The sequence below is a fragment of the Arenimonas malthae CC-JY-1 genome (assembly GCF_000747075.1).
Taxonomy (GTDB): Bacteria; Pseudomonadota; Gammaproteobacteria; order Xanthomonadales; family Xanthomonadaceae; genus Arenimonas; species Arenimonas malthae.
This window is the reverse complement of the sequence record NZ_AVCH01000011.1, coordinates 1-50,843: the sequence shown is the minus strand read 5'-3', so window position 1 is coordinate 50,843 and position 50,843 is coordinate 1. Positions and strand designations below refer to the sequence as shown.

Below are 50,843 nucleotides of genomic sequence, written 5' to 3'. Positions count from 1 at the left end.
CCGCTATCCCGACCTGTCCGACGTGCGCGGCCAGGCCGCCGCCCGCCGCGCGCTGGAAGTGGCGGCCGCCGGCGCGCACCCGCTGCTCTTCATCGGCCCGCCCGGCTGCGGCAAGACCCTGCTGGCCTCGCGCCTGCCCGGCCTGCTGCCTGAACCCAGCGAGGCCGAGGCGCTCGAAACCGCCGCGGTGCATTCCGTGAGCGGCCAGGGTTTGGACCTGTCGCGCTGGCGGCAGCGCCCGTTCCGCGCACCGCACCACCTGGCCAGCGCCGTGGCGGTGACCGGCGGCGGCGGCAACCCGCGGCCCGGCGAAGTGTCGCTGGCGCACAACGGCGTGCTGTTCCTAGACGAGCTCGCCGAATGGTCGCGGCACGCGCTGGAAACCCTGCGCCAGCCCATGGAGTCGGGCCTGATCACCATCTCGCGGGCCGCGCGGCAAAGTGAATTCCCCGCGCGTTTCCAGCTCGTCGCCGCCATGAACCCCTGCCCCTGCGGCTGGGCCGGCGACCCCAGCGGTCGCTGCGGCTGCAGCGCCGAGGCGGTGGCGCGCTACCGCGGCAAACTCTCGGGCCCGCTGCTCGACCGCATCGACGTGCAGCTGGCGGTGCCGCGCCTGCCGCCCTCGGAACTGCGCCCCGACGGCCCGCCCGGCGAATCCACCACCACCGTGCGCGCCCGCGTGCTGGCCGCGCGCGAACGCCAGCTGCGGCGCGCCGGCCGCCCCAACGCGCAGCTCGACCAGGCGCAGACCGAACGTGACTGCGCCCTGCAGCCAAAGGACCGCCTGCTGCTCGAACGCGCCATCGAACAGCTGCAGCTCTCGGCCCGCGCCCTGCACCGCATCCAGCGCGTGGCCCGCACCCTGGCCGACCTGGCCGGCGAGGAGTGCATCGGCACCGCGCACGTGGCCGAAGCCATCGGCTACCGCCTGCTCGATCGCGCAGCGCCGCCGGCCTGAGCTAGCATCGGCCGCGGAGGGCCCCGCCATGACCACCGCCACCGGAAGCTGCCTCTGCGGCGACCTGCGTTTCAGCGCCACCCTGCCGTCGAAGTGGATGGCGCACTGCCACTGCACGCTTTGCCAGCGCGCGCACGGCGCCGGCGTGGTCACCTGGGTCGGTTTCGAAGCCGGCCAGGTCCGCATCGACGACCCGCAGGCGCGGCTGCAGTGGTATGAATCCACGCCCGGCGCCGAACGCGGCTTCTGCCGCCGCTGCGGCAGCACCCTGTTCTTCCGCTCCACCCGCTGGCCCGGCGAACTGCACGTGGTGCGCAGCAACTTCGACACCCCGCTCGACCGCGAGCCGCAGCTGCACGTGTTCTACGACACCCACGCGCCCTGGCTGCCCACCGCCGACGACGGGCTGCCGCGCAAGCCCGCGCCGTCCTCCGGCTAGTCCGCGCGGAACGCCGGACGCACCGGCTCGAACACGTCCAGCTCCAGCGTGCGCACCTCGGCCGCGCGCGGGCCGAAACCCACCAGCGCGATGGTCGCCTCGCGCAGCGGTGCCAAGCCCAGCGCCTCGTCCACGACGCGGTCGTTGATGGCCGCGGTGACGAAGCAGCCCAGGCCCAGTTCGGTGGCCGACAGGTAGGTCGTCTGCGACAGGTGCCCCACGTCCAGGTGCACCACCCGCCAGGCCTTGGCATGCCGGCGGTACTTCCAGAACAGGCGGTCGAAGCGCGCGGTCATCAGCACCATCACCGGTGCGTCCTCGAACCAGTCCTGGCCGGCGACGAACCGGTGCGCCAGGTCGGCGGCCTGCGCGGGCGAAAGCGCCTGCAGCGGTTCAAGCGCATGCTGCATGGGCAGGTAGTGGTAGAGACCGGGCGCCAGCCCCTGCACGCGCCGCGCCAGCACGTAGGCCTCGACCGCATGCAGGCCGCCGCCGGCGGGGCTGGTCTTCTTCACCGCCACCGCGCCGGGCGCCAGTTCGCGCGTGCCCACGGCGCCCCACACGCGGCGCAGCATGGTGGTGAAGGCCACTTCCGGCAATTCGGCCACGGGGTCGAAATTGCGGCAGGTGCGGCGCGCCGCCAGCAGGTCGTCGAAACCGGTGCGCGGCGGCTCGGGAAGGGGCAAAGGCGCGGCGTCGGGGCGGCGACGGTAGTCAGGCTCGGGCGCGGCGCCGAACTCGTCCACCATCTGCTGGCTGCTCAGCATCAGGCCCTGTTCGCTGCGCGCCTGGATGTCCAGGCCTTGCCACCCACCCTGCGACTGCGCGAGCAGCGCCGGCGTCCACCAGGCCAGGTCGCGCGTGGCCTGGTCGCGTTCGCGCCAGCCGGCGTGCGCCTCGCCGTCGCCGATCAGCAGGCCGGCACCGAGCAGGGCGGCGATGGCCTCGTCGCCGTGTTCGGCGCGCAGCGCGTCGGCGTCATGCCACTGCTCGCGCGACACGGCCTTCAATACCTCCAGCTGCGCCAGCGCCACCGGCACGGGCGTCTCGAGGTGCGCGGCGAAGGCCAGCCAGCGCGGGTTGCGGTCCAGGCCGTCGCCGCCGCCGAACAGGCTGGCCAGGTCGAAGCGCGGTTCCTGGTCGAGCTCGACGAACAGATGGTTGCAGCGGCGCAGCAGCATGCGGGAAACCCGGGATGGACGGTGCCACACAGTATGCGACACTGCCGCCGCCCCTCCGGGGGCCTACCGCTGCAACCTTTCCGACGCCTTTTCGTCACGCCAGGGGAAACACCATGCCGTTCAAGCTTTCCGACGAGTCCGCCGCCGCCCTGCTCGACAAGCTCTCGAGCGACGACGACTTCCGCGACCTGTTCCAGAAAGACCCGCGCCAGGCGCTCGCCGCCGTGGGCCACAAGCCGGCCGCCGACGCTTCGGTGGACGAGGGCCTGTGGAGTTGCCTCTCTGTCAGCAAGCTGGCGAGCAAGGCCGACATCCGCGCCAGCCGCGACACCCTGCGCAAGCAGCTGGTGACGGCACAGGCGGGTGCCCACCCGATCACGCTGGAAACCCCGCAGCGCTGATCAGTCCTTGGGGAAACGGCGCGCGACCGCCGGCAGGCGGTCGTGCTCCGGCCACGCGGCTTCGAAGGCCTCGAGGCGCTGCCGGGCCAGTCTGTCGCGCCCCAGGGCCGCCGCTTCCGCGGCTGCGGCGCGCAGCGCGAGATTGGCTTCAATCACGTTCACCGGCTGCAGCAGGTTGAGCGCATTGAATTCGACGTAAGCCAGTCCGCGGTGCGCGGCCAGCCACTCGGCCTTCGCCAGCGCCTGCTCGTGTTCGCCGGCCGCCGACAGGGCACGCACCATGACGGCGTTGAGCAGGTAGAGCGCCTCGCCGCCCGCCGCGCGGTCGCGCAGGCGCGCTACCGCCACCGCCGGCTCGCCGCGGCCAAGCGCAAGCTCCGCCTGGACCACGCTGGCAAGGTCGGCGTTGGCGGGGAAATTCATCCGTTCGGGGTAGGCGTCCACGGCGTCGAGCGCCGTTTCCGCCAGTTCGGGCAGGCCGTTGGCCGCGGCCATCCATCCCGCCACCAGCACGGTGGACACCAGGTAACGGCGATCCAGCCGGCTGGCCTTGCCCAGTTCGGCAACCTGCGACGCCAGGTAAGCCCGCAGGTCGTCGGCGAAGGCCGGATCCGGGTCGTAGCTGCGCAGCGTCAGGTGGATGCCCTGCGCCACCCAGCCATTGATCTTGCTGTGCCTGGCGCCGTCCTCCACCTGTCGCCCCGCCTCAGCCAGGGCTTCGTCCCAGCGACCCTGGTCGAGCGGGAAGCTGATGTCCGCCAGGCGCTGCTCGAACTCCACCGCGTCCAGTCCCACGCGGCGGCCCATCTTGCGGATGCGCTCGGCGTCGCCGAAGCGGCGCAGCGCGGCGTAGGTCTCGGCATAGGCGCGGCGCTCGCCGGCGATGCCCAGGGACTCGGCGCGCTCGAACGCCTCCAGCGCCTTTTCGTGCTCGCCCAGGGCCGAATGCAGAACGCCCTGCAGGTAGGCCGAACTGGCCCGGCCCGGGTTCTGTTCGTGCACGGCCGGCCCAAGCTGCTCGAGCGCTTCGCGGTAGCGCTGGCCGCCATGCAGTCCGAAGTAGGCGTAGTTGTAATAGGCGCGGAACTCGTCCGGGTACATGGCCGAGAGCACCTTGAGCTTGCGCATCGCCGGCTCCGGACCCTCGGGCACCAGCGCCGCCGCGTCTAGGAACAGCGCCTCGCGCTCGGTGAGGTGGCTGCGATGCTTGAGCGCCAGCGCCAGGTACTTCTCCATGCCGTCGCCGTCGTTCGCGGAGTAGCGGATGAAGGCCATGCGCAGGTAGGCCATCGAGAACTCGGGATCGAGCTTCACCGCCTGCTCGAACAGGTCCCAGGCCTCGTCGACGCGGCTTTCGTAGCGCGCCTTCACGCCCAGCGAAAACGCCCGCAGCGCCTCGAGGTTGTCGGTGGTGGCTTCCTCCAGCGGCTTGCTGGTGGCGGCGATGCTGCCCACCGTTTCGCCCAGCTGGCCGCGCACCTGGGCGATGGCCTGGTCGAGCGCGGGCAGGACGTCCTGGGCACGGCCGCCGTCGCCGGTGCCGCTGTAGACGGTGGTGTTGCTGTTGGGGTCCACCACTTCCAGGCTTACGCGCAGGCGGCCGCCCACGGTGGCCACGGTGGGCAGGATCACGGCCTTGGCGCCCTCGCGCAGCGCCAGTTCGCTGGCCAGCTGGCGGTCGATCGGCTGGCCCTGGCGCTGCATGCGCTGCAGGGCGCGGTCGATCTGGAGGTCGGAGACCAGATTGATGTGGCGGGACTGCTCCAGGCCGATGCGCAGCGCCACGTCGAGCGTTTCGTCGAACAGGTCTTCGCCGGTGCGGTTCTGCACGTCCGCCACCACCACCCAGTCACGCTCGGCAAAGGCAATGGCGGGCTCGCTGCGGAAGGTGCTCCACAGCAGCGCCGAACCCAGCGCCAGCAGCAGCAGCGCTTCGGCGGCCAGGGCGGGCGGCCGTCGCCACAGCGGCAACTCGCGCCAGGCCTTGGCGCCCGAGTCCGGGGGGCGCAGCGGCGCGATGCCCGGTTCACCGACCTCGTGCACCAGCATCGGCGCAGGCACGCCCTTGAAGCGGTAGCGCCCGTGCATCAGCCAGCGCAGGCGGCCGGCGCGTTCGCCCAGCTCGCCGGCGGCGCGCTGGGCCAGGTTCTGCGCCATGCCCGACATAAGGATCTGTCCCGGCAGCGCCAGGCCCATCAGGCGCGCGGCCACCGGTTTGGCCAGGCCTTCCACTTCGAAGGGCTTGGCGCCGGCCAGCACGTCCCTGGCGTCGTTGGCCCAGGTCATCACGTCGCCGACGTGGATGCCGGTGCGGGCCTTGAGGTCGAAACCCTCGGACTTGCCCAGTTCGTAAAGGCCGCGCTGGTAGCGCAGCGCGAAGTCCAGGGCCTGGATGGGCCGCTCGAACAGGGCCAGCACGCCATCGGCCTTGTCCACCAGCTGGCCGTGGCAGAGCTTCATGGCCTGCAGCATCAGCTGGTCGTGTTTTTGCAGGAAACCGGCCGCGCGGATGTCACCCAGCCTTTCGACCAGGGCGGTGGACTCGACGATGTCGCACACCAGCACCGCGCGCAGCATCGGCTTGACGGCCGGTGCCGCGGGGTTGCTCGGCGTGCGGGATTCGAACACGTCCATTCAGGGGGCCAGTGAGGCGTCCTGTCGGGGTGAACGCAGGCATCCCGGGCGGGAGGACACGGGCTAGGCGCCCAATCGCCAGTGGTCCCCGCCCAGGCGCTTGGCTTCGTACAAGGCCGCGTCGGCCTGGCTGTACCAGGCGGACCAGCCGCCCGGGTCGGCACAGAAAGCGCCGCCAATGCTCACCGAAAAGCGGGTGCCGCGCAGGCTGGGCAGGCGCAGGCTGCGCACCGCGGCCAGCAGGCCCAGGGCGCGGTTGGCCAGTGCGCCCTCGTCGGCCACGCGCAGCACCAGGGCGAATTCGTCGCCACCCAGTCGGCAGGGCAGCTCCAGCGGGCCGGCCAGGCGGCGCACTTCGTCGGCCACCGCGCGCAGGGCGGAATCGCCGGCCAGGTGGCCGCTGCGGTCGTTGATGGCCTTGAAGTGGTCGATGTCCACCAGCAGAAGGGCCAGGCGCAGGCCGGCCAGGGGCTGGCGGCCCAGTTCGTCGAGGTAGCGGTACAGGCCACGGCGGTTGGCCAGGCCGGTCAGGTCGTCGGTGCGCACCAGTTGCTGGGCCACCGTGAGCTCGCTGCGGGTCTGGCGAAGGGTGTCGAGGGTTTGCAGCAGGTCTTCGTTGCGGCGCTTGAGGCTCTGGATCAGCTGGTGCTCGCCGGCCACCAGGTAGGCGAAGCTGCGCTGCATGAAACGCGCGGCCACGGCTGGCTCGCGTTCGAGCACGGCCTGGAAGGCGTCCTGCGTGACTTCATAGAGCACGCCCGGGGTTTCGGCCACGGCGCGGGCGAAACGCTGGTGCCGGCCCAGGAACACCGCCAGTTCGCCGAAATACTGGCCAGGGCCCAGCAGCTTGTCGGCGAGGCCGTCGTCGAAGCCCAGGCGCACTTCGCCAGTGTCGATGAGGAACATGCTCTGGGCCGCTTCGCCGCGCCGGAACAGCTCCTCGCCCGGCAACACGGCCCGGCTCACGCCCGCACCGGCCAGCACCCGGAAGGTGTCCGGGTCGAGCTGCGACGGCAGTCGGGCCTGCGCGTCGTCCCCGCTCGGGGGGGCGACGGTGCCCGGGAAATCGGCGTGGTTCACGATGGAAACGGCCCTCTGTTCAGGCCGAGTGTAACCAAGCCCCGCGTCAAGACACAGAGACGTGCGTCAAATTGTCGCGGCCCCGGCCCGGAGGCCGGGGCCGCGACCACGCTCAGGCGGCGGCCGCCGGGCGCTCCCCGTGGAACTGTTCCTCTTCCGTCGAGCCCTTCAGGGCCACGGTCGAGCTCTGCCCACCCTGGATAGTCTGGGTGATGGCGTCGAAATAGCCGGTGCCGACCTCGCGCTGGTGCTTGACCGCGGTGAAGCCCTTCTCGGCCGCGGCGAACTCCTTCTCCTGCAGCTCGACGAAGGCGCTCATCTGGCGGCGGGCGTAGCCGTGCGCCAGTTCGAACATGCCGTAGTTGAGGCTGTGGAAACCGGCCAGGGTGATGAACTGGAACTTGTAGCCCATCGCGCCCAGCTCCTTCTGGAACTTGGCGATGGTGGCGTCGTCGAGGTTCTTCTTCCAGTTGAAGCTGGGCGAGCAGTTGTAGGCCAGCAGCTTGCCCGGGAACTTCGCGTGGATCGCCTCGGCGAACTTGCGCGCGAACTCGAGGTCGGGCTTGCCGGTCTCGCACCACACCAGGTCGGCATAGGGCGCGTAGGCCAGGCCGCGGCTGATGGCCTGGTCCAGGCCGTTGCGGGTCTTGTAGAAACCCTCGACGGTGCGCTCGCCGGTGCAGAAGGGCTTGTCGTTGTCGTCGATGTCGGAGGTGATCAGGTCGGCGGCCTCGGCGTCGGTGCGCGCCACCAGCAGGGTCGGCACGTTCATGGTGTCGGCGGCCAGGCGCGCGGCGATGAGCTTCTGCACGGCTTCCTGGGTCGGCACCAGCACCTTGCCGCCCATGTGGCCGCATTTCTTCACGCTGGCCAGCTGGTCCTCGAAGTGCACGCCGGCGGCGCCGGCCTCGATCATGGCCTTCATCAGCTCGAAGGCGTTGAGCACGCCGCCGAAACCGGCCTCGGCGTCGGCGACGATGGGCTGCAGGAAATCGATGTCGTCCTTGCCCTCGGCGTGGTGCAGCTGGTCGGCGCGCAGCAGGGTGTTGTTGATGCGCTTGACCACCAGCGGCACGGAATTGGCCGGGTACAGCGACTGGTCGGGGTACATCTCGCCGGCCACGTTGGCGTCGGCCGCCACCTGCCAGCCGCTGAGGTAGATGGCGTTCAGTCCGGCCTTCACCTGCTGCATGGCCTGGTTGCCGGTGAGCGCGCCGAGCGCATTCACGAACGGCTTCTCGCCCAGGTACTTCCACAGCTTCTCGGCGCCCAGGCGGGCCAGCGAGTGTTCGACGTGCACGGTGCCGCGCAGGCGCACCACTTCCTCGGCGCTGTAGCCGCGGCGGATGCCGGCCCAGCGCGGGTCGGTGGCCCACTGCTGCTTGAGTTGTTCGGCGGTGGGGAGTTGGCTGGTCATGGCGGCGTTCCTTGGGTCAGTGGGGAGGGCAAGGCAATCAGTTGAGGCGTTCGTAGGCGGGCAGCGTGAGGAACTCGGCGAGTTCGTCGGCGTGCGTGAGCTGGTCGAGCAGGGCGATGGCCTCGTTGATCTTCGAGGCGCCCGGCAGCTTCATGCGGTCGGCCAGCTTCGAGGGCAGCGCCAGCAGCGCGCGGTCGAACAGCGAGAAGTCCACCGGCGTGCCGTCGTCGAGGTGCAGGTGGCCGTGGTGCAGCCACTGCCACAGCTGGGCGCGGGCGATCTCGGCGGTGGCGGCGTCCTCCATCAGCCAGTGGATGGGCACGCAGCCCTGGCCGTCGAGCCAGGCGGCGAGGTAACGCACGCAGACTTCGACGTTGTTGTCGAAACCCTTGCGCGTGATGCTGCCGATGCTCGGGCGGATCAGCGTGTCGCGGTCCACCTGCACGTCCTCGCGGCGCACCGCGTGCTGGTGGGGGCCGGGCATGCGTTCGTCGAACACCGCGCGCGCCACCGGGATGAGCGCCGGGTGCGCCACCCAGGTGCCGTCGTGGCCGGCGCTGGCTTCGCGCTGCTTGTCGGCGCGCACGCGCGCCAGGGCCTCTTCGTTGGCGATCGGGTCGCCGGCAATGGGGATCTGCGCCGCCATGCCGCCCATCGCGTGCGCGCCGCGGCGGTGGCAGGTCTGGATCAGCAACTCCGAATAGGCCTTGAGGAAGGGCTGGGTCATGCCGACCTGGCCACGTTCGGGCAGCACGCGGTTGCCGTGCCGGCGGAAGGTCTTGAGGTAGCTGAAGATGTAGTCCCAGCGACCGCAGTTCAGGCCGACGATGCGGGTGCGCAGCGCGTGCAGGATCTCGTGCATCTCGAACGCGGCCGGCAGGGTTTCCACCAGCACCGTCACCTTCATGCAGCCGGCCGGCAAGCGCAGGCGCTGCTCGATGAGGGACAGCACCTGCTCCCACAGCGCCGCCTCTTCCATGCACTGCAGCTTTGGCAGGTAGAAGTAGGGGCCGCGGTCCTTCGCCTGCAGCGCCGCGGCGTTGTGGAAGGCGAACAGGCCCAGGTCGAACAGGCTGGCCGAGAGGCGCTCGCCGTCCACCAGCACGTGTTTTTCGTCCAGGTGCCAGCCGCGCGGGCGGACGATGAGGGTGGTGGTCGAGGCCTTGTCGAGCACGTAGTGCTTGCTGCCGTCCGGCGCCATCCAGTCGAGGGTGCCGGCGACGGCCTTGCGCAGCGCGCGCTGGCCGGTGAGCAGGTTGTCCCAGGTGGGGCTGGTGGAATCCTCGAAGTCGGCCATGTAGCAGCTGGCGCCCGAGTTCAGGGCGTTGATGACCATCTTCGGATCGACCGGGCCGGTGATCTCGACGCGGCGGTCGGTGAGCGCGGCCGGGGCCGGGGCCACGGTCCAGTCGCCCTCGCGGATGGCGCGGGTGTCGGCGCGGAAGTCGGGCAACTCGCCGGCGTCGAAGCGGGCCTGGCGCTGGCGGCGGGCGGCCAGCCGGGCCTGGCGCTCGCCTTCGAAGGCGCGGTGCAGGTCCACCAGGAAGGCCAGGGCGGCCGGGCCGAGCAGGTCTTCCTGGCCGGGCAGCCGGGGGCCCACGAGTTCCACGGGCGGATGGGTCGGGGAAGCGATGGCGGCCATGGGCGGCTCCGGTGTCGGGTCGGATTCGACTCTGGACCCCGGAATCTCGATTTGACAAAGCAAATGTTTTGATAACTAATATAAGCCACGCTTATAAACACGCTGAAACAGGGGCTTATGGCCGGTCCCAACGCCCGGTTCTATTACAAAGGCGACCGCCTCAAGCCGGTTCGCGCCTTTTGCCAGGTGGCCCGGCTGGGTTCCGTCTCACGCGCGGCCGAGGCGCTCTTCCTCAGCCAACCAGCCGTGACCCTGCAGGTGCAGGCCCTGGAGCGGGAGCTGGGCACGGCCCTGTTCGAGCGCATCGGCCGCCGTTTCAGCCTCACCCGCGAGGGCCAGGTGCTGTACGACCTGGCCCGGCCGCTGGTGGAGGGGCTGGACGGGCTGGAGGGCGAATTCCGCAGCCGCATCAAGGGCCTGCAGGCCGGCGAGCTGCACGTGGCGGCCGGCAGTTCGACCATCCTCTACCTGTTGCCCAAGCTGGTGCAGGCCTTCCGGACCCAGTACCCGGAGGTGCAGCTGGTGCTGCACAACGTCACCGGCCAGGACGGCCTGGGGCTGCTGCGCTCGGACGGCGTCGACCTGGCCGTGGGCTCGATGCTGGACGTGCCCACCGACCTGGCCTACGCGCCGGTCTATTCCTTCGACCCTATGCTGATCTGCCCGCCCGGGCACCCGCTGGCGGACAAACCCGACCTGCGGCTCGAGGACCTCTCGCCCTACGGCCTGATCCTGCCGCCGCGCCGGCTCACCACCTACCGGCTGGTGGACCTGGTATTCCAGCAGCGGCGCGTGCCCTACACGGTGGCGCTGGAAGTGGGCGGCTGGGAGGTGATCAAGCAGTACGTGGCCATGGGCCTGGGCATCAGCATCGTCACCGCCATCTGCCTCACCGACGCCGACAAGGAGCGCCTGGTGGCGCGCAGCCTGGCCGAGTATTTCCCGCCGCGCAGCTACGGCGTGGTGATGCGCAAGGGCAAATACCTCAGCCCGCAGGCGCGCGCGTTCGTGGACCTGGTGAAGCCGGGGCTGTTCGAGCGCCGCGACTACTTCGACGCCGGGCACTCCGAACGCTAGGGCTCAGAGCGTGTCGCGGTTGCGGCCCACGTGCGGGCGGTAGAGCGCGCGGATGCGGGCCATGTCGGCCTCGAAGTCGTCGGTGAGTTCGACCAGCTGGTCGAGCACGATGGTTTTTTCCGGGTAATGGAAGGCGGCGCAGAACACCGGCACGCCGGCCTGGCGGGCGATCTTCCAGAACCCCGGCTTCCAGCGCTCCACCCGGCGACGGGTGCCTTCGGGCGCCAGCAGGAACCAGATGTTGGCGGTCTCGCGGATGCGCGCGGCCGACTGGTCGACGATGCCCCCCGGCGCGCTGCGGTCCACCGGGATGCCGCCGAACCAGCGCAGCAGCCAGCCCAGCGGGCCCTTGAACAGCTCGGCCTTGGCCATGAAGGCGATGTCCAGGCCCATGGCCAGCTTCGCGGCCAGGCCCCAGACCGCGTCCCAGCCCGAGGAATGCGGCGCGACGATGATGACCACGCGGTCGAGGTCGGGCCACTCGCCGGTGACGCGCCAGCCGCCCAGCCGCAGGATGCTGCGGCCGAACCAGCGGCCCAGGGCGGAACCCACGCGCGGCGCTTTCGGCGGCAGGGCCGGGACGACGGGCCTCATTCGCGGTCCCAGCCCGAACTGCTGCGCTGGCGCTTCACGGTGGAGCGCTCGCGCTTGGCGCCAAGCCGGCGCTCCTTCGAGCCCTTGGTGGGTTTGGTGGCGATGCGCTTCTTGGGCGCGACGGTGGCGGCGGCGATGAGCTCCGCCAGGCGCTCGCGGGCGTCTTCGCGGTTGCGGTCCTGGGTGCGGAAACGCTGGGCGCTGAGCACCAGCACGCCTTCGTCGGTGAGGCGGCGGTCGCGCCGGGCCAGTAGGCGCGCGCGCACCGGTTCCGGCAACGAGGGCGAGTTGGCCACGTCGAAACGCAGCTCCACCGCGGTGGAGACCTTGTTCACGTTCTGCCCGCCCGGTCCGCCCGAGCGCACGAAACGCTCGACCAGCTCGTCGTCGGGAATGGCCAGCGTCGGCGTCACCTGCAGCATGCCCGCGATTGTAATGCGTGCCTGAACCAGGTGTACCAGGTTGATTTTATTGGCTGGTGAAGCAGGTGTACCAGGTTGATTTTATTGCCCGCCAAGCCGCCCGCAGGAATCACGACGATGGGGCCGGGCAATAAAATCAACCTGGTACACGGCTACAATCCCGCCGGCATGCACGGCCTCAATCCCCCACAGAAAGAAGCGGTCGCCTACACGACCGGCCCCCTGCTCGTGCTGGCCGGCGCCGGCAGCGGCAAGACGCGCGTGATCACCGAGAAGATCGCCCACCTGATCGCCTCGGGCCAGCGCGAAGCCCGCCACATCGCCGCCATCACCTTCACCAACAAGGCGGCCAAGGAAATGCGCGAGCGCGTCGCCAGGCGCATCAAGGGCGACGCGGCCGACGGCCTCACGGTCACCACCTTCCACTCGCTGGGCCTGCGCTTCCTGCAAATCGAACACGACAAGGCCGGCCTGCGCCGCGGCTTCTCGATCTTCGACGCCGACGACCAGATGGCCATCATCAAGGACCTGGCGCCCAACGGCCTGAAGAACGACGCGCTCTACGCGCTGCAGAACCTCATCAGCACCGCCAAGAACAACGCCCTCACGCCCGAGCAGGCCGCCGAGGCCGCGCGCAGCACCCGCGAGCGCGAGGCCGCCGGCATCTATGCCCGCTACCAGGAGCGCCTGCAGGCCTTCAACGCGGTTGACTTCGACGACCTGATCCGCCTGCCGCTGCAACTGCTGGAAGCCGACGCCGACCTCGCCGCCGGCTGGCGCGAGCGCCTGCGCTACCTGCTGGTGGACGAGTGCCAGGACACCAACGGCGCCCAGTACCGCCTGCTCAAGCAGCTGGCCGGCCCCAAGGGCAACATGACCTGCGTGGGCGACGACGACCAGAGCATCTACGCCTGGCGCGGCGCCCAGCCCGAGAACCTGGACCTGCTGGCCCAGGACTACCCGAACCTCAAGGTCATCAAGCTCGAGCAGAACTACCGCTGCTCCGGCCGCATCCTGCGCTGCGCCAACACGCTGATCGCGAAGAACCCGCACGCCCACCTCAAGCAGCTCTGGAGCCAGCACGGCGACGGCGAGCCGGTGCGAGTCTGGGCCTGCCGCAACAACGAGCACGAAGCCGAGCGCGTCGCCGCCGAGATCCACTACCTGCACCAGGCCAAGGAAATCCCCTGGGGCGAATTCGCCCTGCTCTTCCGCGGCAACCACCAGTCGCGGCCGCTGGAAAAGGCGCTGCAGCTGCTGCGCATCCCCTACCACCTGACCGGCGGCACCGCCTTCTTGGAACGCGCGGAAGTGAAGGACGTGCTCAGCTGGCTGCGCGTGCTGGCCAACCCCGACGACGACGCCGCCTTCCTGCGCGCCATCGCCGCGCCCAAGCGCGAAGTTGGCGCCACCACGCTGGAAAAACTCGCCGCCATGGCCCAGACCGCCGGCATGCCGCTGTCGAAGGCCGCCGGCCAGATCGGTTTCCTCAAGCAGCTCACGCCGCGCGCCGCCGCCGGCCTGGACGAATTCACCCGCGTGGTGGACGCCCTGCGCGACGACGCCGAGCGCCTGACCCCGGCCGAACTGGTGCCGCAGCTGGCCGAACGCAGCGGCCTGCTGGGCATGATCCGCAGCCAGTGCAAGGACGAAGCCTCGTTCCTGCGCCGCAAGGCCAATCTCGACGAGCTGGCCTCGTGGTTCGAAGGCGCGCGCGGCGGCGGTCCCGGCGAACTGGCCGCGCAGCTGGCCCTGCTCTCGAACGCCGACCGCGGCGAGCCCGGCAACGCCGTGCGCCTGATGAGCCTGCACGCCGCCAAGGGCCTGGAGTTCCGCGTGGTGTTCGTGGTCGGCTGCGAGGACGGCAACCTGCCGCACGAAGCCAGCCTCGAGGAAAACCGCCTCGAGGAAGAGCGCCGCCTGATGTACGTGGGCATCACCCGCGCCAAGGAACGGCTGTACCTGGCCCACAGCGCCGAGATCAAGCGCTGGGGCGAGCTGCAGCACCTGCTGCCCAGCCGCTTCCTGGACGAGTTGCCGGCCGGCGACCTGCTGCGCGACGGCAGCGACCCCGAGCGCGAAACCGCCGAAAAGAAGCAGCGCGGCCGCGCCCACATGGACGCCATCGCCGCGCTGTTCAACGACTGAGCGGCGCGCTTACAGCGCCGACACCAGCGAGAAGTCCATGCTGTCCACGTCGTGGGTGCCGCCGCCCTGGCCGGCGCCGACGCCACCGCCGACCACCACGCGGAAGCCCACGTCCTGCACGCCCTCGCGGCCGATCACCGCGTAGATGCCGTCCTTCACGCCGAAGTCGCCGCCGGCGCCGCCGATCTTCCCGGACACGCCGCCCTTGGGCCCGGCGAATATCGTCACCGTGCCTTCCATGCTTATTTCCACCTCGGCATGCATGCCCAGGTCGGCGCCCAGGTCCTTGAGCGGGCCGAGCTTCACCTTGCGCGTGCCGATGATGTTCACCTCGGCCACGAACTTGATCTTGCCGCAGGTCACTTCCACCGAAAACGCGTCGGACATGGCCCACTTGCCCGAACCCCACTGCGAGGCCGCGCTGCAGGCCGGCGCATCCACGGCCACGTCGGGCGCGGCACCGTCGGCGTCGCCGCCGGGGCGGTAGCAGGCGCTGCCGGTGGGCGCGGCGTGGCTGTAGCCGAAGGCCACCTCGCGCTGCACGTGGCCATGCATGTTGTGCACGGCCTGCTCGATGTCGATGCGCGTCAGGTCGTGCCAGCCGCCCGGCGGCAGGTTGCTGGCGATGGCCGTGGACAGCCCATAGGCCTCGCGGAAGAACACCCGCATTTGTTCTTCGTAATCGCGCACGAAGGGCGTGAACTCGACGAGGTTGCGCTCCACCTCGCGGCGGCTGATGGCGCAGCACTCGTCCGTGGTGCTGCCCACCGGGCATTTCGAATCGCGCCAATAGCGCTCGTACAGGCGGTCGGCCGCCTTCTCCATCTCGTACTCGGCGCGCGCCACGTCCAGGGCCGCGAAACGCGTGGGCACGTTGCCCGACAGGATCAGCTGCTCCTTGCCGGCATTGAGCACGTGCATCTCGGTGTCGATGGGCTCGATCATCCACAGCGGCGAGGCCTTGGTGTGGATGATCTGCTGGATGGTCTCGCCCAGCGTCATGCGCTTCACCACCAGCGCCTGCGTGGGCGCGGCCATGGTGGCGCGCAGCGCGGCGGCTTTTTCGCGGGCGGCCAGGAAACGCGCCGAGGCACGCTCGTAATAGCCGCCGTAGCTGGCGTCGGCGGCGGGATAGAGGATTTCCGGCCAGGCGATCTGCCCCCGCTTCGACAGATCCAGGGCCACCCACAGCGGCAGGTGCAGGTCGCCGTGCGTCTCTTCCAGCCAGGGCTGCTCGGTCCACTGCCGCAGCTCTTCGGGGCTGCCGGCGGGCGGCGGCGGTTCGGCCGGCGTTTCGGCGACCTCGGTCGAACGCACCGGCACCGGCTTGGCCGGGTTGCCGCGCAGGCGCCAGACGGCGCGCGGCATCAGCGCGCGCGCCTCGTCCTCGCGCTCCTGCTTCAGCAGCACGTGCACCAGGTTGCGGGCGGCTTCGCTCATCTCCGGGTTCATCGCCAGCGCTTCGCGCAGCGGGGCTTCGGCGTCCTCGTGGCGGCCCAGCAGCACCAGCGCGTGGCCGCGGTTGTTGAGCAACGCGGCCTGTTCGCGCATGCCCAGCGGCGCGGCGTCGTCGGCGACTTCGCGCGCTTCGGCTTCTTCCAGCAGCGCCAGCGCCACCGCCGGCAGTCCCTGGCTGTTGGCCACGGCGGCCAGGTTCACCAGCGGCGTGGCGTCGTCCTCGTCCTGCTCCTGCGCCACCAGCAGGTTGGCCACCGCGCCCCAGGTGTCGCCGGTGGCCATCAGCGGCAGGGCGTGGGAGAGCAGCAGGTCCGGCTGGTCGGCCTGGTCGCTGTCGCGCAGGGTCTCGAGCAGGTCCTCGCCGCCCTCGGCGGCTTCCACGCGCGCCGCGAGCAACGCGAGTGCGTCGTCGAAATCGATGTCTTCGGCCTGCTCCGGGTCCACCGCCGCGGTGGCGCGGGCGCCGGCGCGGGTGAGTTTCTCCAGTTCGCGGTCGATGTCCTTCGACAGCACGGCGGTGGCGCTGTGCAGGAAGCCGGCGTCCCCGCCGGTGGCGCCGCCCTCGCCCGCCACCGGCGCTGCGGCGACCGGCGCGGCGGGTTCATCGCCGCCGCCGGCCAGCGTGTAGGCCAGGGCCGGGCCGGCCAGGGCCGCGGCGACCACCAGGCCCTTGCCTGCCTTGGGCAGGGCCGCGAACGCGCGCTGGCCGGCACGCAGCCATTCGGTGGCGCGCGCCGCCGGGAGTTTGCTTTGCATGTTCCATCCTTCGTATTTCCGGGGACTGTCGCCCCGGGCAAGAAACAGCAGGACGGCGAATCCGCCCCGCCCCGGCCGGGGCGCGGTCGGCCGGGATTCACCTTCAGGGGCCCGTCGTGGGGAATTCGGTCATGCGCCTCGGCTAAACTCGGCGGCCTTGATTGGAAGGAAGCCGCCGATGTCCCTGCCCCGCACCCTGGTCCTGTCCACCCTCGTGCTCGCGCTGGCGGCCTGCCAGACCGCCCCGGCCCCGCGCCCGGTGGCTACCGAACCCGCGCCGGCCCCGGCGCCCGTGGCCGCGCCCGCCGGCCCGGCCGCCAACGACAACCTCAATGCCGTGGCCTGGGTGCAGACCGCCGAGGAATACCAGCTGCTGTCGGGCCAGGTGTACCGCGCCGCGCTGGCCGAGCTCGACCGCGCCATCAAGACCCCGGGCTGGGACGCCCTGGTGCCGTCCGAGCGCGCCAACCCGGCCGACGGCCTGCCGCCGGCGGTAATCGTGGACATCGACGAGACCGTGCTCGACAACTCGCCCTACCAGGCCCGCCTGGTGCGCGACGGCGCCAGCTACAACGAAGTCACCTGGGACGGCTGGGTGCGCGAGGAAAAGGCCCTGCCGGTACCCGGCGCGGTCGAGTTCGCCCAGGCCGCCGCCGCCCGCGGCGTGACCATGTTCTACGTCTCCAACCGCGCCGCCCACCTCGAGGAGGCCACCCTGGCCAACCTGCGCAAGGCCGGCTTCCCGATCGAGAGCAAGGACCAGTTCCTGGGCCTGGGCTTCTTCGTGGAAGGCTGCGAGCAGCAGGGTTCGGAAAAGGGCTGCCGCCGCCAGCACGTGGGCCGCACGCACCGGGTGCTGATGCAGTTCGGCGACCAGATCGGCGACATGGTGAGCATCGAGGCCAACAACCCGGCCGGCCGCAAGGACGCCTTGCGCCCCTACCTGGCCTGGTTCGGCGAACGCTGGTTCGTGCTGCCCAACCCGACCTACGGCAGCTGGGAGCCGGCCCTGTTCAACAACGCCTGGGAGCTGCCGGAGGCCGAGCGCCGCCGCATGAAGCTCGACGCGCTCAAGTACGCCGAGTAAACCCATGATCCCCGCCCGCGACCGCCTGATCTTCGCCCTGGACGTGCCCACCGCCGCCGAGGCCACCGCCTGGGTGGACCGGCTGGGCGACTCGGTGTCCTTCTACAAGATCGGCATGGAGCTGCTCACCAGCGGCGACTACTTCCGGGTGCTGGAAGACCTGGCGGGCCGCGGCAAGCAGGTGTTCGTGGACCTGAAGTTCCATGACGTACCGGCCACCGTGGCCGCCACCATCCGCGGCCTGCGCCGCTACCCGGTGTCGCTGTGCACCATCCACGGCCAACATCACGGCATGATGTACGCCGCTTCGCAGGAGAAGGGCGACATTCGCCTGCTGGCGGTGACCGTGCTGACCTCCATGGATCGCAGCGATCTTCGCCAATTGGGCATCGATCGTGAGCCCTCCGAAGTAGTGGTCGAACGCGCCCTGGCGGCCCAGGCCGCCGGCTGCGACGGCGTCATCGCCTCGGGCCAGGAGGCCGCGGCGCTGCGCCAGGCCACGGGTCCGGGATTCCTGGTGGTTTGCCCCGGCATCCGCCCCGCCGGCCCGTCGGGGGACGACCAGAAGCGCACGGTGGACGTGGCCCAGGCCTTCGCCGCCGGCGCCGACTACATCGTGGTGGGCCGCCCCATCCGCCAGGCCGCCGACCCGGTGGCCGCGGCCGAGCTGATCCAGTCCCAGGTCGCGGCGGCCCTGTCCCGCTGAGGCGCCCGCGGCCCGGCCGCGAACGGGCCCTGAACATCCGATCTGCTAGATTCAGCGCCCGAATGACCGGTCCCGACCGCCCCATGACCCGATTCCGACCCGCCCGGGCCCTGGCCGCCCTGCTCCTGCTGGTGCTGGCCCTGGTGGCCTGCCGCCGCGAGCCCGCCGACCTGGCCGCCGTGCCCGGCGACCCGGTGGGCGCCGTGCAGGCCCAGGTGAAGGCCCTGCGCGACAACGACCTGGTGCGCTATTCCCGCCTGAGCCTGCCGCCCGAGCTGCACGCCCGCAGCGAGGCGCTCTGGGCCCGCCGCCAGGCCGAGGCCGAGCCGGTGGACCCGGAAGACGCCCGCGAATACGCCGACATGATGGCCCGCCTCACCGCACCGGACGCCGAGAAGGCCCTGATGCGCGACCTCGAGCCCAAGCTGGCCAAGTTCCAGGCCGAGGCCGCCGGCCAGTGGCCGCTGATGCAGGCCACCGCCTCGATCTTCCTGGGCGCCGCCATCCAGGCCAACACCGAGCTCAGCGCGGCCGAAAAGGAGCACGGCGCCGCCGTGGTCGAGGCCCTGCTGGCCTGGGCCCAGCCCGAGCTGTTCACCGACCGCGAGCGCGCCCGCCGCGCCGTGGCCGCGCTCAGCCGCACCGCCCGCGAGCTGGAGCTGCCCACGCTGGAACAGGCCCGTGCCCTGCCGATGATGCCGGCCATGGAAAAGGGCGGCGTCGCCCTGGCCGGGCTGAAGGAGGTCGCACGCGCCTACGACTTCGACCTCGACCAGTCGCTGGACCAGGCCACCGTCGAGCTCGTTTCCAGCGAAGGCGACCGCGCCCAGGTGAAGGTCAGCTACCCGCTGCTCGGCAAGCCGGTGGCCTTCGAGATCGAGATGCAGCGCGTGGGCGACGGCTGGTACAGCGCCGACGCCATCGAACAGACCGAAACCGAGCTGGCGGAAGCCGGCCCGGTGCCCGCCGAAGCCGCCGGAGTCGCGGCGCCGGCCCCGGAAGCCGGCAACGCCGGCTGAGCCCCGCCCCATGGATGCCACCACCCCGCCGCCGCCCGGCCAGGCCCCCGCGTCGCGCCCGCGCGCCCGCCCCCCGCTGTGGGCGCGCTTCATGGAAAAGCTGCTGCAGCCCTGGATCCAGATCCAGCGCGAGCCGGTGGTGCCGCCGTTTTCGCTCGACCGCCCGGTTTGTTACGTCATCGAGAACTACGGGCTCTCGAACACCCTGATCCTGGACCGCGCCTGCCGCGAGGCCGGCCTGCCGTCGCCGCTGGCGGCGCTGCCGGGCGACCCGCTGGGCCGCAAGCGCGCCTACGTGGCGCTGTCGCGCCGGCGCGCGGGCCTGTTCGGCCGGCCCAAGAACCGCAGCCATTCCGACGCGCTCTCGCGCCTGCTGATGGCACACCGGCTCTACCCCGACCAGGACGTGCAGCTGGTGCCGGTGTCGATCTTCGTCGGCCGCGCGCCCACCCGGCAGTCGGGCTGGTTCTCGGTGCTGTTCTCGGAGAACTGGGCGCTGGTGGGCCGCTTCCGCCGCCTGCTGGCCATCCTGCTCAACGGCCGCGACACCCTGGTGCAGTTCTCGCCCGGCGTGCGCGTCTGGGAGATCCTGGGCGAAGAGCTGCCGCACGAGCGCCAGGTGCGCAAGGTCAGCCGCGTGCTGCGCGCGCACTTCCGCCGCACCAAGACCGCGGTCATCGGCCCCGACCTGTCCACCCGCCGCCTGCTGGTGGACCGCGTGCTCGACGCCGAGCCGGTGCGCAAGGCCATCAACGACCAGGCCCGCCGCGACGGCACCGAATACCTCGACGCCTGGAAGAAGGCGCACGGCTTCGCCTGGGAAATCGCCGCCGACTATTCCAACCCGGTGGTGCGATCGGCCTCGTTCGCGCTCACGGGGTTCTGGAACCGCATCTACGACGGCGTCAACGTCAACCACATCGACACGCTCAAGCAGGTCGCGCCCGGGCACGAGGTCATCTACGTGCCCTGCCACCGCAGCCACATGGACTACCTGCTGCTGAGCTACCTGCTCTACACCCGCGGCATCGTGCCGCCGCACATCGTGGCAGGCGTGAACCTGAACATGCCGGTGATCGGCCCCATCCTTCGCCGTGGCGGCGCCTTCTTCATCCGCCGCTCGATCCGCGGCAACGCGCTGTACGCGGCGGTGCTGGGCGAATACGTGGCGCAGCTGGTGTCGGAAGGGTTCTCGCTGGAGTACTTCATCGAAGGCGGCCGCTCGCGCACCGGCCGGCTGCTGCCGCCCAAGGGCGGCATGATCGTGATGACGCTCAAGGCCTTCCTGCGCGCGCCGCGCCGCAAGGTGGTGTTCCAGCCGGTGTACATCGGCTACGAGAAGCTGATCGAGGGCAAGAGCTACCTCGACGAGCTCACCGGCCGGCCCAAGGAAAAGGAAACGATCTGGGCCCTGCTCAAGGCCGCGGCCGGCATTCTGCGCCAGCATTACGGCAAGGTGGCGGTGAACTTCGGCGAGCCGATCTTCCTGGACCAGGTGCTCGAGCAGATCGCCCCGGACTGGCGCGAACGCAACGCCGCCGAGCCCGACGAGAAGCCGGCCTGGCTCAACGACGCGGTGGAGGACATCGCCACCCGCATCCAGGTCAACATCAACCGCGCCGCCGACGTGAACCCGGTGAACCTGCTGGCGCTGGCCCTGCTGGCCACGCCCAAGCACGCCATGTCCGAGGCCGACCTGCTGGCGCAGCTGGCGCTGTACAAGAAGCTGCTGGCGTCGCTGCCGTATTCCGACCGCGTCACCGTGACGACCATGGACCCGGCGGCGATCATCGCCTACGGCGAGAAGATCGGCGTGCTCACCCGCACCGTGCACCCGCTGGGCGACGTGCTCAGCGTCGAGGGCGAAACGGCGGTGCTGCAGAGCTACTTCCGCAACAACGTGCTGCACCTGTTCGCGGCCGCGGCCTGGGTGGCGCTGTGTTTCCAGAACAACCGCCGCATGAGCCGCGCCGGCCTGCTGCGCCTGGGCCGCACGATCTACCCGTTCGTGCAGGAAGAGCTGTTCCTGCCCTGGGACGCCGACGGCTTCGCCGAGCGCCTGGACGCCACCGTGGACCTGTTCGTGGCCGAGGGCCTGCTGTCGGTGGCCAGCGAGGACGACGGCGGCTACATCTCGCGCGGCCCGGGCCAGACCGACGAGGTCTTCCGCCTGCGCGCCATCTCGCACAGCCTGCAGCAGGCCTTCGAACGCTATTTCATCGCCATCACCACGCTGGTGAAGAACGGCCCGCGCACGCTCAGTGCCGGCGAGCTCGAGAGCCTGTGCCAGCTCACCGCCCAGCGCCTGAGCCTGCTGTACGCGCCGGCGGCGCCGGAGTTCTTCGACAAGACGCTGTTCCGCGGCTTCATCCAGAAGCTGCGCGAGATGAAGCTGGTGTGGGTGGGCGAAAACGGCAAGCTCGACTTCGACGAGCCGCTGATGGCCTGGGAAAAGGACGCCAAGGTGGTGCTGGGCCGCGACCTGCGGCACACCATCGCCAAGCTTTCGCCGGAGGCGGTGAGCAAGGTGGCCCAGTCCACCGGCGGCGGCAACCTGCCGGCCTGAGCCGGCGGGATCAGGCGTCGAGGTCGGGGATCAGCCGGCTCTCGAGCGCGGTGATCATGTCCTTGATGCGCAGCTTGCGCTTCTTCAGGCGCTTGAGCGTGAGCTCGTCGGCGCCGCGGTCGGCGGCGAGGCGGGCGATGGCCTCGTCCAGGTCGCGGTGCTCGACCCGGAGCTCAACCAGCTGGGCGGCGATTTTCCCGGGATCTTCCGTGGCCATGCCTCTCTCCCTGACACCGCTAGCCTAGCGCCCCGGCACGGCCGGCGACAGGGGTTAGAATGCCCGCCCCGCTGTCCCGCCCCGATGCCATGACCCTGGTCCTGCACGATCCCTTGCCCCGCCAGCCCGCGCCCGAAGGCGCCGCGCCCCGGAAGCAGGCGCACGAACGCCAGAAGCTGGCCAAGCGCCTGCGCCGCCAGGTGGGCCAGGCCATCGCCGACTTCGGCATGATCGAGGACGGCGACAAGGTGATGGTCTGCCTGTCCGGCGGCAAGGACAGCTACGCCATGCTCGACATCCTGCTGCAGCTGCAGAAGAAGGCGCCGGTGCGCTTCGAGCTGGTGGCGGTGAACCTGGACCAGAAGCAGCCGGGCTTCCCGGAACACGTGCTGCCCGATTACCTCGCGTCCATCGGCGTGCCCTTCACCATCCTCGAGCAGGACACCTATTCGGTGGTCAAGCGCGTGGTGCCCGAGGGCAAGACGATGTGCTCGCTGTGCTCGCGCATGCGCCGCGGCGCGCTGTACGCGCATGCGAAGGCGCAGGGCTTCACCAAGATCGCGCTCGGCCACCACCGCGACGACCTGGTGGCCACCTTCTTCCTGAACCTGTTCTTCCACGCCAAGCTGGCCTCGATGCCGCCCAAGCTCATGAGCGACGACGGCGAGCACGTGGTGATCCGGCCGCTGGCCTATTGCCGCGAAGCCGACCTCGTCGAATACGCCGACTGGAAGGCCTTCCCCATCATCCCGTGCACGCTCTGCGGCTCGCAGGAGAACCTGCAGCGCAAGCAGGTGGGCCGCATGATGGCCGCGTGGGAGAAGGAAAGCCCCGGCCGCATCGACACCATCGCCAGGGCGCTGGCCGACGTGCGTCCCTCGCAGCTGGCCGACCCCAGGCTCTTCGACTTCCTCGCGCTCGGCCGCCAGGGCGACAGCCCGCTGCCCGACGCCCACGCCTGGCTCGCCGGCGACCCCGAATCCTGATTTTTCTTTGATTGGAATCTTGATGTTTTTCCGGAACCTGACGTTTTTCCGTTTTCCCGCCACCCTCGCCAAGACCCTGACCGACCTCGATGAACGCCTGGAGGAATGCCGGCTCAAGCCGGTCGGTCCTTCCGAGCTGATGTCGCGCGGCTTCGTTTCGCCCTTCGGTCGCGACGAGGCGGCCATGAGCCACCGCGTCGGCGACGGCATCTGGATCACGCTGGGCGGCGAAGACCGCCTGCTGCCCTCGGCCGTGGTCAACGACCAGCTCGGCCGCAAGATCGCCGAGATCGAGGAAAAGGAAGGCCGGCGCCTGGGCGGCCGCGCCCGCAAGCGCATGAAGGAAGACATCGTGATGGAGCTGCTGCCGCGCGCCTTCGTGCGCCCGGTGCGCTGCCACGCCACCCTCGACCTCGAGCATGGCTTCATCGCCGTCGACACCAGCTCGCGCAAGACCGCCGAGAACCTGGTGTCGGAACTGCGCCACGCGCTGGGCAGCTTCCCGGCCCTGCCGCTGAACGCCGAGACCTCGGTGCGCGCGGTGATGACCGGCTGGCTGGCCGGCGAGCCCCTGCCCGGCGGCCTGGTGCTGGGCGACGAGTGCGAGCTCAAGGACCCCGTGGACGGCGGCGCCGTGGTGCGCTGCAGCCGCCACGAGCTGCAGACCGACGAGATCCGCAAGCACCTCGAATCCGGCAAGCAGGTCACGCGCCTGGCGCTGGTGCTCGACGACCACGTCGGCTTCGTGCTCGGCGAGGACCTGGTCGTGCGCAAGCTCAAGTTCCTCGACGGCGCCGTCGACCAGCTCGAAGGCACCGAACGCGACGGCCTGCACGCCGAACTCGACGCCCGCTACGCCCTGATGGCCGGCGAACTCAAGCGCCTGTTCGCCGTGCTCGGCGGCGTCCTCAAGTTCAGCGCCGCCGAAGCCTGAGCCCCGCCGTTCCCGCCGCTGTTCCGTAGGAGCGGCTTCAGCCGCGAAGCTTCTCGCGAAGAGCTTCGCGGCTGAAGCCGCTCCTACACAACGCACGCGGCCGTCCTTGGTAGATTAGCCCCATGTTCCTGCGACTCCCCCGCCCGGCCCCGCCCGCGCCCGAAACCCGCGCGCTGGCCCTGGCCGACGGCGGCGCCGTGCCGGTGCGCTGGGTGCGCGACCGCCGCGCACGCCGGCTGCGCCTGATCGTTTCCGACAAGGGCGCGCGCCTCACGCTACCCATGACGGCCTCGGTGCGCCTGGCCGAAAACTTCCTGCTCGAGCACCGCGACTGGCTCCTCGCCCAGCTGGCGAAACAGGCGCCCGCCGACGCGCCGCCCTTCGGCCGCGGCCAGCACGAGCCCTTGCCCCTGCGCGGCGAACGCGTGCCGCTGAGCTGGCACGAAGGCCGCTTCGCCCGCGCCCGCCTGGGCGAACACGGCATCGAACTGCACCTGCCCGAACGCGCCGACGACCGCCGCATCCGCGCCGCGCTGCGCGAGTTCTACCTCGAACAGGCGCGCGCCGACCTCGGTGCCTGGGTGCCGAAATACCTGCCCACGCTGCCGCGCGCGCCCATGGCCTTCCGGCTGCGCCCGCTGTCCTCGCTCTGGGGTTCGCTCAGCCCCTCCGACGCGCTCTCGCTGGACCTGGCGCTGGTGCTGGGCCGGCCCTCGGCCTTCGAATACGTGCTGGTGCACGAGCTCTGCCACCTGATCCACGCCAACCACTCGCGCCGCTTCTGGCGCGAAGTGGAGGCGCGCTGCCCGGCCTGGCGCGACGAGCGCGATTACCTGCGCGGCGAGGGGCTGGCCTTGAAGGGAACGCTGGCGCGTTTGATCCGGTAACCGACCCACCGGAAACCGCCGTGGAACCGATGCCCCGCCTGCTTGCCGCCGCGCTCGCGGCCGTCCTGCTCGCCGCCTGCGGCAAGGCCGAAGAAAAGGCCGACGAAACCCTGGTCGAAAAGGCCATCGAGGCCAGCAGCGGCCAGCACGCCGAGGTCGACATCGCCGACGGCCAGCAGACCGTCACCATCGAAACCGAGGAAGGCACCTACGTCGCCACCAGCGGCGACGACGTGCGCCTGCCCGACACCTTCCCCGCCGACGTGCGCCTGCCCGAAGACGGCCGGCTGGTCACCGCCATGAGCCTGGGCGAGGCGGTGTCGGTGAGCCAGCGCAGCCCGCGCGCGGCGGCGCTGGTGTTCGCGGAATTCCGCCAGGCGCAGGTGGCGCAGGGCTGGACGGAATCGGCCGTGCTCGAACAGGCGCCGATCTACGTGGCCGGCTTCACCAAGGACCAGCGCCGCATGGAAGCCAACTTCGTGGCCGAGGCCGACGGCGGCACCACGCTGGCCGTCACCGTGCAGCCGGGCGCCGATTAAGCGCGCAGGAACGCCAGCACCGGCGCCGCCACGGCGTCCGGCTGCTCCATGTGCAGGTGGTGGCTGCCCGGCAGCACGCACGCGCGGCCATCGCGCAGGCAGGCCAGGCGCGCCTCGCGCACCGCGGCGGTGAAATACGGCGGCGCCGGGTCGGCCGCCACCACCAGCACCGGCGCCTCGATGGCGCGCAGCAGCGACTGCACCGCCACCTCGTCCATGCGCACGTGGCCGGGCAGGGTCAGGCGCGGGTCGCTGCGCCAGGCGAAACCGCCGCGCACCGGCTGCAGGTTGCGTTCGACGATCAGGCGCGCGGAAGCCGGGTCCATCTGCGTGGCGGTGAGGCGCATGGCCACCGCGGTGTCGAGGTCGGGGATCACGCGCGCCGGCCGGGTGCCACGCGCGCGGCGGGCGCGCACGGCGTCGCGCAGGCGGCTGCCGGCCAGCGTAGGGTCGCCCGCCACCGGCCCCAGCGCTTCCACCAGCGCCAGCCGGCGCACGCGCTCCGGCGCCGCCGCGGCCAGCGCGCAGGCGATGGCGCCGCCCATGGAATGGCCCAGCAGGTCGGCCTGCTCCCAGCCCAGCGCGTCGAGCACGTCCAGCACGTCGTGCAACCAGTCGGCGAAGGCGTAGTCGTAGCCCGGCGCGCGGTGCGAACTGGCGCCATGGCCCGGCAGGTCCAGCGCCACCCAGTCGAACTCCGCCAGCCAGGGCGACAGCGGCACGAAGCTGGCGGCGTTGTCGAGCCAGCCATGCAGGCACAGCAGCCGCGGACCGCCCGCACGGCCGCCGCGCAGGGCCGCCAGCGGGCCGCGCGCGGTTTCGATGCGTTGTTCGTGCATCAGTGCGGCCAGCCCTGCAGCTGGCGGCGGGCGATGGCGGCGAGCGCGGCCACGTGGCCGGGCTCGTCGTTGAGCGCGCTGATGTAGCGCAGCGCCTCGCCGCCGGCGTGGCGGAAGGCCTCGCCGTTTTCGACGGCGATCTCTTCCAGCGTCTCCAGGCAGTCCACCGCGAAGCCCGGGCAGACCACGTCCACGGTCTTCACGCCGTCGCGGGCCAGGGCCTCGAGGGTCTTGTCGGTGTAGGGCTGCAGCCATTCCTCGCGGCCGAAGCGCGACTGGTAGGTGAGCTTCCACTCGCCCTCGGCCAGGCCCAGGCGCGCGGCCAGGGCGCGGGCGCCGGCCTCGCACTGGCGCGGGTAGGGGTCGCCGGCTTTCTCATAGCGCTTGGGCAGGCCGTGGAAGCTCATCACCAGCTGGTCGGCGCGGCCGTGCAGGTCCCAGTGGGCGCGCACGCGCGCTTCCATGGCGTCGAGCCAGCCGCCGTCGAGGTGGTAGTCGGCGATGAAACGCAGGTCGGGCGTGCGGCGCCAGCCGGCCAGCTCCTTGCCCACGGCGTCGAGCACCGAGCCCGAGGTGCTGGCCGAATACTGCGGGTACAGCGGCAGCACCAGCAGGCGGGACATGCCTTCTTCCTGCAGCTTGCGCAGCACGTCGGGCACCGACGGGTTGCCGTAGCGCATGGCCACGCGCACCGACACGTCGGGCATGGCGTGCTGCAGCCCCTGCGCCAGGCGCTGGGTGTACACCAGCAGCGGCGAGCCGCCCTCGACCCAGATCGAGGCGTATTTCTTCGCCACCTTGCCCGAGCGCAGCGGCAGGATGATGAAGTGCAGGATCGGGCACCACAGCCAGCGGGTGAGCTCGACCACGCGGTGGTCGTGCAGGAACTGCGCCAGGTACCGGTGCACCGCGCCGCGGGTGGGCGCGTCGGGCGTGCCCAGGTTCACCACCAGCAGGGCGGTGCGGCCGGGGCCGGCGCTGGCGGGGGCGTCGAGATAGGGTTTCATGCGGACCTGTCCTTGTCGGCTGCGCGCAACTTATCATCGCGCAAGTGAAGGCGCGGCTCACCCGCGGTTCATTCCGCGCCACCATACTCGAACCGTTGCGTTCCCCGGAGAGAACCCATGTCCCGAATCCTCGCCCCGTTCGCCGCCCTGCTCGCCCTCGCGCTGGCGCTGCCCGCCCAGGCCGGCGTCAAGGAAGAGGCCAAGGCGGCCGACGCCGCCCGCGTGCTGGCCGAGATCATGCGCATCCCGGAAACGGCGGTGCCCGAGAAGATGTTCGCCGAGGCCCACGCCATCGCCGTCATCCCCGACGTGGTCAAGGCCGGCCTGGTCATCGGCGGCCGCGGCGGCAAGGGCCTGGTGTCGGTGCGCAGCCCGGACGGCACCTGGTCCAACCCCAGCTTCATCAAGCTCGGCGGCGGCAGCTTCGGCTTCCAGGCCGGCGTGCAGTCGGCCGACGTGATTTTGGTGTTCCGCAGCCAGCGCGGCGTGGACAACATCGTCAACGGCAAGTTCACGCTCGGCGCCGACGCCTCGGTGGCCGCCGGCCCGGTGGGCCGCAGCGCCCAGGCCAGCACCGACGAGCAGCTCAAGGCCGAGATCTACAGCTATTCCCGCGCCCGCGGCCTGTTCGCCGGCGTGGCCCTGGACGGCACCGTGCTGCGCATCGACCACAAGGCCAACCAGGCCGTGTACGGCCGCAACACCACCCCCCGGGCCATCTTCGAGGGCCGCACGGCCGCCGCGCCGGGCGCGGTGGTCGATTTCCGCGACCGGCTCGAGGAAAACACCGTCAAACAGTGACGGATGGACGGCGCGGCCGGGCCCCGGCTGCGCTATCCTTCGCCCATCGCAACGACGCAGGAAACACGCTCATGGGCGGCTTCAGCATCTGGCATTGGGTCATCGTCCTGGTAGTGGTCGTGCTGATCTTCGGCACCAAGAAGCTCGGCAACATCGGCAAGGACCTCGGCGAAGGCATCAAGGGCTTCAAGAAGGGCCTCAAGGACGGCGACGACGCGCCGCCGGTCCAGCTCGGCAGCGAGCGCCGCGACGCCGGCGAAACCAAGTCCGACGCCGCCCCGCAGGACTCGCGCAAGGACGGCTGAGCCGGTCCCGGCCGGCCCTGGTCCATGTTCGACATCGGTTTCAGCGAACTGCTGGTGATCGCGGTGGTCGCCCTGGTGGTGCTCGGTCCCGAGCGCCTGCCCAAGGCGGCGCGCTTCGCCGGGCTGTGGGTGCGCAAGGCGCGCGCGCAGTGGTATTCGGTGAAGTCCGAATTCGAGCGCGAAATGGCCGCCGACGAAATGCGCCGCAGCGTCGGCGACCCGGCCCGCGAGCTGCGCGAGGCCGTGCAGGACACCACCCGCGACCTGCGCGAAGCCGGCCAGGCCATCGGCGGCGCCGTGCGCGAGGCAGAAGCCCAGGCGCAGGGAACCCCGCCCGCCGAACCGCCCGCGACCGAAGCCCCTGAAGCCCCCGCCGCGCCCGCCCCGCGCCAGGACCCGCCGGCGCCATGAACGGCCGCGCCGGCCAGCCCGAAGATACCCTGATGGGCCACCTGCTCGAGCTGCGCTCGCGCCTGCTCAAGGGCGTGGTGGCGGTGCTGGCGGTGTTCGTGGCGCTGATGCCCTTCGCCAACCGGCTTTACGCCGAACTGGCCGCGCCGCTGCTGTCGAAGCTGCCGGCCGGCGGCCAGCTGGTGGCCATCGAAGTCGCCTCGCCCTTCTTCACGCCGGTGAAGCTGGCCTTCTTCGCCGCCCTGGTGCTGTCGGCGCCGGTGCTGATCTACCAGGCCTGGGCCTTCGTGGCGCCGGGCCTGTACCAGAACGAAAAGCGCCTGGCCAAGCCGCTGCTGGTGGCGGCCGTGCTGCTGTTCTACGCCGGCTGCGCCTTCGCCTATTTCCTGGTGCTGCCGATGGTGTTCGGTTTCCTCACCGCCATCACGCCCGAGGGCGTGGCGATGATGACCGACATCAGCCGTTACCTCGACTTCGTGCTGGTCATCTTCCTGGCCTTCGGCCTGAGCTTCGAGCTGCCGGTGGCCGTGGTCGTGCTGGTGGTGCTGGGCGTGGTGACGCCGGCGCAGCTGCGCGAGGCGCGCGGTTACGTGGTGGTGGGCGTGTTCATCCTGGCGGCCATCATCACCCCGCCCGACGTGGTATCGCAGCTGATGCTGGCGATCCCGATGTGCCTGCTCTACGAACTGGGCATCATCGCCGGCGCGGTGCTCAAGCGCCGCGCCGCCGCGGCCTGAACCATGGCCACGCCGGCCGGGTTCTGGCGTCGCTACGCCGCCTGGAGCCTGGATTCGCTGGCCCCGCTGGCGCTCTCGGTGCCGCTGCTCTGGGGCACCGGCCAGCGCTGGCTGGCCCAGACCGACCTGCACCTGTCGAAGCTCCAGCTGCGCCTGTTCGAGCTGGCGGACGCGGCCATGGGCCAGGGCCTGGACCCGCTGCAGGCCCTGCCCGGCTGGACGAACGACCCCGCGCTGCGCGCCGCCCTCGGCGACCTGGCCGGCGCCTGGCTGCACGCCGCGCTGGTGGCCATGGCGGTGCTGTTCGCGCTGTCGGCGGCCTGGTGGGTCGCGTTCGAGGCCTCGCCCTGGCAGGCCACGCCCGGCAAGCGCCTGTTTGGCCTGCGGGTGGCCTGCCGCGACGGCGGCCGGCCGGGACCGGGCCGGGTGGCGCTGCGTTTCCTGGCGGGGATCCCGTCCTGGTGCCTGCTGCACCTGGGCCACGCCATGGCGGGCTGGCGCGCCGACCACCGCGCCCTGCACGACTTGCTCAGCGGGACCCGGGTGGTGTTGGCCCCCGGTGCTGCAGCGGCCATGCCGCCAGGCGCGCGGCGCTGGCTGTGGGCGCAGGCGATCGCGCTGCTGGCGGCCTTCGCCGCCGTGGCCACGTTCTACGCGGTGCTCGCCTTCGAAGCCCTGGCCACCGGCCTGCCCTGAACCGGGCTCAGGCCTCGAACTGGGCCGGCACCGGCGGCGGGCCCGCGGCCGGGTCCTCCGGCGCGAACTGGCTGCGCCAGGCGAAGTAGGACACGCCGGTGTAAACCACCACCAGCACCGCCGCGAAGGCCAGCATGACCAGCAGCGCCAGCGGCACGCCCAGCAGCGGCAGCAGCCCGGCGACCACGCCCAGCACCAGCGCCACCACCACCATCACCAGCGCCACCGCCAGCATGGCGGCGAAGCCCAGCACCAGCAGCAGCAGGCTCGGGCCCGGGTTGTGCCGCACCATGGCCAGGCCGTCGGCGATCGCGCCCAGGGTGCTGCGCCGGCCCAGCTGCACCGCCGGCACCGTCACCAGCTGCAGCAGGTTCTGCAGCGCCGTCAGCAGCATGCCGACGATGAACATCAGCGCCGGCGAACGCGCTTCCGGCGGCACCGGCGGCGCGCCCTGCATCGCCGCCTCCATCATGGCCGTGTACTCGGCGAAGTAGGTGGGGCCGCCGAACACGCGGTAGTTGAGCAGGGTGAGCGCCAGGCCGGCGAGCGGCAGCACGGCCAGGCCCGCCAGCGACAGCAGGCGGCCGCCGCGGAAACCGGCGAACACGCCCAGCGCCGACACCGGCCGGCCGGATTCGGATTCGTGCACCACGTGCATCATGCCGCCGCCCAGCACCGGCATCAGCACCATGTAGAGCAGCATGATCGGCGCGGCCAGGGCCAGCGCCGCCGCCGGGCCGGCCGACTTGGGATCGAAGCCCGTGCCCACCGCCACCACGATGGCGGCCAGCATCACCAACATGCCGAGCCCGAACACCACCACCAGCGCCAGCAGCGCCGCACCGAACACGGCCTTGGGATTGCGGCCGCCCAGGTCCACCGCGCGGGTGAAGCAGGCGATGACGTCGTTGGTGTCGATCTTGCGGATGTTCATCGGGTTCCTTCTTGCCTGCCGCGCCGGTGCGCCTGGTGGATGAAGCGCCGCAGCACGCGGCGCGCCAGCGGCGCCGGCCGCACCGCCTTCGACAGGCTGGCGTGGCAGGTGCCTTCCTTCGCCAGCGCCTCGGAACGGGCGTGGATGTAGCCCCGCATCATGCCGGTGCTGAACTCGGGATGGAACTGCACGCCCCAGGCCGCCTCGCCCCAGCGGAAGGCCTGGCAGTCGTCGCGCTCCGACGCCGCCAGCACCTGCGCGCCGGGCGGCGGCGCAGTGACGGTCTGCAGGTGGGTGGTGTGGGCGTCGAAGCGCGCGGGCAGGCCGGCGAACAGCGGGTCTCCCGCCGCCTCGGCGTGCAGCGACACCGGCACCGTGCCCATCTCGCGGCCGCGCGGGTTGTAGTCCACCTGCCCGCCCAGCGCATGCGCGATCAGCTGGTGGCCGTAGCAGATGCCGAAAAGCGGCTGGCCGGCCTCGGCGGCGGCGCGCAGCCAGTCGGCGCTGCGTTCGCTCCAGTCGGCGCGTTCGGTGACCATGGCGCCCGAGCCGGTGACCAGCACGCCGGCGTAGTCGGACGCGGACGGCAGCGGCTCGCCGTCGAGCACCCGCACCTGGTGCACTTGGCGGCCATGCAGGCCGGCGGCGACCCGGATCCAGTGGCCGAAGCTGCCGTGGCGGCGGAGGCTGGGGATGGGGACGCCGGTCTCGAGGATCAGGAAGGGCTTCATCGGGCGCAAAACAAGCAGGGACGCGGGTCGCGGCTATACTAGCGCGCTTTGGACAGGGCGAAACCGCGATGACCGCACCGACCTTCCAGGAGCTGATCCAGCGCCTCAACCAGTACTGGGGCGAACAGGGCTGCGTCCTGATCCAGCCGCTCGACCTCGAGGTCGGCGCCGGCACCTTCCATCCGGCCACCTTCCTGCGCGCGCTCGGCCCCGAGCCCTGGAACGCCGCCTACGTGCAGCCCTGCCGCCGCCCCACCGACGGCCGCTACGGCGAGAACCCGAACCGCCTGCAGCGCTACTACCAGTACCAGGTGGTGCTCAAGCCCAACCCCGACGACATCCTCGACCTCTACATCGGTTCGCTCAAGGCGCTCGGCGTCGACCCGCTGGTGCACGACCTGCGCTTCGTCGAGGACAACTGGGAATCGCCCACGCTCGGCGCCTGGGGCCTGGGCTGGGAAGTCTGGCTCAACGGCATGGAAGTGACCCAGTTCACCTACTTCCAGCAGGCCGGCGGCCTGGAGTGCAAGCCGGTGACGGGCGAGATCACCTACGGCCTCGAGCGCCTGTGCATGTACCTGCAGAACGTCGACAACGTGTTCGACCTGGTCTGGACCGTCGGCCCCGACGGCACGCCGGTGCAGTACCGCGACGTCTACCACCAGAACGAAGTCGAGCAGAGCACCTACAACTTCGAGCATGCCGACGTGGAGGAGCTGTTCCACCGCTTCGACGCCTGCGAGCGCGAGGCGCTCAAGCTCGTCGAACTGGGCCTGCCGCTGCCGGCCTACGAGCAGGTCTGCAAGGCCTCGCATTCGTTCAACCTGCTCGACGCCCGCCGCGCCATCTCGGTCACCGAGCGCCAGCGCTACATCCTGCGCGTGCGCACCCTGTCGCGCAGCGTGGCCGAAGCCTATTACGCCCAGCGCGAGAAGCTCGGCTTCCCGGGCCTGAAGAAGACCAAGGAGGCCGCGAATGGCTGATTTCCTGCCGCTGCTGATCGAACTGGGCACCGAGGAGCTGCCGCCGAAGGCGCTGCCCGAACTGGCCCAGGCCTTTTACGACGGCGTGCTCAAGGGCCTGGCCGCGCGCCGCATCGAGGTGAAGTCCGATGCCGGCCAGCTGCCGGCCGGCCCGCTGTACTCGCCGCGCCGCCTGGCCGTGTTCCTGCCGGCCGTGGCCACCCAGCAGCCGGTGCAGCATTCCGAAGTGCTGGGGCCGTACACCAACATCGGCCTCGACGCCGAGGGCAAGCCGACGCCGGCGCTGCTGGGCTTCGCGCAGAAGAACGGCATCGAGTGGGAGAAGCTCGACCGCGTCACCGACGCCAAGGGCATGCGCTTCGTGGCGCGCTCCTCGCGCCCCGGCGCCGCCACCGCCACCCTGCTGGCCGAGATCACCGCCGAAGCGCTCAAGGCGCTGCCGGTGCCCAAGCCCATGCGCTGGGGCGACCGCGACTACGCCTTCGTTCGCCCGGCGCACTGGCTGGTGATGCTGCTGGGCCGCGACGTGGCCCCGGGCGAAGTGCTGGGCCTGAAATCCGACCGCATGAGCCGCGGCCACCGTTTCCACCACGCCAAGCCGGTGTGGCTCAACGACGCCGGTGAATACCTGCAGGCGCTGCGCGAGGCCAAGGTGCTGGCCGACCCGCGCGAACGCCGCGAGCGCGTGCGCGCCGAAATCGCCGCCGCCGCGAAGGAAGCCGGCGGCCAGGCCCGCGTGCTGCCCGAGCTGCTCGAGGAAGTGAACTGCCTGGTGGAATGGCCCAAGGCCATCCTGTGCAGCTTCGAGCGCGAATTCCTGCGCGTGCCGCAGGAAGCGCTGATCCTGACCATGGAGACGAACCAGAAGTTCTTCCCCGTGCTCGACGCCGAGGGCAAGCTCAGCGAGAAGTTCATCGGCATCGCCAACCTCGAGTCCAAGGACCCGGCCGAGATCCGCAAGGGTTACGAGCGCGTCATCCGCCCGCGTTTCGCCGACGCCAAGTTCTTCTTCGACGAAGACCTCAAGCAGCCGCTCGACGCCTGGATGACCGGCCTGGCCACCGTCACCTTCCAGCAGAAGCTGGGCAGCTACGCCGACCGCGCCGCGCGCGTGGCGCGCCTGGCCGGCATCATCGCCGAGACCCTGGGCGCCGACAGCCTCAAGGCCAACCGCGCCGCCTCGCTGGCCAAGTGCGACCTGCTCAGCCGCATGGTCGGCGAGTTCCCGGAGCTGCAGGGCAAGATGGGCCGGCACTACGCGCTGGCCTCGGGCGAGCCGGCCGACGTGGCCGACGCCATCGACGAAGCCTATGCGCCGCGTTTCTCCGGCGACGCCATCGCCGCCTCGCCGCTGGGCCGCCTGCTGGCCGTGGCCGACCGCCTGGACACGATTGCCGGCGGCTTCGCCGCGGGCCTCAAGCCCAGCGGCAACAAGGACCCGTTCGCCCTGCGCCGCAACGCCCAGGGCCTGGCCCGCACGCTGATCGAAGGCCAGATGGACCTCGACCTCGGCGCCCTGCTCGACGACGCCAACGCCGGCCTGCCGCGCGAACTCACCTGGGCGCCCAGCACCGAGCTCTACGACTTCATCCTCGAGCGCCTGCGCGCCTACTACGCCGAACAGGGCGTGCCGGGCACGCAGTTCGACGCGGTGGCGGAAGTGCGCCCGGGTTCGCTGCTCGACTTCGACAAGCGCCTCAAGGCCATCGCCGAATTCGCGCGCCTGCGCGAGGCGGCCTCGCTGGCCGCGGCCAACAAGCGCATCCGCAACATCCTGCGCAAGGTCGAAGGCTCGATCCCGCCGGTGGTGGACGCCTCGCTGCTGGCCGAGCCGGCCGAGCAGGTGCTGCACGATGCGCTCGCGTCCGCGCTGGCCGACACCGACCCGCTGCTGGCGCAGCGCGACTACGTCGGCACGCTCAAGCGCCTGGCCGCGCTGCAGGCGCCGGTGGACAACTTCTTCGACCGCACCATGGTGATGGCCGAAGACGCGGCGCTGCGCGACAACCGCCTGGCCCTGCTCAAGCTCATCGCCGACCGCTTCGCGGCGGTGGCGGCGGTGGAGCAGCTCTCAGCCGGCTGACCGTTTCGCCAGGGCCAGTTCACGCTCGCGCCGGCGCACCACGCCGGCGCGTTTTTTCGCCCGCCTGTCGAGGTAAAGCTGGAAACCGGTGACGGTGAACAGCGGCATCGCCAGGCTGGCGATGCAGAACAGCAGCAGCCCGGGCCAGCCGAAGTAGCTGCCGCTGTGCAGCGGGAAGATGGCGGCGACGAAGCGCTGGCCCGCGGGTTTGTCGTCGAAGCGCTCGTGCGCGGCGACGGCGAGCGTGGCGGCGTCGAGCGCGAGGCGGTGGTTCGCGCGTTCGTGCGCGGGGTTCGGGTCCTGGTAGTTGAATTCGACCGGCGCGCCCGCGGCGGCGGGCAGGCGCAGCGTGCGGGTGGACCAAGCGGGCACCTCGGCATCGAAGGCGACGAATGCCGCCGCCACGTCCACCACCGGCGCGGGGCCCGCATCGCGACCCGTGGGTGCGGCGCCCGTCCCGCCGCGCATCGCCTGCGCCGGCGAACCCGCCAGCGAATTCACGCCCTCGCGGTACCAGCCGTAGCTCCACCACAGGCCGGTGAGCGCCATCACCAGGTAGGGCACGAGCAGCCAGGTGGCCACCACCGAATGCAGGTGCCACAGGAAACGCCGCCCGCTCAGCCGCGTGTCCAGGTGCAACCAGGCGCGCAGGCTGGCCCAGCGCCGCGGCCAGCGCAGGTACAGGCCCGAGAGGCAGAAGAACACCAGCGCCACCGTCGAGGCGCCGACCACCTGCTTGCCCCACGCGCCCGCCGCCAGCCAGCGGTGCAGCTGCATGGTGAAGCGGAAGAAACCTTCGCCGCGCGGCTGGCCCAGCAGTTCGCCCGTGTAGGGATCGAGCCAGCGCATTTCGCCGCGGGCGCGACCACCCGGGCCTGGCGGGGCGCCCGGCGCCGGGGCGTAGCCGACGCGCGCCGCATCGCGGGCATCGGCGGAAAGCGTGAGCGACTGGACCGTCTTGCCCGGCTCCGTCGCCGACACGCGCGCCAGCAGCTCGGAAGGCAGCAGCGGCGCACGGCCGCCGGCTTCGACCGTCATCACGCCGGGATTGAGCACCTTGAGCAGCGCGTCCTCATAAGACAGCAGCGCGCCGGTCACGCCGACGAGCGCCAGCACGAGACCAGCGGTGATGCCCAGGAACCAGTGCGTCTGGAACAGGATCTTGCGCAGCATGCGGTGGCCTCAGGCCTCGGCCCAGCGGCGCAGCAGGTTGTGGTACACGCCGGTGAGCTGCACGAGCCCGGCGTGGCCCGGCGCGGCGGCGGTGAGCGCCTGGATGCCGCGGTCGAGCTCGAACAGCTCGCGGCGCTGGCCGGCGTCGCGCACCAGGCTCTGGGTCCAGAAGAAGCTGGCGATGCGCTCCCCGCGCGTCACCGGCGTCACCTCGTGCAGGCTGGTGCCCGGGTAAAGCACCAGGTCGCCGGCCGGCAGCTTCACGCGCTGGGTACCGTAGGTGTCCTGGATCACCAGCTCGCCGCCGTCGTACTCGTCGGGGCCGCTCAGGAACAGCGTCGACGACACATCGGTGCGCACCGGCTCGGGCCGCGCCCCGCCGCGGTCGTACCGCACGGCGTTGTCCACGTGGAAGCCGAAGGACTGCCCGCCGCGGTAGCAGTTGAACAGCGGCGGATAGATCTTGCGCGGCAGCGCGGCGCTGAAGAACAGCGGGTGCCGGCCCAGCGCGTCGAGCACGCGGCCGCCGAGTTCGCGGGCCACCGGGTCGCTCTCCGGCAGCTGCAGGTTGTGCTTGGCCTGGGCCGACTGGTAGCCGGCGGTGGCGCGGCCGTCGGCCCAGGCGGCGGTGGCAAGCCGGGCGCGGAAGTGCGCCAGCTCGTCGGCGGAGAGCACGTTCGGGACATGCAGCAGCATGGAAGCCTCGCGACCGTCAGAACCGGTAGGTGGCCGACAGCACGGCCGAGCGCGCCTCGCCGGGCGTGGCCCAGCCGTTGTTGCGCACGCGGGTGACGTACTTCTCGTCGGTGAGGTTGTTGAGGTTCAGCTGCAGGCTCAGCTGGCTGTTCACCGCGTACGCGGCCATGGCGCGGTGCGTGGTCCACGACGGCACGTCGGGCAGGCCGGCGACGCGGCCGGCATCGAAGGCGCCCTGGTAGGTCACGCCGTAGCCGAGCGTCCAGCCCGGGGCGATGGCGTAGGTCGTCCACAGGCTGGCGGAGGTTTCCGGCGTGTTGATGATGCGGTCGCCCCGCGTCGGGTCCGGGTCCGCCGGCGTGTTGGTGCAACCGTTCTGGCCGGGGTTGTCCAGGCAGTAATCGGATACCGATTGCAGCACCTCGCTGTCGAGCCAGGTGGCGTTGGCGAACACCGACCAGGCCTCGGTGAGGTGGCCGGCGATGCCCAGCGCGATGCCGTCCACGCGGGCGCGGCCGTCGAGCTGCTGCTCGCCCGTGGGGTTGGCCGGGTCGAAGTCGGCCACGCGGTAGTTCTGGCGCTTGTTGCGGAACAGCGCGGCGCTCAGGGCCAGGTGGCCGTCGAGCAGGTCCCACTTGCTGCCGAGCTCGAGGTTGGCGGCCGTTTCCGGTTCCACGCCGCAGGTTTGCGCGGTGCAGGCGCCGTTGACCGATGCCTTCGACGGCGTCTTGCTGTTGGCGTAGGAAAGGTAAACGGTGCCGTTTTCGGCCGGCTTGTACACCAGGCCGGCGCGCCAGGAGAACAGGTCTTCCTCGTTTTCGAACACCGCGCTCTTGCCGAGGATCGTGCCCAGGCCGGCGTTGTCGGGGCTGGGGTTGGCGGCACCCGGCGCGGTGTAGGTTTTCACCGCGTAGGTCGTGGTGTCGCCGGCGTTGTGCTCGTAGCGGGCGCCGAGGTTGAGCTTCCAGCGCTCGCCGAAGCCCAGCGTGTCGAAGACGTACAGCGCCTGGTTCGACAGCGTGCCCTCGCTGCGGCCGGTGCGGAAGTAATTCACCGGGCCGGCCCAGTGCGAATCCGGGTTCGACAGGTCCATGCGCGGCAGCGCCACCGGGCTGCCGTCGGCATTGCGCAGCACGCTGCCGGTGTCGAGCTCGAAGGTCTCGTGCGTGAACGCCGCGCCGGCCACCAGCGCATGGCTGACGGCGCCGGTGGCGAAGCGCGCGGTGAGGTCGGTCTGGCTGGTGGCCAGGGCGTTTTCGGTCTGGCGCCGGTAGCCGCGCGGGCCGCTGGGCAGGTAGCTGCCGGCGGGCGAACAGGCGGCGCCGGTGGCCGGATTGACTCCGTCCTCGAGGCACCACGTTCCCTGCACCGCATCCACGATCGAGTCCTGCGCCACCTGCTGCCAGCGCGCCAGGCTGCGCAGCTGCACGCGCTCGCTGAAGTCGTGCTCGAACAGGCCGGTCACGCTGTCGGCCGCGATCTCCTGGCGGTCCACGTTGTGGTAGCCGTAGTAGCCTTCCTCGTCCACGCCCGGCAGCACGCCGCCGTAGGCCGGGAAATACGGCAGGCCGTACTGCGGCAGGTTGTCGTCGCGCTGCACGAAAGCCGACAGCGTGAGGCGCGTGTCAGAATCCAGCGCCAGCCCCAGCGAGGGCGCGAAGCCCCAGCGTTCGAAGCGCTCATGGTCGCGGCCGGGTACGTCGTTCTCGTGCACCATCGCGTTCAGGCGCAGGGCGTTACCGTCGCCGAGGCGCTGGTTCACGTCGGCGGTGAGGCGGCGGAAGCCGTCGGTGCCCAGCGCCGCCGTGGCCTGCGCGAAGTCCTCCAGGCGCGCGGCCTTGCTCACCAGGTTGATGCTGCCGCCCACCGAACCGGCGCCCGAGTAGGCCGAGTTCGCGCCGTTCACCAGCTCCACCGACTCAAGGTTGAAGTTGTCGCTGCGGGTGTACTGGGCGCTGTCGCGCACGCCGTCCACGGTGACGTCGGCGCTGGCGCTGAAGCCGCGCAGCGTGATGGAGTCGCCGTAACCACCGCCGCCCTCGCCCGCGCCGAAGGTGATGCCCGGCAAGGTCTGCAGCACGTCGCGCAGGCCCAGCAGGCCCTGCTGGTCCATGGTGGCGCGGTCGACCACGGTGATCGTCTGCGGCGTATCGAGCAGCGCCTCGGTGTATTTGGGCGAGGCGGGCTTGTCCACGCGCTCGCCGGTCACTTCGACGGTCTCGAGTTCGGTGGGCGCCGGGGCCGCGCTGGCAGCGGCCGGTAGCGCCAGCGCGAGCGCCAGGCAAAGCGGATGCGGGACGGCCGCGCGGGCCGCCGGGGAGGGACGAGGAGACATGCTTCGGTCCTTGGGAAGGGGTCGTTGGCTGGGCCGAAGCGGCTAGCTAATGCGAATCATTATCATTACCAGTGGTGCCGATGGCAAGCCTTCCCTCACGAAACCTTGCCGGGCCGGCCTTGCGGCACCCGTTATGCTGTCCCGGCATGCCCTTCGCGCCCCCCGCCCGCCTGCTGGCCGTCCTGCTGCTCTGCCTGTGCGTGGCCGCGCCGGCGGCGGCGCTGGAACTGGTGGCCGTGCGGGTCACCGGCATCGACGACGAAGCACAGCACGACGACGTGCTCGATGCGCTCTCCCTGCACCGCCTCAACCCCAACCGCCGCAAGGCGCTCACCGAAAGCCGCCTGTCCTACCTGCTGCGCCGCATCCCGCGCGAAGCGCGCCAGGCCATGGAGCCCTACGGCTACTACGACACCCAGGTCGAAACCGAAGTCCAACGCGACGGCGAACGCATCACCGTGCGCGTGGCCATCACGCCGGGCGAACCGGTGAAGGTACGCAAGCGCGAGCTCGCGCTCACCGGCGCCGCCGAAGCCGACGCCACCCTGGCCCGCCGCCTGCAGCGCCTGCGTCCGCGCGAGGGCCAGGTGTTCGACCACGCCACCTACGAGACCGGCAAGGCCAACATGGACCGGGCGCTGGCGGCACGCGGTTATTTCGACGCCCGGCTCGACACCCACCAGGTCACCGTCAGCCGCGCCGAGCACGCCGCCGACATCGCCCTGGCCTGGGACAGCGGCGAGCGCTACACGCTGGGCGAAGCCACGCTCGAAGGCCACCCCTTCCGCCCCGGCCTGCTCGAACACCTGGTGCCGTGGAAACCCGGCGAGCCCTACGACCAGGCCGAACTGCTGGCGCTGCAGGCCTCGCTGGCCGAGCTCGATTATTTCGCCGCCATCGACATCCGCCCGCGCCCCGACGACGCGCAGGACAAACAGGTGCCCGTGACCGTGGCGCTCAGCCCCGCCAAGCGCAGCGTCTATTCGGCCGGCGTGCGCTTCGGCACCGATTCCGGCCTGGGCCTCACCGGCGGCCTGGAGCGGCGCTGGCTGAACGACCGCGGCCACAAGTTCGAAAGCCTGCTCAGCCTGGCCCAGCGCCGCAACGACCTGGCCACGCAGTACCGCATCCCCGCCTTCAAGTGGCTCGACGGCTGGTACACCGCCAGCGCCAGGCTGCGCCAGGAAGAGGTGGACGGCATCAACAACGAGCTGCTCGAAGTGGTGGGCAGCCGCAGCGGCCGGCTGGGCAACTGGAACCTGCTGGCGGCGCTGAACTACCGGCGCGAGCGCTTCGAGGACGCCGCCACCGGCTTCGACTACGCGTACTCGACGCTGGTTTATCCGTCGCTGTGGGCGCAGTGGAGCGAAAGCGACGACCCGCTCTACCCGCGCGCCGCGCGTGGCCTGACGATGGAGCTGCGCGCGGGCTCGTCGGCCTTCGGTTCGGACATCGACTTCCTGCAGGTGCGCGCCGAAGGCCGCTGGATCCGCAGCTTCGGCCGTCGCCACCGCCTGCTGCTGCGCGGCGAAGCCGGCACCACGGTGAGCGGCGACTTCCCCAACTTCCCGCCCTCGCTGCGTTTCTACGCCGGCGGCGACCGCAGCGTGCGCGGCTATGGCTACAAGGAGATCGGCCAATACATCACCGGCACCGACGGCCGCCGCTACGTGTTCGGCGGCAAGCACCTGCTGGTGGCCAGCGCCGAGTTCGAGCGCATGTTCACCCGCGAGTGGGGCGCGGCGGTGTTCGTGGACACGGGTGACGCCTTCGACGGCGACGGCAGCTTCGACCCGCAGGTGGGCGCCGGCGTCGGCCTGCGGTGGCGCTCGCCGGTGGGCCCGGTGCGCATCGACGTGGCGCACGGCTTCGGCGGCGACGCGCAGCAGTCGATCCGACTGCACCTCAACATCGGGCCCGACCTGTGAGCGCGCCGGCCGCCGCCCGCCCGCCGCGTTCGCGCCTGCACCGCTGGTCGCGGCGCGCGCTGTGGCTGGCGTTCGCGGGCGGCGCGCTGCTGGGCGCGGTGCTGGCGTGGCTGCTGCTCACCGGCAGTGGCCGCGATACGCTGCTTGGCCAGGTGACTGGCCTGCTTCCACCCGGCGCGCTCACCTGGGAACGCGCCGAAGGCAGCGTGCGCGGCCCGCTGGTGCTGCACGACGCGGTTTACCGGCAGGGCGAAGTGGAGCTGCGCGTGAAGCGCCTGATGCTCGACCCCGACCTGCTGCCGGTGCTCGGCCGCCGCCTGCAGCTCGACGCGCTGGAACTGGAGGGCGCGGTGCTGACGCTGCCCGCGTCGGCAGACGAACCCTTTGAACTGCCCGAGTGGCCCGAGGTGCTGCCGCGCCTGCCCCTGCCGCTCGACATCCGCAGCGCGCGCGTGGACATACGCGGACTGCAGGTGTTCCAGGGCGAGGTTCGGCGCGTGGACATCCGCACGCTCGAAGCCCGCGGCCTGCACCTGGTGGACGAAGGTTTCGCGCTCGGCGAGCTGCGCGTGGACAGCGACCTCGGCCGCGCCAGCCTCAAGGGCGAATACCGCCCGGCCCGCGACTTCCGCAGCGCGCTCACCGGCACTTTCGCCCGCGACGCCACCGACGAAGCGCCGGCCGCCGCGCTTCAGTTCAGCCTGCAGGGCAAGCTCGACGCGCTGGCGCTGGACGTGCGCGGCGACGCGCCGCAACCGCTGCTGCTGCAGGCCACGCTGGCCAACGGCAAGGGCGACTCGCCGCGCTGGAAGATCACGGCGAACTCCGACGGCCTCGCCCCGGCCCTGCTGGGCGCCGCGCCCGACGAACCGCTGCGCTTCGCGCTGCAGATGGACGGCGTGGGCCCCGCGGCCACGCTGTCGGGCGAAGGCGGCCAAGGCGAAACGAACCTCACCATCGAACCCTCCGAACTCTCGCTGTCCGGCGACGTGTTGCGCGTCGACCCGCTCGACCTGGTGCTGGAGAGCGGCCGCGTGCGGGTGGTGGGCGACGCCAAGCTCGACGCCACGAATTCCTTCGACCTGCGCATCAGCAGCCAGGGCCTGCGCTTCGAACCGGCCGCCGGCGAACCGGGTGCGCTGCCGGTGCAGGCACGCGGCGAACTGGTGGCCCGCGGCGTCGCCGACGACTGGACGCTGGAAGGCGAGGCCGTGCTCGCCCGCAACGGCGAAGAAGCCCGCCTGCGCGTGGCCGGCGAAGGCGACCGCGAGCACCTGCGCCTCGACGCCCTGCGCGCCGGCACGCCCGGCGGCGCGCTCGAGGGCAGCGGCCGCGTGCGTTGGTCGCCGCGTTTCGAACTGGGCCTGCAGGTGGCATTGCAGAAACTCGACCCCGGCTATTTCCTGCCCGACTACCCCGGCCGCCTCAGCGGTGCGCTCGACCTGCAGGCCATCAAGGACGAAGCCGGCTGGCAGGGCGCCTTCACGCTCGAAGACCTGCGCGGCGAACTGCGCCAGCGCGCCGTCGCCGGCCGCGCCAACGCCAGTTGGCAGGCCGGCCAGGGCCAGGGCGAAGCCGCGCTGCGCCTGGGCGAAAGCGCGGTGCTGGCGCGCGGCGCCTTCGGCCAGCGCTACGACCTGCAGGTACAGCTCGAACCGCTGCAGCTGGCCGACGTGCTGGCCGGCGGCGAAGGCCGGGTGGAGGGCCGCTTCGCGCTGCAGGGCCCGGCGGCCGCGCCCGATGTGTCCGCCGAACTTCGCGGCAGCGCGCTGGCTTGGGACGGTTACCGCGCCGAGACGCTCGCGCTCTCGGGCCAGCTGCCCGCGCGCGGCGAGGGCGGCGATTTCAGCGTGGAAGGCACGGGCGTGGACGCCGGCGGCGTGCGCGCCGACACGCTGTCGCTGCGCGCACGCGGCAGCCAGGCCCAGCTGGCGCTCCAGGCGCAGGCCCGAGGCGAACACGGGCAACTGCAGCTGGCGGGCGACGTCGGCCGCGAGGGCGCCACGTGGGCCGGCGTGCTGTCGGCGCTGCAGTTCAAGCCCAGCGTCGGGCCGGAACTCACGCTGGAGGACCGCGCCGCCTTCCGCGTGGGCACCGGCGTGCTGCAGCTCGATCGCAGCTGCCTGCGCGCCGGCGACACGGCGGGCCGGCTTTGCATCGCCGCCACCGGCGAGCGCGTCACGCTCGACGGCAATGACTTGCCGCTTGCCCTGGCCCAGCCCTGGCTGCCCACCGACGAAGGCGTGCCGCTGTCGCTGGATGGCGTGGTGGCGCTGCGCGCCGAACTGCAGCGCGGCCGCGACGGCGCCTGGCGCGGCGAGGGCGAGGCGACCTCGCCGCTCGGCGTGCTGAGGCTGGATCCGGAATCCGAGCGCGACGTGTTCCGCTACGAAGCCCTGCGTCTGGGCTTCACCCTGGCCGGCGACGCGCTGCAGGCGGAGCTCACCGCAAGCCTCGCCGACGACGGCCGCGTCTCCGCGCGTTTGGACACCGGCCTCGCCGACACCGCCCCGCTCGACGGCGAACTGCAGCTCGACGTGCGCGACCTCACCTTCCTCGAACTGCTCTCGCAGGACCTGGCCGCGCCCACCGGCCGCCTGCAGGGCCGTCTCACGCTGGCCGGCACGCGCGCCGAGCCCGCGCTCAGCGGCGAAGCCCGCCTGGCCGCCTTCGCCGCCGAACTGCCCGGCCTGGGCCTGAAGCTGGCCGAGGGCGAGTTCGAACTCAGCGGCCAGCCCTACGGCGTGGCCCGGCTGTCGGGCAGCGTGCGCTCGGGCGAAGGCCGGCTGCGCCTGGACGGCAGCCTGAATTTCGCCAGCCCGGAAGCCCCGCTGCAGCTGGTGCTGGGCGGCGAACAGGTGACCTTCGCCAGCACGCCCGAGCTCTACCTCATCGCCAGCCCCACGCTGGCGCTGCGCTACGAACAGGGCCAGCTGCAGGTGCGCGGCCGCGTGGTGGTGCCCGAAGCGCGCGTGGACCTGGAGCGGCTCGATTCCAGCGCCTCGGTGTCGCCGGACGTGGTGGTGCTCGACCCGGTGGACCCGGAGCAAGGCCGCGCGCTGCCGCTGGACCTGGATTTCGCGGTGGCGCTGGGCGAGGACGTGCGCCTGAAGGGTTTCGGCCTCGACGGCCGCATGAGCGGCACCCTAGCCATGCGCCAGCGCCCGGGCCGCGCCGCCACCGCCTCGGGCACGCTCGACGTCACCGGCGACTACCGCGCCTACGGCCAGGCGCTGAGCATCCGTCGCGCGCGCCTGGGTTACGCCGATTCCGCCGTGGACAACCCCACGCTCGACATCCGCGCCGAACGCGCCTTCGACGAGGTCACCGTGGGCGTGCAGGTGCGCGGCACCGCGCGCCGGCCGGAAACCACGGTCACCTCGCGGCCGGCCATGGACACCAGCGAGGCGCTGTCGTGGCTGGTGTTCGGACGGCCGCTGAGCACCGCCACCGGCGCCGAATCGCAGCAGCTCGACGCCGCCGCCATGGCGCTGGGCGCGGGCGGCAACCTGGTGGCGCAGCAGGTGGGCGCGCGCCTGGGCCTGGACGAAGCCGGCATCAGCGATTCGCGCAACCTCGGCGGCGCCGCGCTCACCGTGGGCAAGTACCTGTCGCCGCGCCTGTTCATCAGCTACGGCGTCTCGCTGGTGGGCAGCGGCCAGGTGGTGACGCTCAAGTACCTGCTCGCCCTCGGCTTCGACGTCAGCGTCGAATCCGGCAACGAAAACGCCGCCTCCCTCAACTGGCGCACCGAACGCTGAAAAAGAAAGGCCGCCCGGAGGCGGCCTTTCGGATGTTGCGGGTGGCTCGCGGTCAGAACGTGACGCGCAGGCCCAGGCTGGCGCTGTTGCGCTCCTGCTGGTCGTCGCTCAGGCGGCCGCTGTAGGCGGCGAACGCGGTGACGTTCTCGCCCACCTGCCAGTTCACGCCCAGGTCGGCGCTGATCCAGTCCTTCGACGGGGTGAAGCCCGGCATGGTGAAGCGGCCCGGCATCGAGTTCGAGCCGGCGTTCACGAACACCTGGTTGTCCTCGCCTTCCTCGTTGTAGGCCACGCGCAGGAACGGACGCACGCTCTCGTAGTTGCCCATCACCTGGTAACCAGCGCGGGTGACCATGGAATCGCGGTCGAAGCCGGCGAAGTTCATCGAGGTGGCGCTGCCGCTTTCCTCGGCGTACTCGTCCACTTCCTGCTGCACCCACGAGGCCGCCACGAACGGACCGTGCTGGAGGCCCGAGGCCGAACCGAACAGCCAGCCGATGCCGAGCTCGGCGCCGAGCAGGCTGGCGTTGGTGGAGCCCGCTTCCTCGCGCGTGTACGGGCCGAGCTGGATGTAGCGGGTCAGGTCGAGGCTGGTGCTGCCGCCGCTGATGGCGCCGTGCACGTAACCACCGCCGCCGAAGCGCAGGGTGCCGTGCAGCGAGCCGATCACCGAGCGGCCGTCGATGCCGCCGATGCCGGTGTCGTTGTCGTGGTTGCCCAGGGTGACGGCCACGCCCCAGTAGGCGTTTTCGCTGTAGCGGTGGTTCGCGCCCAGCGACAGGCTCATCACGTCGGCGCTGGCGCCCGGCACGGCGGCGCTGGCGTCGTAGTCCTGCTCGCCGTACTGCACGGTGGCGTAACCGCGCACGCTGCCCACTTCGCGGTCGAGCTGGAAGTCGGAGAACATCTCGTCGTTGATGGCGCGGACGTGGTTCTCGTTCATCTGCACGCCGGCTTCGCCCGCCATCGAGAACTGCACCGGCGCGGCGATGGTGGAGAGCACCACGTTGGCCAGCATCGCGTGCGCGGCGCCGGTCGGGTGCACGCCGTCGGCGAACAGGAAGGTCTCGTTGGCGCCCGGCGCGTAGGTCGCCGGCAGGCCGGAGCCGGCCGGGCCGCAGGCGATCGAGTTGGCCGGCTGGCAGGCGGTGCCGGTGATGTTGGTGAAGCCGTAGCGGCCCGGGTTGGCGGTGATCTCGCCGATCAGGCCGAAGGTGTTGATCGGGATGATGCCGTCGCCCAGCTGGCCCAGGCCGGTGGCCAGCGCCGAGTTGTACACCACGGTGATCTGCGACACCGCGCTGGCGTTCGGGGTGGAGCCGAACTGCGGGGTGGCGCCGAGGTTCGGCAGGTTATAGACGATGATGTAGTTCGCGCCGGCGGCCTGCAGGCGGCCGATCTGCTGCACGTAGGCAGTGGCCGCGGCCACGGTGAGCGCCTGGGCGTTGGCCGGGTTCAGCGTGAGCGCGGCGAAGATGTCGTTGGCGCCGCCCCAGATGCTGTAGAGCGCGTTCGGGTCGGCCACGCCGCCGGTCAGCGACAGGTACTGCGTCACCTGCGTGCCGATGTTCGGCACCGGGTTGAGGCAGGGCGCGGCCGCGTTCACGCAGGCGCCGCCCCAGGCGAAGTTGGTGCCGCCGGCCAGCGAGTTGCGCGCCTGCAGGCCGAAGGCCGCGGCGATGATCTCGGCGGCGACCGGATCCGGGTTGGTGGTGAAGCTGAAGCCGGCCGGCAGGCCCTGCGCCTGGGCGATGTTGCCCGAGTCGCTGAGGCTGTCACCGAACACGACGACGTTGCTGAATTCCTGGGCCTGGGCCGCGCCGGCGCAGCCAAGCGCCAGGGCAAGCGCGCCAGCCAAACGGTTGAAACGGGGCATGTGCAACTCCTTCGGACTTATGTAAGGCCGGGTGCGCCCCGGCGAGGCCGCCCCACCTTAATCCAAAGGGCAAATCCGTACCACTGGGTAGGGTCATTCAGAAACACGGGCGCCACGAAGCCGTGGTACCCCGCCCACTACCTCGGTCCAGGCCAGCCAGGCCTGGCCGTCGCGCAGGCGCAGGCGGGGGAAGCCGGTGGCGCGGCCGCGGCCGGCGATGTCCGCGACCTTGCGGCGGAAGTGTTCCGTGCCCAGCCCGGCGTCGAACCGGGCCAGCCACAGCGACTGCGCGCCGCCCTGCTCCTCCACCCAGGCCACCCAGACGCCGCGGGCGTCGGCGGCCAGGTCCAGCCGGCCCTGCTGGGCCTCGCCGCGGGCCAGCTCCTTCATGCCGGCGAACGTGCGGCCGGCGTCGCCGGAGCGCGCCAGGCGGATGGCGGGCGTGCCGCCGGTGGCGGTGTACCAGGCCACCCAGGCCTGGCGGCCGAGCGCGGCGATGGCCGGGCCGTTCACCGGGCAAGCCGGCATCACCCAACGGTCGGCGTGCACCATCACGGGCGCATGCCACTGGCGGCCGTCGAAGCGCGCCACGGCGATGTCGCGCACCTCGCCCGGGGCGCGGTCGCGGTAGGCCAGCAGCACGCCCTCGTCGGTGGCCACGCTGTCGGTCTGGCAGCAGTCGCAGGTGCTGGCGTCGAGCTCGAGCTCGGCGCGTTTGCCGCCGGCGTCGAAGCTGGCGGCGCGCAGGGTCATGGCGCCGCCCGGGCCGCCGTGGCCGGCATGGCTGGCGTGCCCGCCGCCGCCGGTGTGGCGGCCGTCGAGCCAGGCAATGCCCAGCCGGCCGTCGGGCTGTGCCCACAGCGTGGCGAACCCGTGTTCGGTGGGCGTGCCGTCGTCGTGCACCGGGGCGGTGGCCGCCCAGGTCTGGCCGCCGTCGCGCGAGCTTTGCAGGCGCACGTCGTAGGCGTAGGTGGCGTCGGCGTTCTTCACCAGCGTGTGCGCCCACAGGCTGCCGTCGGGCAGGGCCTGCAGCGCGGGGAAGTCGGCCCAGTTCACGAACCAGTCGCCGCCTTCGGCAATGGTGCGCGCGGGCGACCAGCCGGTGCGGGCGTCGTGGCGCGCGAAGGCCAGGCGGTGGCCGCCGCCGGCGCGCCGCTCGATCCAGCTCAGCAGCAAATCGCCGTCGGGCGCGAGCGAAAGATTGGGCTGCGCCGAGCCCGGTGGCGACGGCATCGACCAATCGGCAACGGTGGCGGCGGGCGCGGCGGGCGCGAGGGCAAGCAGGGCGAGGATCAGCGGCTTCATGCCGCCAATCTAATCGCCCGGGGCGTCGGCGTCACCGTGGCGGTAACCGAAGCGCGCGTGCAGCGCCGCCAGCTGCGCGCGGAAACGCCGCGCTTCCCAGGCCAGCAGGCGCCAGCCCACGTCCAGCAGCAGCGCGAAGCCCAGGCCCGCCACCACGCCGCCCACGACGAGCGCGTTCACGTGTGTGCCGAGCGCGCCCGCGCCTTCGCCGTAGCCGGTGAGCCCGATCAGCCAGGCGCCCAACGCATGCGTGGCGTAATAGATGGGCCCCAGCGTGAGCGGGTTGGTGACCATCTGCAGCGCCGTCATCACCGTGAGGTTGCCACGCAGCCACACCGCCAGGGCCAGGCCCAGCAGCAGCTGCAGGCCGTACACCGGCATCAGCGCCAGCACCGCGCCGGCGTAAAGCGACACCAGCACGTGCTTGCGCTTGAACGACCACAGGTAAGGCCGCTTGCGCGCGGCGTCGGCGAACCACTTCACCACCGGGTAGCGGGCCACGTTGGCCCGGCGTGGCAGCGGCCGCAGCCAGCGGCGCAGGCGACGGCGGCGCGCCAGCCAGCGCCGGTGCAGCGGGTGGGTGCGGACGGGCATGCAACGGGCCGCGCCGCCTCAGGCGACGCGACGGCCCTTGCGCCTGGCCAGCTGCACCAGCAGCAGCGAAATGGCCGCCGGCGTCATGCCGGGAATGCGCTGCGCCTGGCCGAGCGTCTCGGGGCGCACGCGGGCGAGCTTGCCCTGCAGTTCGGCCGACAGGCCCGGCAGGCCGGCGTAATCGAAGTCGTCCGGGATGCGCGTGTCCTCGTGCCGGCGCTGGCGTTCGATTTCCTCGCGCTGGCGCTCGAGGTAGCCGGAATACTTCACGCCGATCTCCACCTGCTCGGCCACCGCGGCATCGTCGACGCCGGGGCCCAGCGCGGGCAGCGCCATGAGCGCGGCATAGTCGAGCTCGGGGCGCTTCATCAGGTCGAGCGCGGTGCATTCGCGGCTCAGCGCCACGCCGGTGGCGGCCTCGAGCTCGCGCGCCAGCGCGCCGCCTGGCGCGGCCCACACGGCCTGCAGGCGGGCGCGCTCGCGCTCCACCGCTTCGGCCTTGCGCGAAAACGCCGCCCAGCGCGCCTCGTCCACCAGGCCCAGCTCGCGGCCCACGGGCGTGAGCCGCGCGTCGGCGTTGTCCTCGCGCAGCTGCAGCCGGTATTCGGCGCGGCTGGTGAACATGCGGTAGGGCTCGGTGGTGCCATGCGTCACCAGGTCGTCCACCAGCACGCCCAGGTAGGCCTCGTCGCGGCGCGGCGACCAGCCTTCCAGCCCGCGCGCGTAACGCGCCGCGTTCACGCCGGCCAGCAGGCCCTGCGCCGCGGCTTCTTCGTAGCCGGTGGTGCCGTTGATCTGGCCGGCGAAGAACAGGCCGGCCACGGCCTTGGTTTCCAGCGACGCCTTCAGCCCGCGCGGGTCGAAGTAGTCGTATTCGATGGCGTAACCCGGGCGGGTGATCACCGCCGCCTCGAAACCCTTGATCGAACGCACCAGCGCCAGCTGCACGTCGAAGGGCAGCGAGGTGGAGATGCCGTTCGGGTAGATCTCGTGCGTGTCCAGGCCCTCGGGCTCGATGAACACCTGGTGCGAGGCCTTGTCGGCGAAACGCACCACCTTGTCCTCGATGCTGGGGCAGTAGCGCGGGCCCACGCCTTCGATCACGCCTGAATACATGGGCGAACGGTCCAGGCCGCCGCGGATGATGTCGTGGGTGTGTTCGGAGGTGTGCGTGATCCAGCAGCTCACCTGGCGCGGGTGGTCGGCGGCACTGCCCAGGAAGGAGAACACCGGCACCGGCGTGTCGCCCGGCTGCTCGGCCAAGCCGCTGTAATCAATGCTGCGGCCGTCGATGCGCGGCGGCGTGCCGGTCTTGAGCCGGTCCACCGCGAACGGGCGTTCGCGCAGGCGCTGGGCCAGGGTGGTGGCGGGCGCGTCGCCGGCGCGGCCACCGGGATGGTTTTCCAGGCCCACGTGGATGCGCCCGGCCAGGAAGGTGCCGGCGGTGAGCACCACCGCGTCGGCGTCGAAGCGCAGGCCCGACTGGGTGATGGCGCCGCGCACGCGGTCGCCTTCGATCACCAGGTCGTCCACCGCCGCCTGGAACACGGTGAGGTTGGGTTGGTTCTCGACCATGCGGCGGATGGCCGCGCGGTAGAGCGCGCGGTCGGCCTGGGCGCGGGTGGCGCGCACGGCCGGGCCCTTGCTGGCGTTGAGCGTGCGCCACTGGATGCCGGCCAGGTCGGCGGCGCGGGCCATGGCGCCGCCGAGCGCGTCGATCTCGCGCACCAGGTGGCCCTTGCCGATGCCGCCGATGGCCGGGTTGCAGCTCATCGCGCCGATGGTCTCGATGTTGTGCGTGAGCAGCAGCGTGCGCGCGCCCGCCCGCGCGGCGGCGAGCGCCGCTTCGGTGCCGGCGTGGCCGCCGCCGATCACGATCACCTCATGGCTGAGCATGGCAAGGGGTCCTGGGCATGGGGCGCGATTATCCCGCGCCGGGGGCGGACCTGCACCCGCGTCGGGGGCTTGGCACGGTTCCTGCTTTATCCCCATGGCACCTACCGCGGCCAACGCCGGGGGGCGTCGACCAGACTGAACAGGGGCTGGTCAGGCGCGCGGTGGGGATGCCAGGGCCTGGAGCTCCCGGGGGGGAGCTCCAGGCCCTTTTTTTGTCCGCGATTTGCGCAGCCTGGGGATTCAAGGCGCGCCGGGAAGAAAGTCGGCGCCCGGCGGGTCATGGAACAGGGGGAATCCAGGGGACCTGGTGCCGGGCGCCGAACAGGCGATGCGGGGGCTTCGCTTGCGTCACAAAGCGACGCGTTGGGTCAGTTCGTGGGCGTAGGATGCGCCGCCGACCCGGGCGGCGCAATGCCGGAAAAGCCCTCGGAACTAGCGTTCGTCGCCGGATGTTTCGTTTTGTGACGTAGTTCTCACTCGCGGCTCCGGCGCGGGTTTCGGAGCCGGCATCGGCCGCGGCATGGCGCGCGGCGCCGGCTGGGGGCGCGACTCGGGTGCCGGGCGCGCCGACGGGTAGCGCATCTGCGGCCCGCCCGACGTGGCC

General features: G+C 71.5%; 42 protein-coding genes. 22 read left to right on the top strand and 20 right to left on the bottom strand.

Going from position 1 to position 50,843, the window contains the following annotated elements; genetic code table 11:
* Both N790_RS01715 and N790_RS01710 read left to right on the top strand, forming a co-directional pair.
* Positions 1-958: YifB family Mg chelatase-like AAA ATPase (locus N790_RS01715; protein WP_043800003.1), on the top strand; the 958-nt coding region annotated here is incomplete at its 5' end.
* A 28-nt stretch (positions 959-986) separates the two neighbouring features.
* Complete coding sequence (locus N790_RS01710) at positions 987-1,397, top strand: GFA family protein (RefSeq protein WP_043800002.1); 411 nt, start codon at positions 987-989, stop codon at positions 1,395-1,397.
* Here N790_RS01710 and N790_RS01705 read toward each other — a convergent pair.
* On the bottom strand, positions 1,394-2,578 hold the full coding sequence (locus tag N790_RS01705) for a putative peptide maturation dehydrogenase (RefSeq protein ID WP_043800001.1): 1,185 nt from the start codon (positions 2,576-2,578) through the stop codon (positions 1,394-1,396). The two genes, N790_RS01710 and N790_RS01705, sit on opposite strands and share 4 nt — an antisense overlap.
* 113 nt (positions 2,579-2,691) lie before the next feature.
* On the opposite strand from N790_RS01705, the gene N790_RS01700 reads away from it, so the two are divergent.
* The gene (locus tag N790_RS01700) at positions 2,692-2,979 is read left to right on the top strand and encodes an NHLP-related RiPP peptide (RefSeq protein WP_052385593.1); all 288 of its coding nucleotides are present in this window, start codon (positions 2,692-2,694) and stop codon (positions 2,977-2,979) included.
* Here N790_RS01700 and N790_RS01695 read toward each other — a convergent pair whose 3' ends face one another.
* From N790_RS01695 to aceB, 4 genes are all read right to left on the bottom strand, one after another.
* Positions 2,980-5,613, bottom strand: a complete 2,634-nt coding sequence (locus tag N790_RS01695; RefSeq protein ID WP_043799999.1) for a putative peptide modification system cyclase — start codon at positions 5,611-5,613, stop codon at positions 2,980-2,982.
* 63 nt (positions 5,614-5,676) lie between these two features.
* Complete coding sequence (locus tag N790_RS01690) at positions 5,677-6,693, bottom strand: GGDEF domain-containing protein (protein ID WP_052385592.1); 1,017 nt, start codon at positions 6,691-6,693, stop codon at positions 5,677-5,679.
* Positions 6,694-6,805: 112 nt separating this feature from the next.
* Positions 6,806-8,110, bottom strand: a complete 1,305-nt coding sequence (gene aceA, locus N790_RS01685; protein ID WP_043799998.1) for an isocitrate lyase — start codon at positions 8,108-8,110, stop codon at positions 6,806-6,808.
* A gap of 37 nt (positions 8,111-8,147) precedes the next feature.
* The gene (aceB, locus tag N790_RS01680; RefSeq protein ID WP_043799996.1) at positions 8,148-9,752 is read right to left on the bottom strand and encodes a malate synthase A; all 1,605 of its coding nucleotides are present in this window, start codon (positions 9,750-9,752) and stop codon (positions 8,148-8,150) included.
* 117 nt (positions 9,753-9,869) lie between these two features.
* Between aceB and N790_RS01675 the strand changes: the two genes are divergently transcribed.
* Positions 9,870-10,829, top strand: a complete 960-nt coding sequence (locus tag N790_RS01675) for a LysR family transcriptional regulator (RefSeq protein WP_043799994.1) — start codon at positions 9,870-9,872, stop codon at positions 10,827-10,829.
* A gap of 3 nt (positions 10,830-10,832) precedes the next feature.
* Here the strand turns inward: N790_RS01675 and N790_RS01670 are convergent, their stop codons facing one another.
* Together N790_RS01670 and arfB are read right to left on the bottom strand one after the other, a co-directional pair.
* Positions 10,833-11,423 carry a 1-acyl-sn-glycerol-3-phosphate acyltransferase gene (locus N790_RS01670; RefSeq protein WP_043799992.1) on the bottom strand — a complete coding sequence of 197 codons (591 nt, stop codon included), beginning with the start codon at positions 11,421-11,423 and terminating at the stop codon, positions 10,833-10,835.
* On the bottom strand, positions 11,420-11,845 hold the full coding sequence (gene arfB, locus N790_RS01665) for an alternative ribosome rescue aminoacyl-tRNA hydrolase ArfB (RefSeq protein WP_043799991.1): 426 nt from the start codon (positions 11,843-11,845) through the stop codon (positions 11,420-11,422). Before arfB ends, N790_RS01670 begins: the two co-directional genes overlap by 4 nt.
* Positions 11,846-12,013: 168 nt before the next feature.
* On the opposite strand from arfB, the gene N790_RS01660 reads away from it, so the two are divergent.
* Positions 12,014-13,993, top strand: a complete 1,980-nt coding sequence (locus N790_RS01660) for a UvrD-helicase domain-containing protein (RefSeq protein WP_043799989.1) — start codon at positions 12,014-12,016, stop codon at positions 13,991-13,993.
* A gap of 9 nt (positions 13,994-14,002) precedes the next feature.
* On the opposite strand, the gene N790_RS01655 is transcribed toward N790_RS01660, so the two are convergent.
* Positions 14,003-16,207 (bottom strand): tetratricopeptide repeat protein, encoded by a 2,205-nt coding sequence (locus N790_RS01655; RefSeq protein WP_043799988.1) that lies wholly within the window; start codon positions 16,205-16,207, stop codon positions 14,003-14,005.
* Between the two features lie 178 nt (positions 16,208-16,385).
* Between N790_RS01655 and N790_RS01650 the strand changes: the two genes are divergently transcribed.
* From N790_RS01650 to plsB, 4 genes are all read left to right on the top strand, one after another.
* Positions 16,386-17,294, top strand: coding sequence for a 5'-nucleotidase, lipoprotein e(P4) family (locus N790_RS01650; protein ID WP_043799986.1), 909 nt, complete (start codon positions 16,386-16,388; stop codon positions 17,292-17,294).
* A 4-nt stretch (positions 17,295-17,298) separates the two neighbouring features.
* The gene (pyrF, locus tag N790_RS01645; RefSeq protein ID WP_043799985.1) at positions 17,299-18,000 is read left to right on the top strand and encodes an orotidine-5'-phosphate decarboxylase; all 702 of its coding nucleotides are present in this window, start codon (positions 17,299-17,301) and stop codon (positions 17,998-18,000) included.
* A gap of 83 nt (positions 18,001-18,083) precedes the next feature.
* Positions 18,084-19,019, top strand: a complete 936-nt coding sequence (locus tag N790_RS01640) for a hypothetical protein (RefSeq protein ID WP_043799983.1) — start codon at positions 18,084-18,086, stop codon at positions 19,017-19,019.
* Between the two features lie 10 nt (positions 19,020-19,029).
* Positions 19,030-21,585 carry a glycerol-3-phosphate 1-O-acyltransferase PlsB gene (gene plsB, locus N790_RS01635; RefSeq protein ID WP_052385591.1) on the top strand — a complete coding sequence of 852 codons (2,556 nt, stop codon included), beginning with the start codon at positions 19,030-19,032 and terminating at the stop codon, positions 21,583-21,585.
* 10 nt (positions 21,586-21,595) lie between these two features.
* Here plsB and N790_RS01630 read toward each other — a convergent pair whose 3' ends face one another.
* Complete coding sequence (locus tag N790_RS01630; protein WP_043799982.1) at positions 21,596-21,802, bottom strand: YdcH family protein; 207 nt, start codon at positions 21,800-21,802, stop codon at positions 21,596-21,598.
* Positions 21,803-21,891: 89 nt separating this feature from the next.
* Here N790_RS01630 and ttcA point away from each other — a divergent pair, with 89 nt between their 5' ends.
* The 4 genes from ttcA (at position 21,892) to N790_RS01610 (ending at position 25,148) form a co-directional block, all read left to right on the top strand.
* Positions 21,892-22,788: a tRNA 2-thiocytidine(32) synthetase TtcA gene (gene ttcA / locus N790_RS01625; protein WP_043799980.1), complete on the top strand. Its 897-nt coding sequence runs from the start codon at positions 21,892-21,894 to the stop codon at positions 22,786-22,788.
* Positions 22,789-22,810: 22 nt separating this feature from the next.
* Positions 22,811-23,722: a recombination-associated protein RdgC gene (locus tag N790_RS01620; protein WP_043799979.1), complete on the top strand. Its 912-nt coding sequence runs from the start codon at positions 22,811-22,813 to the stop codon at positions 23,720-23,722.
* Positions 23,723-23,844: 122 nt separating this feature from the next.
* Positions 23,845-24,609, top strand: a complete 765-nt coding sequence (locus tag N790_RS01615) for a YgjP family zinc-dependent metalloprotease (RefSeq protein WP_084062481.1) — start codon at positions 23,845-23,847, stop codon at positions 24,607-24,609.
* Between the two features lie 20 nt (positions 24,610-24,629).
* The gene (locus N790_RS01610; protein ID WP_043799976.1) at positions 24,630-25,148 is read left to right on the top strand and encodes a hypothetical protein; all 519 of its coding nucleotides are present in this window, start codon (positions 24,630-24,632) and stop codon (positions 25,146-25,148) included.
* On the opposite strand, the gene N790_RS01605 is transcribed toward N790_RS01610, so the two are convergent.
* Together N790_RS01605 and hemH are read right to left on the bottom strand one after the other, a co-directional pair.
* Positions 25,145-25,987 carry an alpha/beta fold hydrolase gene (locus tag N790_RS01605; protein WP_043799974.1) on the bottom strand — a complete coding sequence of 281 codons (843 nt, stop codon included), beginning with the start codon at positions 25,985-25,987 and terminating at the stop codon, positions 25,145-25,147. The genes N790_RS01610 and N790_RS01605 overlap by 4 nt on opposite strands.
* Positions 25,987-26,994 (bottom strand): ferrochelatase, encoded by a 1,008-nt coding sequence (gene hemH / locus N790_RS01600; protein WP_052385590.1) that lies wholly within the window; start codon positions 26,992-26,994, stop codon positions 25,987-25,989. The genes N790_RS01605 and hemH overlap by 1 nt, the downstream gene beginning before the upstream one ends.
* 117 nt (positions 26,995-27,111) lie before the next feature.
* Here hemH and N790_RS01595 point away from each other — a divergent pair, with 117 nt between their 5' ends.
* The 5 genes from N790_RS01595 (at position 27,112) to N790_RS15050 (ending at position 29,944) form a co-directional block, all read left to right on the top strand.
* Complete coding sequence (locus N790_RS01595) at positions 27,112-27,795, top strand: lipid-binding SYLF domain-containing protein (protein WP_043799973.1); 684 nt, start codon at positions 27,112-27,114, stop codon at positions 27,793-27,795.
* Between the two features lie 71 nt (positions 27,796-27,866).
* The gene (gene tatA, locus N790_RS01590) at positions 27,867-28,100 is read left to right on the top strand and encodes a Sec-independent protein translocase subunit TatA (RefSeq protein WP_043799971.1); all 234 of its coding nucleotides are present in this window, start codon (positions 27,867-27,869) and stop codon (positions 28,098-28,100) included.
* A gap of 24 nt (positions 28,101-28,124) precedes the next feature.
* Positions 28,125-28,511 carry a Sec-independent protein translocase protein TatB gene (tatB, locus tag N790_RS01585; protein ID WP_043800011.1) on the top strand — a complete coding sequence of 129 codons (387 nt, stop codon included), beginning with the start codon at positions 28,125-28,127 and terminating at the stop codon, positions 28,509-28,511.
* Positions 28,508-29,248 carry a twin-arginine translocase subunit TatC gene (tatC, locus tag N790_RS01580; RefSeq protein ID WP_043799970.1) on the top strand — a complete coding sequence of 247 codons (741 nt, stop codon included), beginning with the start codon at positions 28,508-28,510 and terminating at the stop codon, positions 29,246-29,248. The genes tatB and tatC overlap by 4 nt, the downstream gene beginning before the upstream one ends.
* Before the next feature lie 3 nt (positions 29,249-29,251).
* The gene (locus N790_RS15050) at positions 29,252-29,944 is read left to right on the top strand and encodes an RDD family protein (RefSeq protein ID WP_052385589.1); all 693 of its coding nucleotides are present in this window, start codon (positions 29,252-29,254) and stop codon (positions 29,942-29,944) included.
* A 7-nt stretch (positions 29,945-29,951) separates the two neighbouring features.
* Here N790_RS15050 and N790_RS01570 read toward each other — a convergent pair whose 3' ends face one another.
* Positions 29,952-30,878, bottom strand: a complete 927-nt coding sequence (locus N790_RS01570) for a hypothetical protein (protein WP_043799968.1) — start codon at positions 30,876-30,878, stop codon at positions 29,952-29,954.
* Positions 30,875-31,609, bottom strand: a complete 735-nt coding sequence (locus N790_RS01565) for a glutamine amidotransferase (protein WP_043800008.1) — start codon at positions 31,607-31,609, stop codon at positions 30,875-30,877. Before N790_RS01565 ends, N790_RS01570 begins: the two co-directional genes overlap by 4 nt.
* Positions 31,610-31,677: 68 nt before the next feature.
* Between N790_RS01565 and glyQ the strand changes: the two genes are divergently transcribed.
* Together glyQ and glyS are read left to right on the top strand one after the other, a co-directional pair.
* Complete coding sequence (gene glyQ, locus N790_RS01560) at positions 31,678-32,592, top strand: glycine--tRNA ligase subunit alpha (protein WP_043799966.1); 915 nt, start codon at positions 31,678-31,680, stop codon at positions 32,590-32,592.
* Entirely contained in the window at positions 32,585-34,675 is a 2,091-nt protein-coding gene (gene glyS / locus N790_RS01555; protein WP_043799965.1) for a glycine--tRNA ligase subunit beta, read from the top strand. Before glyQ ends, glyS begins: the two co-directional genes overlap by 8 nt.
* Here the strand turns inward: glyS and N790_RS01550 are convergent.
* The 3 genes from N790_RS01550 to N790_RS01540 are packed head-to-tail and all read right to left on the bottom strand — an operon-like array spanning position 34,664 to position 38,879.
* On the bottom strand, positions 34,664-35,848 hold the full coding sequence (locus N790_RS01550) for a PepSY-associated TM helix domain-containing protein (protein ID WP_052385588.1): 1,185 nt from the start codon (positions 35,846-35,848) through the stop codon (positions 34,664-34,666). The two genes, glyS and N790_RS01550, sit on opposite strands and share 12 nt — an antisense overlap.
* A 9-nt stretch (positions 35,849-35,857) precedes the next feature.
* Positions 35,858-36,544 carry a Fe2+-dependent dioxygenase gene (locus N790_RS01545; RefSeq protein ID WP_043799964.1) on the bottom strand — a complete coding sequence of 229 codons (687 nt, stop codon included), beginning with the start codon at positions 36,542-36,544 and terminating at the stop codon, positions 35,858-35,860.
* A 16-nt stretch (positions 36,545-36,560) separates the two neighbouring features.
* Positions 36,561-38,879: a TonB-dependent receptor gene (locus N790_RS01540; protein ID WP_043799962.1), complete on the bottom strand. Its 2,319-nt coding sequence runs from the start codon at positions 38,877-38,879 to the stop codon at positions 36,561-36,563.
* 146 nt (positions 38,880-39,025) lie between these two features.
* Here N790_RS01540 and N790_RS01535 point away from each other — a divergent pair, with 146 nt between their 5' ends.
* Complete coding sequence (locus N790_RS01535) at positions 39,026-40,807, top strand: autotransporter assembly complex protein TamA (RefSeq protein ID WP_043799961.1); 1,782 nt, start codon at positions 39,026-39,028, stop codon at positions 40,805-40,807.
* The gene (locus N790_RS01530; RefSeq protein WP_043799959.1) at positions 40,804-44,568 is read left to right on the top strand and encodes a translocation/assembly module TamB domain-containing protein; all 3,765 of its coding nucleotides are present in this window, start codon (positions 40,804-40,806) and stop codon (positions 44,566-44,568) included. Before N790_RS01535 ends, N790_RS01530 begins: the two co-directional genes overlap by 4 nt.
* A 52-nt stretch (positions 44,569-44,620) precedes the next feature.
* Here N790_RS01530 and N790_RS01525 read toward each other — a convergent pair whose 3' ends face one another.
* The 4 genes from N790_RS01525 to mnmG all read right to left on the bottom strand — a co-directional run bounded on the left by N790_RS01525 (position 44,621) and on the right by mnmG (position 50,239).
* The gene (locus N790_RS01525; protein WP_043799958.1) at positions 44,621-46,444 is read right to left on the bottom strand and encodes an autotransporter domain-containing protein; all 1,824 of its coding nucleotides are present in this window, start codon (positions 46,442-46,444) and stop codon (positions 44,621-44,623) included.
* Positions 46,445-46,537: 93 nt separating this feature from the next.
* Complete coding sequence (locus N790_RS01520; RefSeq protein ID WP_052385587.1) at positions 46,538-47,749, bottom strand: hypothetical protein; 1,212 nt, start codon at positions 47,747-47,749, stop codon at positions 46,538-46,540.
* 9 nt (positions 47,750-47,758) lie between these two features.
* Positions 47,759-48,343: a DUF2062 domain-containing protein gene (locus N790_RS15045; protein WP_052385586.1), complete on the bottom strand. Its 585-nt coding sequence runs from the start codon at positions 48,341-48,343 to the stop codon at positions 47,759-47,761.
* An 18-nt stretch (positions 48,344-48,361) separates the two neighbouring features.
* Positions 48,362-50,239 (bottom strand): tRNA uridine-5-carboxymethylaminomethyl(34) synthesis enzyme MnmG, encoded by a 1,878-nt coding sequence (gene mnmG / locus N790_RS01510; protein ID WP_043799957.1) that lies wholly within the window; start codon positions 50,237-50,239, stop codon positions 48,362-48,364.
* Positions 50,240-50,843: the final 604 nt, after the last annotated feature.

What these genes read in the sequence shown, in the direction of transcription:
- N790_RS01630 (WP_043799982.1), bottom strand. Translation starts at nt 21,802, where the DNA reads ATGGCCACGGAAGATCCCGGGAAAATCGCCGCCCAGCTGGTTGAGCTC.
- N790_RS01640 (WP_043799983.1), top strand. Translation starts at nt 18,084, where the DNA reads ATGACCCGATTCCGACCCGCCCGGGCCCTGGCCGCCCTGCTCCTGCTG.
- N790_RS01670 (WP_043799992.1), bottom strand. Translation starts at nt 11,423, where the DNA reads ATGAGGCCCGTCGTCCCGGCCCTGCCGCCGAAAGCGCCGCGCGTGGGT.
- N790_RS01570 (WP_043799968.1), bottom strand. Translation starts at nt 30,878, where the DNA reads ATGAACATCCGCAAGATCGACACCAACGACGTCATCGCCTGCTTCACC.
- hemH (WP_052385590.1), bottom strand. Translation starts at nt 26,994, where the DNA reads ATGAAACCCTATCTCGACGCCCCCGCCAGCGCCGGCCCCGGCCGCACC.
- N790_RS15045 (WP_052385586.1), bottom strand. Translation starts at nt 48,343, where the DNA reads ATGCCCGTCCGCACCCACCCGCTGCACCGGCGCTGGCTGGCGCGCCGC.
- N790_RS01595 (WP_043799973.1), top strand. Translation starts at nt 27,112, where the DNA reads ATGTCCCGAATCCTCGCCCCGTTCGCCGCCCTGCTCGCCCTCGCGCTG.
- N790_RS01535 (WP_043799961.1), top strand. Translation starts at nt 39,026, where the DNA reads ATGCCCTTCGCGCCCCCCGCCCGCCTGCTGGCCGTCCTGCTGCTCTGC.
- arfB (WP_043799991.1), bottom strand. Translation starts at nt 11,845, where the DNA reads ATGCTGCAGGTGACGCCGACGCTGGCCATTCCCGACGACGAGCTGGTC.
- N790_RS15050 (WP_052385589.1), top strand. Translation starts at nt 29,252, where the DNA reads ATGGCCACGCCGGCCGGGTTCTGGCGTCGCTACGCCGCCTGGAGCCTG.
- plsB (WP_052385591.1), top strand. Translation starts at nt 19,030, where the DNA reads ATGGATGCCACCACCCCGCCGCCGCCCGGCCAGGCCCCCGCGTCGCGC.
- N790_RS01615 (WP_084062481.1), top strand. Translation starts at nt 23,845, where the DNA reads ATGTTCCTGCGACTCCCCCGCCCGGCCCCGCCCGCGCCCGAAACCCGC.
- glyQ (WP_043799966.1), top strand. Translation starts at nt 31,678, where the DNA reads ATGACCGCACCGACCTTCCAGGAGCTGATCCAGCGCCTCAACCAGTAC.
- N790_RS01540 (WP_043799962.1), bottom strand. Translation starts at nt 38,879, where the DNA reads ATGTCTCCTCGTCCCTCCCCGGCGGCCCGCGCGGCCGTCCCGCATCCG.
- N790_RS01550 (WP_052385588.1), bottom strand. Translation starts at nt 35,848, where the DNA reads ATGCTGCGCAAGATCCTGTTCCAGACGCACTGGTTCCTGGGCATCACC.
- N790_RS01700 (WP_052385593.1), top strand. Translation starts at nt 2,692, where the DNA reads ATGCCGTTCAAGCTTTCCGACGAGTCCGCCGCCGCCCTGCTCGACAAG.
- pyrF (WP_043799985.1), top strand. Translation starts at nt 17,299, where the DNA reads ATGATCCCCGCCCGCGACCGCCTGATCTTCGCCCTGGACGTGCCCACC.
- N790_RS01660 (WP_043799989.1), top strand. Translation starts at nt 12,014, where the DNA reads ATGCACGGCCTCAATCCCCCACAGAAAGAAGCGGTCGCCTACACGACC.
- aceA (WP_043799998.1), bottom strand. Translation starts at nt 8,110, where the DNA reads ATGACCAGCCAACTCCCCACCGCCGAACAACTCAAGCAGCAGTGGGCC.
- aceB (WP_043799996.1), bottom strand. Translation starts at nt 9,752, where the DNA reads ATGGCCGCCATCGCTTCCCCGACCCATCCGCCCGTGGAACTCGTGGGC.
- N790_RS01655 (WP_043799988.1), bottom strand. Translation starts at nt 16,207, where the DNA reads ATGCAAAGCAAACTCCCGGCGGCGCGCGCCACCGAATGGCTGCGTGCC.
- N790_RS01520 (WP_052385587.1), bottom strand. Translation starts at nt 47,749, where the DNA reads ATGAAGCCGCTGATCCTCGCCCTGCTTGCCCTCGCGCCCGCCGCGCCC.
- N790_RS01565 (WP_043800008.1), bottom strand. Translation starts at nt 31,609, where the DNA reads ATGAAGCCCTTCCTGATCCTCGAGACCGGCGTCCCCATCCCCAGCCTC.
- N790_RS01545 (WP_043799964.1), bottom strand. Translation starts at nt 36,544, where the DNA reads ATGCTGCTGCATGTCCCGAACGTGCTCTCCGCCGACGAGCTGGCGCAC.
- tatA (WP_043799971.1), top strand. Translation starts at nt 27,867, where the DNA reads ATGGGCGGCTTCAGCATCTGGCATTGGGTCATCGTCCTGGTAGTGGTC.
- N790_RS01695 (WP_043799999.1), bottom strand. Translation starts at nt 5,613, where the DNA reads ATGGACGTGTTCGAATCCCGCACGCCGAGCAACCCCGCGGCACCGGCC.
- glyS (WP_043799965.1), top strand. Translation starts at nt 32,585, where the DNA reads ATGGCTGATTTCCTGCCGCTGCTGATCGAACTGGGCACCGAGGAGCTG.
- N790_RS01710 (WP_043800002.1), top strand. Translation starts at nt 987, where the DNA reads ATGACCACCGCCACCGGAAGCTGCCTCTGCGGCGACCTGCGTTTCAGC.
- N790_RS01675 (WP_043799994.1), top strand. Translation starts at nt 9,870, where the DNA reads ATGGCCGGTCCCAACGCCCGGTTCTATTACAAAGGCGACCGCCTCAAG.
- ttcA (WP_043799980.1), top strand. Translation starts at nt 21,892, where the DNA reads ATGACCCTGGTCCTGCACGATCCCTTGCCCCGCCAGCCCGCGCCCGAA.
- N790_RS01525 (WP_043799958.1), bottom strand. Translation starts at nt 46,444, where the DNA reads ATGCCCCGTTTCAACCGTTTGGCTGGCGCGCTTGCCCTGGCGCTTGGC.
- tatB (WP_043800011.1), top strand. Translation starts at nt 28,125, where the DNA reads ATGTTCGACATCGGTTTCAGCGAACTGCTGGTGATCGCGGTGGTCGCC.
- tatC (WP_043799970.1), top strand. Translation starts at nt 28,508, where the DNA reads ATGAACGGCCGCGCCGGCCAGCCCGAAGATACCCTGATGGGCCACCTG.
- N790_RS01620 (WP_043799979.1), top strand. Translation starts at nt 22,811, where the DNA reads ATGTTTTTCCGGAACCTGACGTTTTTCCGTTTTCCCGCCACCCTCGCC.
- mnmG (WP_043799957.1), bottom strand. Translation starts at nt 50,239, where the DNA reads ATGCTCAGCCATGAGGTGATCGTGATCGGCGGCGGCCACGCCGGCACC.
- N790_RS01705 (WP_043800001.1), bottom strand. Translation starts at nt 2,578, where the DNA reads ATGCTGCTGCGCCGCTGCAACCATCTGTTCGTCGAGCTCGACCAGGAA.
- N790_RS01605 (WP_043799974.1), bottom strand. Translation starts at nt 25,987, where the DNA reads ATGCACGAACAACGCATCGAAACCGCGCGCGGCCCGCTGGCGGCCCTG.
- N790_RS01650 (WP_043799986.1), top strand. Translation starts at nt 16,386, where the DNA reads ATGTCCCTGCCCCGCACCCTGGTCCTGTCCACCCTCGTGCTCGCGCTG.